Origin of the sequence: Sphingorhabdus buctiana (assembly GCF_042680825.1) — a bacterium.
GTDB classification, from domain to species: Bacteria; Pseudomonadota; Alphaproteobacteria; order Sphingomonadales; family Sphingomonadaceae; genus Sphingorhabdus_B; species Sphingorhabdus_B buctiana.
Genome location: NZ_JBHUEL010000007.1, coordinates 115,344 through 173,014 on the forward strand (window position 1 = coordinate 115,344; position 57,671 = coordinate 173,014).

Sequence of the window (57,671 nt, forward strand, 5' to 3'; positions counted from 1 at the left end):
CGGCAGCGCCAAGCCGGAAATAATCCTTGCCCTCGGCGAGCTTGTTTTCATCGAGGATCAGCTGGTCCGCACCGCCCTTTACCGGCTTGCGGTAATGCTTGCGATATTGCGCGCCCTCGTCGAATTTCGACCAATAGATATAATCGCCATCCTTTTGCGGGACTGATGAATCGTCTTCCTTGATCCGCCCCTTCATCTCCTGAAAGATCGTCTCAACCAGCTTTTCCTGCGGTTTCATTTGCGCTTCGAAATAGGCGTTTTCGGCCTCGAGATGCGCGAGGATCTCCTTATTCTCGATCTTCGGATAGCCTTGGTCGCGCAGCCAGTGATATTCATCGGTAATCGTCACGCCGTGCACGGTATATCTGTGCGGGCGCTTTTCGGCGATCGGGGGCTGGATGGCGGTTTCGGTCTTGGCGGTCATGCTGTCTTTCTTTGTATCGTCTGCCAGCGCTGGTGCGGCGCTGATGCAAAGGGCGATCGAGGTTCCAAGTTTCAGGAGCAGTTTCATAAGGGCGATGTCCTCACTATATGGGGAGGATAATTAGATTCAGGAAGCAGCCATGTCCACCTATGAAGCCCGCCTCGCAGCCTTGCGCGAACAGTTGAAGTCCGATCGGCTCGACGGTTTCGTCATTCCGATCTGCGACGAGCATATGAGCGAGTATATCGGCGAGTATGCGCAGCGGCTTGCCTGGCTCACCGGTTTCGGCGGATCGGCGGGGACAGCGGCGGTGCTTTCAGAGGAAGCCGCGATTTTCGTCGACGGGCGCTATACCATCCAGGTGCGCGAGCAGGTCGATGGCAAATTGTGGCAGTACCAGCAGGTTCCGCAAACCAGTGTTGCTGACTGGCTGAAATCCAATGCCAAGCAGGGCGCGCGGATCGGTTATGATCCATGGGTGCATACCAAGGGCTGGGCAGATGCAGCCGCGAAGGCGCTCGCTTCGGTCGGCGCGGAGCTCGTTGCGGTCGGCGAAAACCCGATCGACAAGGTTTGGGCCGGTCGCCCCGATCCTTCCAATGCCAAGCTGATCGTGCTGGGCGATGAATATACCGGCAAAGGCAGTGCCGAAAAGCGCGCCGCAATCGCCGAATGGTTGATCGAGCGTAAGCTGGATGGCGCTATCCTCTCCGCGCTCGATAGCGTCGCCTGGGCGTTCAATATTCGCGGTAGCGACGTATCGCGCACTCCGGTCGCGTTGTCCTTTGCCGTCATCAACGATGATGGCACCGCCGATTTCTATGTCGAGCCTGACAAGGTGACCGACGAGGTTCGCCAGCATCTGGGCAATGCCGTGCGCCTGCACCCGCGCACCGCCTTCGCCCCGGCGCTGGAAGCGATGCAGGGCAAGCGTATCGCGGTTGATCCCGAACGGGCAGTTGCGGCGATTTTCGAAAAACTCGCTTCGGGCGGAGCCGAAATCGTCCAGTTGCGCGATCCGACCGTCATCCCGCGCGCGCAGAAAAATCCGGTCGAACAGGCTGGCCACCGCGCCGCGCAAGCACGCGATGGCGCTGCGCTCACCCGCTTCCTCCACTGGCTGAGCATCGAGGCTCCCAAAGGCGGTGAGACCGAATTGAGTGCCGCGGCCAAGCTGCAAAGCTTCCGCGAGGCGACTGGTAAGCTGCGCGACTTGAGCTTCGACACCATCTCAGCCGCCGGTCCCAATGCCGCGCTGCCGCATTACAGGGTCGATGAACAATCGAACCGACGGATCGAACCGGGCAGCATCTATCTGGTCGACAGCGGCGGGCAGTATCTCGATGGCACCACCGACGTCACCCGCACCGTTTGGGTTGGCCCCGGTGAGCCCACTGCCGAGATGAAGGATCGCTACACTCGCGTGCTCAAGGGCCATATCGCGCTCGCCCGCGCGGTCTTCCCTGAAGGCACTGCAGGCAGTCAGCTCGACGCACTCGCACGGCAATATCTGTGGCAGGCTGGCGTCGATTATGCGCATGGCACCGGCCACGGCGTCGGCGCTTTCCTCTCGGTCCATGAAGGGCCACAGCGTATCGCCAAATCGGCAGGTGGGCAGGCAGGGACAGGCGAAGTCCTCCTCCCCGGCATGTTCCTCTCCAACGAGCCCGGCTATTACAAGACCGGCGCCTATGGCATCCGCATCGAAAATCTGGTGCTGGTCGAGGAACGACAGATCGAGGGTGCAGAGGGCACCTATTATGGCTTCGAAAACCTCACCTGGGCACCGATCGATAAGGCATTGGTCGATACCGACTTGCTGACCCGCGACGAGCTGCGCTGGTGGGATGAATACCACGCCCGCGTGCTGGAAATTGTCGGCCCGCAATTGGAGGGTGAGGCCAAGGCTTGGCTCGAGGAGGCGTGTGTGCCGCTGGGGCGGGGTTGATTCCCCCCAAGATTGACAAACCGCCCCCACAAACTAGCCTCCCCCCAACAGGAGAGGCCCCTATGCAGATAACCCCATCCGGCCAGGCATGCGGCGCGACCGTTTCCGGCGTTGACCTGCGCCAGCCCTTGTCCGGCGATCTGGTCGGTGCGATCCGCGCGGCGTGGCTCGAACATCATGTGCTTGCCTTTCCCGATCAGGATTTGACCGACGACGATCTGGAGCGCTTCACGCTGCATTTTGGTAGCTTTGGCGATGATCCCTTCATCGCGCCGGTGCCGGGGCGCAAGCATGTGATCGCGGTCGAGCGGCTCGCCGACGAAACCTCGCCGCTCTTTGCGGAGAATTGGCACAGCGATTGGAGCTTTCAGGCGCGCCCACCGGCGGGCACCTGCCTTTATGGGATAAAAATCCCGCCGGTTGGGGGTGACACTTTGTTTGCCAACCAGCATGCGGCGCTCGATGCGATGCCCTATGCGTTGCGTAAGCGGGTCGAGGGGCGGATGGCGATCCATTCGGCCAAGCGCGCTTACGCTCCCGATGGCTTTTATGGTGAGGGCGATAAGGCCAAGCGTTCGATGGATATTCGCCCGTCAAAGGATGCCGAGGCGACGCAGCTCCACCCCTATATCCGCGCGCATCCCGAAACCGGTCGGCTGGGGCTGTTCAGTTGCTTTGGCTATATCATCGGCTTTGAAGGCATGGATGATGAAGAGGCGCTGCCGCTGCTGATCGAACTCTATCAATATCAGGGGCAGGAGGCGTTCCAATATCGTCACAAATGGCAGCCGGGGATGCTGCTGATGTGGGATAACCGATCGGTGTTGCACGCCGCGACGGGTGGTTATGATGGCCACCACCGCCTGCTGCACCGGACGACCATAGCGGCGGCGTAAACCGCAATTCCTTCGCTTCAATACTCCTACCCAAAGCCCTGACACGCGTTATACCGGTTGCAAAGAACAACCCAATTGAGGAGCGCCTGATGCCCGAAACGCAGAACCAGACCCTGTCCGAATACACGCCAGCAAAGGTGTGGGAGTGGAACACCGAAAGCGGCGGGCGCTTTGCCAATATCAACCGGCCCATTGCCGGGGCAACGCATGACAAGGAACTGCCGGTCGGAAAGCACCCGTTGCAGCTTTATTCGCTAGGCACGCCCAATGGGGTGAAGGTGACGGTGCTGCTAGAGGAGTTGCTCGCGCTTGGCCATAGCGGCGCCGAATATGATGCCTGGCTGATCAATATCGGCAGCGGTGACCAGTTCGGTTCGGGCTTTGTCGATGCCAACCCCAATTCCAAGATACCGGCACTGGTCGATCGTTCGGGCCCCGCGCCGCAGCGTGTGTTCGAATCAGGTGCGATCCTGCTTTACCTCGCCGAGAAATTCGGCGCCTTCCTGCCCACCGATCCTGCGAAGCGTACCGAAGCGATCAGCTGGCTGTTCTGGCAGATGGGCAGCGCGCCCTATCTGGGCGGCGGTTTCGGCCATTTCTACGCCTATGCGCCGTTCAAGATCGAATATTGCATCGATCGCTTTGCGATGGAGGTGAAGCGGCAAATGGACGTGCTCGACCGTAATCTAGCGGAGCGCGAATTTATGGCGGGCGACGAATATTCGATCGCCGATATCGCAATCTGGCCCTGGTATGGCGCGCTCGCCATGGGGCTGGTCTATGAAGCGGGCGAGTTTCTGGATGTCGCCAGCTACAAGAATGTCCAGCGCTGGACGAAGCAGATTGCCGCGCGCCCTGCGGCACAACGTGGGCGGATGGTCAACCGCGTGATGGGCGATCCCGCCACCTGCCTGCCCGAGCGCCACGATGCGAGCGACTTCGAAACGCGCACCATCGAAAAGCTGACCGCTGCCGGGGAGTGGCCTCCCAAGAAGGATTGACCTTCCGTCAAATGTTCGCATAATGTTCCTATCTGTGTGGAGGAGATGATTCGATGATCGGTTATGTGACTTTGGGCACCAACGACCTGGCCCGTGCCGCCAAATTTTATGACGCCATTGCGGCAGAGCTCGATACGCCGCGAATGATGGAGTTTGACGGCTTCATTGCCTGGGGCAAGCCTGGCGGTGCGGCGGGTATCGGCCTGACCAAGCCTTTTGACGGCAATCCTGCGACGGTTGGCAATGGCGTCATGGTGGCGCTTGAAGCCAAGGACAAGGAACAGGTCGATCGGCTTTACGAAATCGCACTCGCCAATGGCGGCACCTGCGAAGGCCCGCCGGGACCGCGCGGCGATGGCGGTTTCTACGCCGGCTATTTCCGCGATCCCGATGGTAACAAGCTGAACGCTTTTATCATGTGATGCGGCAGGCCTTGGCCTGCGCGTCACAATCAAATCGGGCCAAGGCTGGTAAAATGCGGCGCTCTCGCCTAAGGGCGGGCCATGCATTTCCTAGATCAGGCGAAAATCTATGTCCGCTCCGGTGCCGGTGGCCCCGGGGCTGTCAGCTTTCGCCGCGAAAAATACATCGAATATGGCGGCCCTGATGGCGGCAATGGCGGAAAGGGTGGCGACATCATTTTCGAAGCCGTTGCTGGCCTCAACACGCTGATCGATTTCCGCTATACCCAGCATTTCAAGGCACCGCGCGGGACGCCGGGCGCCGGGCGTGATCGTTATGGCGCGGGCGGTGAAGACCTTGTGATCAAAGTGCCGGTCGGCACGCAAATCCTTGCCGATGATGATGAACGCACGCTTCTGGCCGACCTGACACAAGTGGGGCAGCGTATCACCTTCCTCAAAGGCGGGATGGGTGGTCGCGGCAATGCGAGCTACAAAACCAGTACCAACCGCGCACCGCGCCAGCACCAACCGGGTGAGGATGGCGAGGAAATGTGGGTCTGGCTCCGGCTCAAATTGCTCGCCGACGCCGGGCTCGTTGGCCTTCCCAATGCCGGAAAATCGACCTTCATCAATCAGGTGACCAACACCAAGGCGAAAGTCGGGGCCTACGCCTTCACCACCACGCGCCCGCAACTCGGCGTGGTCAGCCACAAGGGGCGCGAATTCGTCCTTGCCGACATTCCGGGTCTGATCGCAGGTGCCGCCGAAGGCGCGGGAATTGGCGATCGCTTCCTCGGCCATATCGAACGCTGTCGTATCCTGATCCACTTGATCGACGCGACTGGCGATGATCCGGTAGAGGCATGGCACACTGTGTGTGATGAACTTGCCGCTTATGGTGCAGGGCTCGATGAAAAACCCCAGATCGTTGCTCTCAACAAGGGCGATCTCCTCGACGAGGAGTTGATGGCCGATATTGCCCAGCAGCTTGAGGCAGCAGGCGCTAAAGAGGTTATCCCGATATCGGGCGCAACCGGTGAAGGTGTCGACAGGGTTCTCGATCGGGTGATTGCGGAACTGCCCGAAAAAAGCAGCGTCGAAACGTCGCGCGGGGATGATGAGGAAGGCGGATGGTCGCCCATTTGAACCCAGGCACCTGCCCCTTGCTCGTCGTCAAGGTTGGCTCTTCGCTGCTCGTCGAAAAGGACGGCGCGGTGCGCCGTGATTGGTTGCAGACGTTGGTTGCGGATGTCGCCGAGCGGCACAAGGCCGGGCAAAAGATCGTGGTGGTCAGCTCGGGTGCCATTGCATTGGGTGCACGGCGTTTGGGCTTCGAAAAGGGTGGTCGGGCGAGCCTCGCGGATGCACAGGCCTCGGCCTCGGTCGGACAGATCCTGCTTTCAGGCATATGGGCGGAGCTTTTGGCCGAACAGGGGCTGACGGCAGCGCAGATGCTGGTGACGCTCGACGATCTTGAAGACCGCCGCCGCTATCTGAACATCACCGCAACGCTCGATCGCCTGCTCGGCGCAGGGGCCGTACCGGTGATCAACGAGAATGACAGCGTTGCTACCGAGGAAATCCGCTTTGGCGATAATGACCGGCTGGCGGCACGCGTTGGCCAAGCCGCTGGTGCCAACGGTGTGGTGCTACTGTCGGATGTCGATGGCTTGTACGATCGCGATCCGCGCGATCCCGAGGCGCAGTTGGTTCCTGAGGTCGCCAAGGTTGACGGCCGCATCCGTATCATGGTGAGCGGAGATTCCTCGTCGGGCATGGGTTCGGGCGGCATGGCTTCAAAACTCGACGCGGCAGACATCGCGACGCGCGCGGGCATCGGGCTCGCGATCGCATCGGGCTTGCGCGCCAATCCGCTGGCTGCGTTGGATAATGGCGCGTCTTATACTTGGTTCGCACCGCGCGAAGGCGGCAGCGCGCGCAAAGGCTGGATCGGTGGCCGCTTGTCGGTCAAGGGCCGGATAACGGTCGATAATGGCGCGGCCAAGGCCCTGCGCGGTGGGGCAAGCTTGCTCCCGGCGGGCGCCACTGCCGTGCAAGGCGAATTCCGGCGCGGCGATGTCATCGATATTGTCTCCATCGATGGAGAGACGCTGGCGCGAGGGCTTTCCGAATATGATGCCGGCGATGCTACTTTGATCTGTGGCAAGCGCTCCGGCGAGCTTGAAGGCATATTGGGTGCCGTCCCGCGCCAGGTGCTGGTCCATCGCGACCAGATGGTGCTGCTCTGATGGCAACGGGGGGCGTCGTTGCCCTGACCGGAGCGACCGGATTTGTGGGCGGTGCCACGCTCGCCAAGTTGCAAGAGGCGGGTTGGCAGGTGCGCGCCCTCACCCGCCGCAGCCAACAAAGCCAATCAGATGTCGAATGGGTCGAAGGCGCGCTCGACAGGCCGGACAGTCTCGTTGAACTTTGCACCGGTGCCGATTGCGTGCTGCACATCGCCGGTGTCGTAAATGCACCCGATCCGGCAGGATTCGAGGCCGGTAATGTGACGGGAACCGCGAACCTGTTGGCTGCCGCCGAAAATGCCGGGATCAAACGCTTCGTGCATGTTTCGTCGCTTTCCGCGCGTGAACCACAACTCTCGGCCTATGGCGCGAGCAAGGCACGTGCGGAGGAGTTGGTGACCGCAAGTCCATTCGACTGGACGATAATGCGCCCGCCTGGCGTTTATGGCCCAGGTGACACTGAAGTGCTCGAAATGTTCAAGATGGCAGCGATGGGATTCTGTCTGCTGCCTCCGGAGGGGCGCAGTTCGTGGATCCATGTCGACGATCTTGCACGGTTGCTTGTTTCGCTGTTGCCGCAGCGTGACGATGTCGCCTCACGACTTTTGGAAGCGGATGATGGCCGAGCAGAAGGGTGGGAGCATCGCCATTTCGCAAGGGCCATCGGATCAGCGTTGGATCGCAGTATCGCAACGATTTCTGCGCCGCGCCCGCTGCTATTTGCCGCAGCTTGGGGCGACCGGTTGGTACGTGGTGCCAACGCCAAGCTGACCCCTGACAGGGCAAGCTATATGAGCCATCCTGATTGGGTCATCGATCGCACAAAAGTTCCGCCTGCTTCGCTTTGGAAACCAAAGATCGACACTGTGGAAGGCCTCAAAACAACCGCGCTCTGGTATAAGGCGCAAGGTTGGTTATAGGCGTTGGCCATAAATCGCCCTTTTGCCGCCTTATTCGGCTGGCAATGGCGCGACAGATAATAGTTAGGGAAGACAGATGACCGACCGCAGCGAAATGTTAGACAAGCTCAAAGGCCTGATTGAGCCGTTCAACAAGAAGGGCGTCGAGCTGAGCGATACAACCACCTTTGCCGGCGATCTCGAATGGGACAGCCTGACCGTCATGGATTTTGTCGCCGAGGTGGAGGACACATTCGACATTGTCATCACCATGAACATGCAGGCCGAGATCGAGAATGTCGGCCAGCTGGTCGATGCGGTGATCAAGCTGACGGACTGATATGACCGACCTTTTTTCCAAATTCGATCCGCTCATCGAACAGCGCGCGGCGCTGCTTTCGACCGGGGTCACCGATCCGTTCAGCCTGGTGATGGAAAAGGTGCTCTCGCCGACCGTCGCGATCTGCAACGGGCGCGAGACGATCCTGCTCGGCACCTATAATTATATGGGCATGACATTCGACGAGGATGTCATCGCGGCCGGCAAGCAGGCGTATGACGATTTCGGCGCAGGCACGACCGGCAGCCGAGTTCTCAACGGCACCTTTGATCCGCACAAGGATGTCGAAGCGGCGCTGCGCGAATTTTACGACATGGACCATGCAATGGTCTTTTCAACCGGCTACCAGGCCAATCTCGGCATCATTTCGACAATTGCAGGCAAGGGCGACTATATCATCCTCGATATCGACAGTCATGCCTCGATCTATGATGGCTGCAAGATGGGCGATGCCGAAATCGTTCCCTTCCGCCACAATGATATCGAAGCGCTCGAAAAGCGCCTGAAGCGCCTGCCTGCCGAAGCAGGCAAGCTGGTGGTGCTGGAGGGCGTCTATTCGATGATGGGCGATGTTGCGCCGCTCAAGGAAATGGTTCGCATTTCCAAGGAAAATGGCGCGATGGTGCTGGTCGACGAGGCGCATTCGATGGGCTTTATCGGGCAGCATGGCCGCGGCGTCGCCGAGGAGCAGGGCTGCATCGATGATGTCGATTTCATCATCGGCACCTTTTCAAAAAGCGTAGGCACGGTTGGCGGCTTCTGCGTTTCGAACCATCCGAAGTTCGAAATCCTGCGCCTTGTATGCCGTCCTTATGTCTTCACCGCCGCCCTGCCGCCGAGCGTGATGGCATCGAGCGCAGCATCGGTGCGCAAGCTGATGCATGGCAGCAACAAGCGCGCGCATCTCTGGGAAAATTCCAAGACGCTGCACAAGGGACTGCGTGACCTGGGTTTCCAGCTCGGTACGGACGAGCCCCAATCGGCGATCATCGCAGTTATCATGCCCGATCTCGAACGCGGCGCGATGATGTGGGAGGCGCTGCTCAAGGAAGGGCTTTACGTCAACCTTGCCCGCCCCCCTGCAACGCCGGCTGGCATGACGTTGCTGCGTTGTTCGCTTTGCGCCGAGCATACAAGCGATCAGGTTCAGGACATTCTCGGCCGCTTTGAACGCGCCGGTAAAGCTGTCAGCATCATCTAAATCCTGTTGATGGCGACGCGCTACACTCTGACCTTATCCTGCCCTGATGCGCCGGGGTTGGTCGCGGCTGTTTCCGGCTTCCTTGCCAACCATGGCTGCAATATCCTGGAATCGCAGCAATTCAACGATCGCGAGAACACACAATTTTTCATGCGGGTTGTGTTTGAGGCACTGCCCGGCGCGCCTGATGCCGAAGGGCTGAAAGCGGGCTTTGCACCGCTGGCTGAACGTCTGGCAATGCGGTGGCAGATTCGGGATGCCGATACACCGCGCAAGGTGTTGCTGATGGTCTCGAAATTCGACCATTGCCTCGAAGACCTGCTTTATCGTGTGCGCGTGGGCGAGTTGAAAATGGATGTGGTCGCCATCGCCTCCAACCATCCGCGCGATCCTTCCAAGCCCTCATTGGCGGGCGATATTCCCTGGCATCATTTCCCGATTTCGCCCGAAACCAAGCCTGCGCAGGAAGCTGCCATAAAGGCATTGATTGCCGAATCCGGAGCCGAACTGGTTGTTCTCGCGCGCTATATGCAGATACTGTCGGATGATTTTGCTGCCTTCCTTTCAGGCCGTTGCATCAACATCCATCACAGCTTCCTCCCCGGCTTCAAAGGCGCAAAACCCTATCATCAGGCGCATGCGCGCGGGGTGAAGATGATCGGCGCGACGGCCCATTATGTGACCGCCGACCTCGACGAAGGCCCGATCATTGCTCAAGATGTCGAGGCCGTCAGCCATGCTGACACGGCGGAAGATCTGGTGGCAAAAGGCCGCGATATCGAAAGCCGTGTCTTGGCCTCGGCGGTTCGTGATCATCTGGAAGACCGGGTGCTGCTCAATGGCAGTCGAACAGTGGTGTTCCGCAGTTAACGCACCGCGCCCTTGGCGAGCAATTTGGGAACCAGCACCAGCGCCGCGAGCAGTGGCCATTTGCGCTGCCATGGCTTGATCTCGATCTGGGTGCCAGCGTGGCGGTTGATTTTCCACGCGAGGTAATCGATCCCGCCGGAATAGGTGAAGGCGGCCTTGGCCAGACGCGCGACTGACAGCAGCTTTCCTTCTAAGCGGCGCCGTGACCAATTCCCACTGATCGCGTTCGACGGAATAGCCGCTATCGCGGGGCCGCTAAATCGTTCGTAACGCGAAGGATCGGCATCGACCACCGAGTTCGATCGGCTTTTGCGCTCGGCGCGCAACTCGACCGAATAAGTAAGGGCGAAAGCGCGCCGCCACCAGTCGAGCGGCGCTTCGCCGTCAACCGCCCCGGCTGCGGCCAGTAGTGTTGGCGCCGCTCGCGATACGGACGCGACCGCTGTTTCCTGCGCAACATCATCGGCGTGCCAGACCAAGCGGGCGGGCTGGGCAAATCGCGCCCAAACCGAGACATTGCGTGTTTCCTGCCCATTCAGGCGATGGAAGTCCGCCTCGCTGAGAACTGCATATTTGGCCATCAGCCCGTCATGTTCAAAAGGAAAGACGTTGGGCGGGATCAGGCGATTGGCGCGGGCCAGCCAGCCTTCGCCATAGGCGGTTTCATAGTCCGAAACGATCAGGTAGAAATCGAGCATCAGCCCATCAAGCTGGCTTTCGCGCAGGCAGCTTCCGTAGAACAGGATCGCCCGTGCAGCGCCGGGATATTTGGCCGCCAGCGCCGCAGCCATGGCGCGCACAAGCGGGTCGACCGGCTGCGCCAGCTCTTCGGCAACAAGTTCAGCAATCTGGGACATACGATGCGCCTAGCGGCTTTTCCGGCGAAAGGCGATTGCCCTCAGGCGGCGAGCTTGAGGAAAGGCACTGGCGGGGTTGAGCGGAGAACGATTGGCCGGTCGCTGTCGGCTTCGAACACCTCACCGTCGAGGATCACATTGCTGCGACCGCCATCAATGCGGATGATATCGCCATTGCTGATGTGGATCCCCTCCATCCGCCGCTTTCCAAGCCGCCCTGCAAGCGATGCAACGATCATCCGCACCAGCACCCATGGGCGATGGTCGACCGCCATCAGCTTCAGATGGCCGCTGCCTTCGGTCCGCACCCGGCCGCCCAGCAAAAGCTTTTCCAGCGTGGTGACGATCAGCACCGAGAAGCGGCCCTTGAGTTCGCCATCACGGATCAAAGAAATGCGGATAGCCTCCGAACGCCGCGGCAGGAAATCTGCCTTCAGCCCGAACAGCACAGAGAATATGGCGGCAAATGCGGCAATAACATGGCTGATCCCGTTCGGCAGGCCGAGCGGATAGATCTTGTTCCGGCAATAGAGAATCGTCTCTGCCAGATAGGCACCGCCTAGGAACATGCCTATCACCGGGCGGGCATTTTCATTGCCTTCCGATAGAGCAATCAACTCGCGCGCGACGACATGGCCGGATAAATCGCCCTTCGCCAGTTCCAATATTTCGGCCAACGCCTGCAGAGGATCGCCGCTTGCACCGAGATCAAGGGCAATCAGGTTCGTCTTGCCATTGGGCAGCACCGCCACCGGCGGCGGCGTACCCTTGAAATGTCCGCCATGGTAAAGCTCGGTCAACGCCGCCTGCACCGTGCCATCGCCGCCATTGACGACAAGGACTTTGGGTTTGACGCGCGCGATCATTTCGAGGGCGCGGGCAATCTGGCCAACCTCTTCGACTTCATAATGGAAGATGTCGGGGTTCTTCGCGCAATAGCTCCGCACTTGCGGCAACAGGCTCTTGTTGCCGGTCGAGTGCGGATTGGAAAGAAGCGCGACTAGTGCCAAATTGCCCCCGATTTCCTTACATATACTTCATGTTGATGGTGACGGTGGTGACACCGGAACCAACGTAAAAGCTGACCTTTCCGACCGATGGCTTGCCCAGGTTGAGCACGCTGATCGAAGGGTTATTCGAGAAACCGCCACCATCCGACGAAATGTCGGTGCTGCCGTTGCCATTCTTGTCATGGCGGACGGCGACCGCATAATTGCCGGCGGTGCCGACAGGCAGGCAAAAGCTCATCGTGCCAGCGCGGGCACCCGATTCGATGCGCTGCAGCCAGCGGCCCTTGGCGAGCCATGCGGCTTTGGTTGCAGGATAGGTCTGCACCCGCAGCTTGCCGGTTGAGCTTTTGATACCCTGCACAACTACTTTCACTGCAGGCCCTTCACCGGCGCTGCAGCGGCTCATATCATTAGAAATTACGCTTCCGGCCGAAGCCGTACCCGTCATGGCGAGCGCGGCGGCGGCTGCGATGCCGGCAATGAAACGTGCCATTGCTGTTACAACTCCGTACCATTTGCGCTGGTCGAATTGCGACCAACGATATTGCTCCTGATCTTGATCAGGTATATCGGAACGATTTGCGGCCAAAATAGGGTGACAGGGCGACCACAAGTTGAAATTTTTGACTGCCACCGACCGCTATATTGCAAGGCTCGTCACGCTTCCCTTGATTGGAACGCTGGTGATTGCCGCGATGCTGCTGCTGCTCGACAAGATGCTGCGGCTTTTCGACTTCGTCGCAGCAGAGGGCGGCCCGGTCAGCGTGGTCTGGCGCATGCTGGCAAACCTCATCCCCGAATATATGTCGCTCGGGATCCCGATCGGACTGCTTCTGGGCATCTTGCTTGCCTTTCGAAAGCTCGCAACCACTTCTGAAATCGACATTTTCCGCGCTGTCGGCCAAAGCTATTGGCGGCTGTTGCGCGTGCCCTACCTGTTTGCGATTGGGCTCGCGCTGGTGAATTTCGCGATCGTTGGCTGGGTGCAACCCACGTCGCGCTACCTTTATGAAGAGCTGCGTTTCGACCTGCGCTCGGGCGCCTTGGGGGCGTCGATCAAGGTCGGAGAGTTCAACAATCTTGGCGACAATCTGACGATGCGGATCGAGGAGAGCCGCAACAAGGGCAATGATTTGTCCGGACTGTTTGTTTTCGCGGAAAACAAGAAGGGCCAGTCGATTTCGGTGACCGCCGAAAAAGGCCAGTTCCTGCGCACTGACGATCCGGACACGATCATCCTGCGATTGACCAACGGTACTTTGGTGCATGATGCACCCAATTACCGCAATCCGCGCGTCCTCAGTTTCTCCAACCATGACGTCCCGATCGACTTGCCGCAGATCGAACAATTTCGAGGGCGCGGTGGCAAGGATCGCGAATATACGCTCAACGAACTGGTCAAGGTTGGAAGCGATGTCGAGCGGCCCAAGAGCGAACGCAATGCGGCATGGGCTAACCTCAATTTCCGCATGGTCGAAGTGGCGATGATGCTACTCCTGCCCTTGCTTGCGCTGGCACTGGCCATTCCGCCCAAGCGCTCGACTTCGGCGCTGGGGGTCTTCCTGTCGATCGTGATGGTGGTGACCTATCACAAGATAAACGAATATGCGGAGTCGATGGGGGCATTGGGCACCGTCCACCCGGTGATTGCTTTGTGGGTTCCCTTTATTGCCTTTTCCGCGCTGATATTGTGGATGTACCACGTGATCGCGCACAAGCCCGGCGGGCAACCCATTGGCGCGCTGGAGGTATTCGCCGCCAAGGCCGGCAAGACGATCAAGAAATTCTTCCGTTTCGGCCGCCGAAAATCGCGTCTTCTGGTGCAGGAGGCTTAGGCGATGCGGCTGCAATTCTTCCCTTCGCGGCAGATTGGCTGGTACATGGCGCGGCTGTTCCTGGTGCGCACCTTTGCCGTTTTGCTGATGCTGGTGCTGGTGCTCCAGACGCTCGACCTTTTGGGTGAAAGCGGCAAGATCCTCTCGGTCGCGGGCAATAGCGAGGCAGACCTGTGGCGCTATGTCGGGATGCGTGCACCGCAGATCATTGCGCGGTTCCTGCCCTTTTCCGTCTTGCTGGCAACGCTGATAACCTTCGCCACGCTGAGCCAGAACAGCGAGGTCATTGCCATGAAGGCGGCGGGGCTTTCGGCGCACCAGATACTCGCCCCTATGCTGGCTGCCAGCCTGTTGGTGGCGGGCATTTCCTTCGCGTTCAACGATACGGTGGTCGCGCCTGCCACGGCCAAGCTCAAGGTTTGGCAGGATGTCGAATATGGCCCTGTTCCTGTCGACGATGGCGTGCGGACCAATGTCTGGGTGCGTGAAGGCCGCGATCTTGTTCAGGTGCGCACCGTATCAGGCAAAGGTGCTGCGACACTCCTTCAGGATGTGCGGGTGTACCAGCGCAATGAAGGCAGTTTGAAACGCGTGATCCGTGCGGAAAAAGGCAGCCTGCAGGATGGCGCATGGAAGCTGGAGGGAGTCAGCGTCTTCGATGTTGCCAAGGCCGAGCAGCAGAAACTGCCGGACATTACCGTTGGCCGTGGTATCGAACCCGAACGGTTCAATCGCCTCAAAGTGGATGGTGATGCGCTGGCTTTCATCCCATTGAGCCGTGCAATCGACGATTTGAAAGCTGCCGGCCGGCGCACCGACACGCTCGAAGGCATATTGTGGCACAAGATTTCCGGCCCGCTCTCGGCGCTTCTCATGCCCTTGCTTGGCGCGGTTGCTGCTTTCGGTCTGGCGCGATCGGGCGCCCTTTTCTTGCGTGCTGTAATCGGCATGGCATTGGGCTTTGCCTATTTTGTGGCTGATAATTTTGCACTCGCTATGGGCAATTTGGGGGCCTACCCGCCATTTATCGCGGCGTGGGCGCCGTTCCTGCTGTTCCTGCTGATTGGTGAGACGGTGCTGATCCGCACCGAAGAATAATGAGCGGGCCGCAGGAAGAAGCGCTGGTCGGCGCGCAGGCGCAGACCATCGATCGCAAGGATGTCGCCAAGGGTGCGGGGCTGGCTGCGGTCGCGCGGCTCGGCGCGCTGATCGAGGTTATTTCCCAACCCGCCTATACATGGATGTTCGGGCTGACCGGCTATGGCGTCTATGTCGTGCTATGGGCGGCGGTGAACATCCTTGCCAACCTGCTCGATCTTGCCTTGGGTCAGGCGTTGCAGCGGATTGTCCCGTCGAGCTACAGCCGCGAAGAACAGCATGGTGCAGTCCGCTTTGCCTTGATTGTCAGTACGGGTTTGGGGGTTGTTGCGGCGGTTGCGATTTCGCTATCCGCACCGCTCCTTGCCAGCTGGGTGGCGAGCGCGCCCGGCGACGCGGCAAAACTCCCGCAGGCCATTGCCATTTTCGCCTGGAGCCTCCCGCTCTGGATCTTCATCGAAACTGCGACGGCGGCCGCCCGTGCGATGCGCGCCTTTGGCCCCGAAATTCGCCTTCGTATTTTCTGGGAGCAGGTCGCCCGGTTGATCTTTGCAGCGGGCTTTTTCCTCGCCGGTACCGGCTTTGAAGGGCTGCTGTTCGGGCATTTGTTGTCGCTTGCGCTGACCGCGTGGTTGAGCTGGAAGTTGCTGGCGCGCTATTTCGATACAGCATTGCTGCTGCGGGCGCCCTTGCCCGCATCGCTGCGCGCGGAAACGTTGGCCACCGGCATGGCGATGCTGCCCCCGGCGCTCGCCCGCCGTGCCTATAACGATCTGCCACCGATATTGCTCAACGCCATGATCCCCGGCGCGGGCGGCGCAACCGCGGCAGGCCTTTTCGGGATTGCACGCAAGATTGCATCGATCCCGCTCATCGTGCGGCAATCCTTCCTCTACGTGCTCGCGCCCTTGGCTTCCGCACAGGCGGCGGTCGATCGCAAGGAGATCGCCCCGCTCTACAGCTTCTCCACCCATCTTTCCTTGTTGCTGGCGGTGCCGCTCGCCGGCTTCCTGATCCTGATAGCTGCCGACCTGTTGACCGCGTTCGCGCCGGGTGCAGAGGCGGCCTTGATGGTGCTTATCATCCTTTTGGCTGCAAGGGCGGCAGAAGCTGCACTTGGCCCAGCCACCCCCATTATCGAGATGATCGGGCATCGCGGCCTGCCACTGGCGAACAGCCTTGCTGGGCTGGCCATCTGGCTTGCCCTCGGTATCTGGTTGGTTCCCGAAATGGGCGCGACCGGCATGGCTATAGCCGTATCCGCCGCGGTCGTGTTGACCGCCTTGCTCGCGATAGTTGAACTCTATGTGGCGGACAGGGTGTCCCCCTTCGGGCATGGTTTCTTGCGCGCGCTGTTTGCTGCTGTGGCGTGTATCGCGCTGCTTTGGGGCATTGGAGAATTGCTTGACCCCTTTGGCCAGCGCATCCGCGCACTCTCCCTTTTCGCGCTTTTCTGGCCGACATTGTGGTTGGCGCTCAAATGGGGCTTGCTTGATGAAGACAAGCAGGGGCTGGGCAAATTGGCCGTGAGATTGCGGCTGTAACCGGGTTGCTCTTCGCGCCTGTGCGCCGCATAAGGCCGCCAGATCAATTCAGGGGAATACAGATGCAGGCTGGCGAGTTGCGCGTCACACCGGTTGCAGGGAAAAAAGCGCTGGCGGAGTTTGTCGATCTGCCTTTCCGCCTCTACGCGAATGATCCCAACTGGGTTCCGCCTTTGAAGGATGAGGTCTACGGCCTCCTCACCCCGTCCAAAAATCCCTGGTTCGAACATGCCGAGGCGCAGCTTTTCCTCGCGCGCAGGGATGGCCAGGTGGTCGGCCGTATTTCGGCACATATCGATCATCTCGCGCTCAAGCAGCCGGTCGAGCAGGGCATGGGCCCCGGCACCGGTTTCTGGGGCTTTTACGAAGCGGAGAGTGCCGACATCGGCAACGCTCTGCTGGCAGAGGCGGAGAAATGGTTGCGCGCCAAGGGCATGACCAAGATGCTGGGACCAGTCAGTTTCGCAATGTGGGACGAACCCGGCCTGCTCATCGAAGGCCACGATCATCCGCCGACGGTGATGATGGGCTTCAACAGCGCGGCCTATCAAGCCTGGATCGAAGCCGCCGGGCATCGCAAGGTCGAGGATCTATACACCTACGCGCTGCCGATCGACCAGGGCTTCCCCGAACTCACCAACCGTATCGTGGCGATGGGAGAGAAGAGTGGAAAGATCAAAATCCGCCGGGTGAACAAAAGCAAATTCGACGATGAAGCGGCGCTAATCCTGTCGATCCTCAACGATGCATGGAGCGACAATTGGGGCTTCGTACCCTTCACCCCTGCCGAAGTCGCCTATGCGGGGAAGAAGCTGAAACCGATCGTTTTCGAAGATCTGATCCGCGTCGCCGAAATTGATGGCGAACCTGTTGCCTTCATGATGACGGTGCCCGACCTTAACGAGCAACTGGCCAAATATGGCGGCTCGCTCTGGCCCTTCAACTGGGCCAAGCTCCTCTGGTGGCTCAATGTCGGCAAGCCGCAGGTGACGACTATGCGCGTACCGCTGATGGGGGTGGTCAAGAAACTGCAGGGCACGCGCACCGCCAGCCAGCTCGCCTTCATGCTGATCGAATATATCCGCCGCGATGCCGTTACGAAATTTGGGGCGACGCGCGGTGATTTCGGCTGGGTATTGTCGTCCAACGGTCCCATGGTCTCGGTTGGTGAGGCCGTGGGTGGCAAGGTGAACAAGGTTTACCGCATCTACGAAAAGGGGCTTTAAAGGCTTCGGCCTGCCCTGCCAGCGAGTTCTACGGTATAATGCCAGGCTATGCGCCCTGAACGACCGCCGCGTTGGTGTGCAAAGGCAAGGGCATCCGCTTCCTCCCAGTCGAGACCGAAATGCGCCGCATAGGCAGCGACCATTTCGAGGAAGGCCGGCTGGTCGGGATATTGGAAACCAAGCTTCAGACCGAAACGGTCGGCAAGCGCCAACCGATCATCGGCAACATCGCGCGCATTGACCGCGGCATCTTCCTCGTCATGTCGCCGTTCGACAATGTTGCGCCGGTTTGACGTGACATAAAGCCGGACATTTGCTGGACGTGCTTCGGAACCACCCTCAAGCATCGAGCGCAAGCGACGAGGCCCGCTATCGTCGCCTTCGAATGCCATATCGTCGATAAACAGGATGAAACGCCGGTTCGCCTTGCCAAGCAGGGCGAACAATTGCGGCAGGCTCGCCAATTGATCTGACGTTGTTTCGACAAGCGCCAGCGGCAGCCCTTCTGCCTGCAGGCCTCCTGTCACCGATTTGACGAGTGCGGATTTCCCCATGCCGCGCGCGCCCCAAAGCAGCACGTCATGCGCCGCGTGGCCCTGTGCGTGGCGACGGCTGTTTTCGGTGATGGCCTGCTTTTGCCGATCGACACCAACGATCAGGCTATCCGGCAGCGGGTCAAAACTGGTAACCGCAGCGAGGGAAAGCCCATCCCAGTGATAGGCTGCATGTACTTCCAAATCCGCCGGTTGAGACGTCGGCGGGGCGAGTCTCTCCAATGCATCGGCGATGCGACGGAGCAGCTCTTCGCTCAAGCCGCCATGCCTTCTGCATCGAGTGTATAGAGCAACTCTGCCCCCACCATTGCGCTGCCTTTCAGCGACAATGCCTCGGGCACCATCACATCAAGATAATAGCGACAAGCGGCAATCTTAGCCCTCAGGAAAGGCGTATTGCCGCCTTCGGCTTCGGCAGCGCGCAATTGCCTTGCCATCAGCCAGCCCGATGTCGCGACCGCCATCATGGTGGTGAAGGGATAGCTCCCGGCCAGCTTTTCGTCGGTCGATGCGCTGCCGATCATCCATTCGGTTACTTCGGTGCACGCGCCGGCAAGCGCTTTCAGCGCGCCATGATTGCCTGCCTCTTGCCCGATGCGCGCCAGATGGTCGCGAATGGCATCGCCACCGCGCATGCCGAGCTTGCGCCCCACCAGATCCGCAGCCTGGATACCGTTGGTGCCTTCGTAAATCGCCGCGATCCGGATGTCGCGATAAAGCTGCGCCGCACCGGTTTCCTCGATAAAGCCCATGCCGCCATGTACCTGGATGCCGAGCGAGGCGATTTCGCTACCCATGTCGGTGCCGTAGGTCTTGGCGAGCGGGGTCAAAAGGTCCACCATCTCCTGCGCGCCTTCAATTCCCAGCGCTGCACGGTCGACAAAACCGCTGGCGCAGTAAAGCAGCGCGCGGATTGCCTGCGTCCCCGCCTTCATCCGCATCAACATGCGGCGCACATCGGGATGTTCGATAATCGCCACCGAATCGCGGCTGGTCCCACCCGCGCGGGCAGACTGGACACGATCTTGCGCAAAGGCGACCGCCTTTTGCGTTGCGGCCTCTGCAATCTGCACGCCTTCGAGCCCGACATTGAGCCGGGCATTGTTCATCATCGTGAACATGGCCCGCATTCCGCCAAATTCAGGGCCGATCAGTTCGCCAACGCATTCGCCTTCGTCGCCAAAGGCGAGCACGCAGGTGGGCGAGGCATTGATCCCCATTTTGTGCTCGATCGAGACCACCTTGATATCGTTGCGCTGTCCAAGCGAGCCGTCTTCGTTCACCCGATATTTGGGGACCAGGAACAGCGAGATACCCTTGGTGCCGGCCGGGGCATCAGGGGTGCGTGCCAGCACGAGGTGGACGATGTTGCCCGCCATGTCATGATCGCCAAAGCTGATGTAAATCTTTTGCCCCTTGATCTGGTAGGTACCATCGCCGCGCGGGGTTGCGGTGGTCTTGAGCGCGCCAACGTCAGAACCCGCCTGTGGCTCGGTCAGGTTCATTGTACCCGTCCATTCGCCGGTCGACAGCAGGGGCAGGAACATCGCCTTTTGCGCATCCGATCCGTGATGGTTGATTGCCTCGATCGCCCCAACCGACAGGATCGGGCACAAAGCAAAGGCCATGTTGGCAGCGCCCAGAGAGTCGAGCGCGACGGTCGCAAGGCTGAAAGGCAGGCCTTGCCCGCCAAAGTCGGCCGGTGCGTTGATTGAACCCCAGCCATTGGCAACATAGGCCTTGTAAGCATCGACAAAGCCGTCGGGCATCACCACGCGCCCGTCGATCAATCGGGCGCCCACTGTGTCGCCGATGCGGCGCAGCGGATAGAATTCGCTTGCGGCAAACTCCCCGATTCCCCCGACTATCGCCTCGACCATGTCGGTGCTTGCATCGGCAAAGCGTTCATGCGCCGCCAGCTCTTCTATGCCGGTGATATGCTTGAGAACGAAAAGCTGTTCGGTAACGGGTGCGGTGAATGTCATTTTGGGGCCTGTTGCTTGCGGGTTTCCCGGCCTATAGCGCGGGATGATGACAGGCTCAAATCCCCTAGGACATGGCCGGGTAGCGAAGGCCGAATCCGCTGCGATATCAGAGGCGGTGGAACGGTTGCGCGCAGGAGCGGTTGTCGCGATTCCAACCGAAACGGTCTACGGCCTCGCTGCGGATGCATCGAACGCCGACGCGGTTGCCCAAATCTATCGGACCAAGGGCCGCCCGGACTTCAACCCGCTGATCGTGCATGTGCCCGATCACGCAGCTGCCGAGAGGTTGGCGCAGTTTGATGATCGCGCATCGAAACTGGCCGTTCGTTTCTGGCCGGGGCCGTTGACTTTGGTACTGCCTTTGCAACCCGATGCTCGCGTTGCCAAGGCGGTCACGGCGGGCCTTCCTACCATCGCGCTGCGTTGCCCGGCACATCCGGTGATGCAGGCCGTTTTGAAACAGAGCGGGTTGGCACTTGCTGCGCCTTCGGCGAACCGCAGCGGTGGCATCAGCCCCACTCGCGCAGAACATGTCGCACACAGTTTCGGTGAAACGATGCCGCTGGTTCTTGATGCCGGTCCATGCGCGGCAGGGCTTGAATCGACCATCGTCGCCATTCGCGAAAATGGCTGGCAATTGCTGCGCCCCGGCCCCGTGACCGCCGCAGAGATAGAGGCATTGCTCGATGAGCCACCATTGCCGGTCAGCGATGCCAAGATCGAAGCGCCGGGACAACTGGCCAGCCATTATGCGCCGTCGAAACCGGTGCGCCTGGATGCCCGCGAGGTGGTGGAAGGCGAATGGCATATCGGCTTTGGCGTCGTTGCAGGCGATGACAATCTTTCACCTGAGGGCAATCTCGTGGAAGCGGCAACGCGGCTTTTCGATGCTTTGCACAAGGGGGACGCGAGCAAGGCAACTTCCATCGCTGTCGCGCCGATTCCCGACGAAGGCATTGGTGCCGCCATAAATGACCGTTTGAAGCGAGCAGCGGCGTGAAGGCGATTGCGTTTCTCTTTCTTGTGGTCGCCCTGTTCGGAGCAGTCGCTTCGACAAGGGACGAGCCGCGCGATCCGGTTGTCGAGGCTTATCGCGGGCTGGTGGCACAGGATCTGCGGCTCGCAACCGTGGGCTATCATCTTGCCAAGGGAAGTGCCGAATATTGCCGCAACACCTGGCGCAACCCGGGTTGGGTGCTTCATGACCTGCGCCAATATCCCGATACGGATCTGGCACAGCGTGCCTTCACCTTTCGCGAACCGGTCAGCATTGCAGCACTGGTGGCTGATGGGCCAGCCATAAGAGCAGGCCTCTCCGTCGGGGACGGGCTGGCTGGATTTGGCGGTAGCGAAATCTGGTATGGCGGTGAGCCAGTCAAAAAACGCGCAACCTCCGAACGGTTGGACAATGTACGCGATCAGGTTGCCGGGGCGCTTGCTGGCGATGGCCTGTTCCGTGCACTGGTCACCACCGATACTGGTCGAAAGACAATTGCTTTCGATCCGCCTCGGGTCTGTGCCTCGGATTTCTGGGTAGATGTGCGGAGCAAGCGCGATGCAGGTGCGGATGGCGAGCGGGTTCGCGTGACCAGCGGATTGATCGAATATGTTGCCGATGATGACGAACTGGCGGCTGTTGTCGCCCATGAAATGGCGCATAATCTGCTCGATCATCGTGCTCGCATCGAACGAACCAAAAGCGGAAAGACCGCGGTGATCAAATCGACCGAGGAAGAGGCTGACCGGCTTTCGATCTGGCTGATGTCGAATGCGGGATATGATCCTGAAGCCGCGATCAGTTTCTGGCAGCGTTACGGCAAGGCAACCAGCCTCGGCATATTCAGCGCCCCCACCCATTATCGCTGGCAAGACCGTGTCCGGATGTTTCGCGAAGAAATCGAGCGTATGGCTTCACACGTTGTAAAAAATGGGCGCCGCGATCCGCCGCTGCTGGCCGAGCATCGGTCCATCAAATAAAATGCATTGCGAATTGCAATCGATAGTTTCCATGAACCCAAGTTTCGCCTACCAAGCGCACTAAGGGCATTTAGGGGAGGACGCGTGAAGGGCCGTGCACATCGTCTTGCGATAGCTGCATTTCTGGTGCCGCCGTTGCTTTATGGCTGCGGAAGCAAGGAAAGCGAAAAGGCAGCGCCAAGCGAAGAGATTTTTCCCGTCCAGGTGATGACCGTCCAACCGGGCAACATGGTGCAAACGATCAGTGCTGTGGGAACAGTCCGTTATCGCCGCGAAACGCCCCTGGGTTTCACCACCCCTGGCAAAGTCGCGGTGGTGCGTTTTGAAGAAGGCGATTTCGTCCGGCAGGGCGCTTTGCTTGCCGCGCTCGATACCACCAGCGTCGGGGCTGATCTGAGTGCAGCCGAAGCTGAGCGTAGCCGCGCACAAGCGGAATTTGACCGCATCAAGCAACTCTACGCCGAAGGATGGATCACCAAGGCGCGCTATGAAGCTGCCGAGGCGTCGGCGAAGGCAGCGAGCGCCAGGGTCGCGCAGGCGGGATTTGCCCGCGGCACGGCGCAGCTATACGCGCCGTCAAGCGGGGTGGTGCTGACGCGAAATGTCCAACCCGGGCAGATTGTGGCCGCAGGCACGCCTGCATTGATCCTTGGCGAAGGTGATGATGGTTTCGTTTTCCGCGCCCCTGTGATCGATCGCAATGCGGCCCGTCTGCGTGTCGGCATGGCCGCTGAAATCAGCCTTCCCGCGTTGGGATCGGCACCGGTGACGGCGACGATCAGCGAAATTGACGGCCGCGCGAACCAGGCGACAGGCGCTTTTACCGTGCAGTTCAGCTTGCCTGCATCGGCACAGCTCAAATCGGGCCAGATTGGTACGGCCAGTATCAAGCTGCCCGCAGCCGATGATGGCTCGCTGCAAATTCCCGCCAGCGCGATCCTTGGCGTCCGCGCCAATGAAGCCTTGGTCTACATCGTCGATCCAAAGAGCCAGCGTGTGGAAACCCGCAACGTCGCGATCGAGCGGATCACCGACGGTGCGGTGGTGATAACCGGCGGCCTGAAACAAGGCGACCTGCTGGTGACATCGGGGGCGGAAAAGCTGCGCACGGGTGCCAAAGTGCGCATGACAAAGGCACCCGGCTAAAATGTGCCGCAAACCGGGGCGGGTAGCGCGCGCATGAATGTAACCGAATTTGCCATTCGCCGCTGGCAGCTGACACTTGTGATGTTCAGCTTGCTGATCGCGCTCGGTTATTCTGCCTTCTCGTCCATTCCCCGTGCGGTGGATCCGCATTTCCCGCTGCCGGTGGTGGTTATCACCGCCATCCAACCTGGTGCCGATGCCGAGGAGATGGAGCAGACGGTCGCCAAGCCGATCGAAGAGTTGATGCAGGGTCTGGAGGACGTGAAGGAAATCGTCTCGACCAGCAACGACAGCAGCACCGTTATCCGCGCGGAGTTTGACTGGTCCGGCGACCCCGATCGCTATTTCAATGATACCGTTCGTGAAGTCACCGCGATCCGCAGCCGCCTGCCCGCCGATCTGGCTCGACTCGATTTCAAGAAGATGCGCACCACCAACGCATCGGTTTTGCAGATTGCTTTGGTCAGCGAAACGGCAAGCTGGCGGCGCATGGAAAAATATGGCCGCGACATATCCGAGGCCTTTTCGCGGTATAATGCGGTGCGCGAATCCGAAGTACACGGTCTTTCGCAACCGGAGGTTACGGTCGCGATAAAGCCCGAAAGATTGGCTGAATTACGCTTGCCGGCCAGCAGCATTGCCGACGCCCTGAAACTGGGTGGCGCAGATGTCGCGAGCGGCGCGGTGGTCAGCGGAACGCGGCGCTTCAACGTGGAGGCCGGCGGCGCATTCAAGTCTCTCGACACTATCCGCAACCTGCCGCTTCGCTCGAACGAAGGGACGATCTTGCGTGTAGGCGATGTCGCCGATGTCTTCTGGGGCGCGGAAGAAACGCGTTCGCGCGTCTTCCACAACGGAAAGCGGGCGATCTGGATAACCGCGAACCAGAAAGCCGGAACCGACGCCACCAAGCTGCGCAATGCCTTGCTGGAGGAGCTTGAGAACCAGAAAAAGGTTTTGCCGCCTGATATCCAGGTCGTCCTGCAGTTCGACCAGAGCCGCGATATCGCCAAGCGCCTGGCGGAGCTGGCACGCGATTTTGCCATTGCGCTCGCATTGGTCATGATCACGCTATTGCCGCTGGGCTGGCGCGCAGCAGTTATCGTGATGGTCTCGATACCGCTGTCGCTCGCATCGGGGCTCGTCGCGGTTTACGCAATGGGTTTCAACCTCAGCCAACTGGTTGTCGCAGGCTTCATCCTCTCGCTCGGGCTGTTGGTCGATGACTCGATTGTCGTCATCGAGAACGTCTCTCGCCATTTGCGGATGGGCAAGGAACGGATGCAGGCGGCCATCGACGGCACAAAGGAAATCAGCCTTGCGGTTTTGGGTTCCACCGGCGTGCTGGTATTCGCTTTCGTTCCCATGCTTTTCCTTCCCGAGGGCGCGGGCAAGTTTACGATGAGCTTCATCGGGACGATCATCTTCACTGTGACGGCATCTTTGGTCATTTCGCTGACCATCATTCCCTTCCTCGCCAGCCGCTTGCTCAAGCGCGATGGCGACGAACATGGCAATCAGCTGCTCCAATGGCTGATGGAGAAGATTGACCGTTTCTATCGGCCTGTGTTGCATAAGGCGCTCGAAAATCCAAGGCGAACGGTGTGGGGCGCCTTGGCGCTCACTATAGGTGCGTTCGGCCTCGTCCCCGTGCTCGGCTTCAGCCTGTTCCCCAATGCGGACTCATCTTACTTTCGCGTCACTGTGCAGGCGGAGCAGGGTACCAGTCTGGATGAAACGGGCCGGATCGTTCGTCAGGTTTCGGAAATCCTGGCCAAGGAGTCATCGATTGAAGTGCGCGCCGAAAATGTCGGCCGCAAAAATCCGTCGGTTTTCTATAATAGCTTTGAATCCGCAGAGACCACGACCATCGGTGAGGTGCTTGCCGTGATGGACAAATGGCGCGGCGAAGAAAGCATGCGCATGGTCGAGCGTTTGCGCGAAAAGCTTGATCGTATCAGCGGCGCGCGCGTCAAATTGGTGCTTTTCCAGAACGGTGCGCCCATCAATGCGCCGGTCGAATTCCGGGTAGTCGGCCCGGACCTGAAGGTTCTCAAGGAACTGGCCAGCAAGGTGCAAGCGGTGCTGCACGACGTTCCCGGAACGCGCGATGTGGTGAACCCGGTGGCAACCGACCGGCTCGATCTCGATATGCAAATTGACGAGGGCAAGGCAGCTTTGCTTGATATACCAGCAGGCTCGCCGCGCAGGATCATTCGTCTGGCCCTGTCAGGGGAACGGGCGGGGACATTCCGTGACAATGAAGGCGACAGTTATCCGGTGACTGTGCGCCTCCCGTTGAACAACACACAGCCCGTGTCGGCGCTCGACCAGATCTATGTCGCCACCCGAAATGGTGCGCCCGTCGCGCTGGGGGAGATTACCGACCCGCAACTGGTCTCGGTTGCTCCGCTGATCACACGGCGCAATTTGGAGCGCACCGTGGAAATCACCGCGCAGACGCAGGATGGCGCGCTTCCTTCGAAAATCACGCAGGAAGCGACGAAAAGGCTCGACAAGCTCGAGCTGCCAATCGGTTATTCCATCCGTGTTGGCGGCGAAGCGGAGAAAATCAACGATACCTTCTCGGGCTTTGGCCCGGTCATATTGATCGCACTGTTCATCATTTTCGGCATTCTGGTCGCTGAATTTGGCGAGTTCCGTGAGGCTTTGGTCGTCGCAGGGGTCATCCCGCTTGGAACCTTTGGCGGGCTTATCGGCTTGCTGGTGACGGGCAACAACCTCTCCTTCCTTGCCGTTATCGGCTTTGTTGCGCTGATCGGTATCGAAATCAAAAACTCGATCCTGCTGGTCGACTTCACCTCGCAATTGCGAGAACGCGGCCTCGGCTTGCGCGATGCCATTGAACAAGCAGGCGAGGTGCGTTTTCTGCCGGTGTTGCTGACATCGGTGACCGCGATCGGTGGCTTGCTTCCGCTCGCGATGTTTGGCGGCAATCTTTACGGGCCGCTTGCAATCGTGCTGATCGGCGGACTTATTTCGTCCACCCTCTTGTCGCGCATCGTCACGCCCGCCATGTATCTGCTTGTTGTGCGCGGCCGCGAAGAAAAGAAAGAGGCCGCGCGTTTTGCGAAGGAAGCGACAAGTGGCTGAGGCAATTTTTGCAGGTGGATGTTTCTGGTGCACCGAAGCGGTGTTCAAGCAGTTAGGCGGCGTCCATTCGGTTGAAAGCGGCTATATCGGCGGCAGCGTAGAGAACCCCAGCTACAAGCAAGTTTGCAGCGGCAACACCGGCCATGCCGAGGCGATCCGCATCGGATTTGATCCGGCGGTTATCGGCTATGCCGATCTGCTCGATATCTTTTTCGCGACGCATGATCCGACGCAGTTGAACCGCCAGGGCAATGACATCGGAACCCAATATCGCTCTGCGATCTTTCCGCTCGATGACGCCCAGCGCTCCGAAGCAGAGGCAGCGATATCGCGCGCCCAGCCCGATTGGCCTGCACCCATTGTCACGACAATCGAGGGGCCGGCGACCTGGTATCCAGCAGAGGATTACCATCAGAATTATTGGGATGGCGAAGGGCAGCGTAACCCCTACTGCCTCGCCGTCATTCCGCCCAAACTTGCCAAACTGAAAAAAGGTTTCGCCGAACGCCTTGGCTGAAACGGCGCTGTCATAGACAATTAACCATGTTTCGCTATGGTTTGGGCATGACGCACAAACCGATCCGCAAGGCCGTTTTTCCCGTAGCCGGGCTTGGCACCCGCTTCCTTCCTGCAACCAAGGCGATCCCGAAAGAGATGCTACCGGTGGTCGATAGGCCGCTGATTCAATATGCGGTTGATGAGGCGCGTGAGGCAGGGATCGAGCAGATGATCTTCGTCACCGGTCGCGGCAAGAGCGCGATCGAGGACCATTTCGATATCGCCTATGAGCTCGAGCGGACGATGACCGATCGCGGCAAGGATATCTCGATCCTCGAGCCGACCCGTCTTGGCCCAGGCAACTGCGCCTATGTCCGCCAGCAGGAGCCGATGGGGCTGGGCCATGCCATATGGTGCGCGCGCGACATTGTCGGCGATGAACCTTTTGCGATCTTCCTACCCGACGAATTCATGCACGGTTCGCCCGGCTGCATGGCGCAGATGGTGGCTGAGTATGAACGCGTCGGTGGCAACCTGCTGAGCGTACTCGAAGTGCCGCACGAACAGGTTTCGAGCTATGGCGTGATCGATCCCGGTGCTGCGCAAAGCAAGCTGACCGAGGTGAAGGGCCTGGTTGAAAAGCCTGCGGTTGCCGATGCCCCCTCAAACCTCATCATCTCCGGACGCTACATCCTGCAGCCAGAAGTTATGCGCGTGCTTGAACATCAGGGCAAAGGGGCAGGCGGCGAGATCCAGTTGACCGATGCCATGGCGCAGATGATCGGCAACCAACCCTTCCACGCCGTCACCTTCGATGGTGCGCGCTATGACTGCGGGTCAAAGGCGGGCTATATCGAGGCCAATCTGGCCGTCGCACTCTCGCGGCCAGATATGGCCGACGAGGTCCGCGCCATGGCGCAGCGCCTCGTCAGCTAGCCAGTCAGACGGTGGTTTTGTTCAATTCTTTATAGACGAAACCACCAATCAGCCCGCCGAGGATCGGAGCGACCCAGAACAACCAGAGTTGCTGCAACGCGACCCCGCCGACGACCAGCGCGGGGCCCGTGCTCCTTGCCGGATTGACCGAGGTGTTGGTGACCGGGATCGATATCAGGTGGATCAAAGCCAGTGTCAGGCCGATTGCCAGCGGTGCGAAGCCGGCCGGCGCCTTGGCATCGGTCGCGCCCATGATCACGAACAGGAAAAAGAAGGCAAGCAGCACCTCGACGAGGAACCCTGTGGCCATCGCATATCCGCCCGGTGAGGCCTCTCCCACTCCATTGGCAGCTAGGCCGTGGGCAGCGAGCGAATAGTCGGCCTTGCCGGTTGCGATCACATATAGGGTGAACGCAGCGGCGATCGCCCCCAATGTCTGCGATGCGACATAAAGGGGAATGTCCCTGGCATCAAAACGTCCGCCAGCCCAAAGTCCGAACGTAATCGCCGGGTTGAGGTGGCATCCCGAAATATGGCCAATGGCAAAGGCCATGGTGACGACGGTCAGGCCGAATGCCAGTGAGACACCCAATAAGCCGATCCCGACTTCCGGAAATGCTGCCGATATAACCGCGCTGCCACAGCCACCAAGAACGAGCCAGAATGTGCCGATAAATTCGGCAATCCCCCGTTGAATATTGTTCATCGCATATCCTCCTCCAACGCCGCACAAAATGCGGCAAGCCGAAACTATCATGAGAAAAATGTATCTGGGTGTAACGTCTGTTGTTCAGCGACAGGACATTGGAAATGGGTTAGATGGGCGCAAAAGCAGGAGATTCACATGCGTGCACTTTTCATCCTTCCACTTGCCCTCTTGCTACCCGGCTGCGTTGCGTCGGTTGTGAAGGATGTGGTCACCGCGCCGGTGAAGGTCGTTTCCAAAACCGCCGATGTCATGACTACCAGCCAATCCGAAGCCGATGAGAAGCGCGGAAGGGCGCTGCGCAAGCAGGAGGAACGGCTGGGCAAACTCGCCCGTAAGCGCGACGAGGCGCGCGAAGATTGCGCCGACGGTGATCAGGAAGCCTGCGCGCGCTACGAGGCCCTGGAATCGGAAATCGCAGCCGAGAAAGAGCGCGATATCTGACACTTTCTAGGTAAGCAGCCAGCAAAAAGCCCGCCGGAATCGCTTCCGGCGGGCTTTTGCTTGTCTGGTTAGAGGAAGCTTATTCCTCGGTATCGCCTTCGAAATCCTCAACGGTTTCAGGCGTATGTTCCATCATGCCGATTGGATCGTCACCCAGTGCCGCTTCGGGGCCCTGCGCCAGTTCGGCAGCATGCTCTTCAGCAGCGGTTTCGGGCGCAATCAGGCTTTCCTGCAGCTTGCGATAGCTTGCGCGGAGCGCAGCGTCGCGGCTGGAAGCTGCCACGCGGATGCGGTTCATGGCCGAACCGGTACCAGCGGGGATCAGGCGACCCACGATCACGTTTTCCTTCAGGCCGGTGAGGACGTCTTTCTTGCCCTCGACAGCGGCCTGCGTGAGAACGCGGGTGGTTTCCTGGAACGACGCGGCCGAGATGAAGCTGCGGGTCTGCAGCGACGCCTTGGTGATGCCGAGCAGGACGGGCTTGCCTTCGGCAGGCTGCTGGCCCGGCTGCAGCTTCGCATTGATCGCATCCATTTCCTCGCGGTCGACCTGTTCGCCCGGCAGCAAGGTGGTGTCGCCACCATTGGTGATCTCAACCTTTTGCAGCATCTGGCGAACGATCACCTCGATGTGCTTGTCGTTGATCTTCACACCCTGCAATCGATAGACTTCCTGGATTTCCGCAACCAGATATTCGGCCAGCGCTTCAACGCCGAGGACTTCAAGGATGTCATGCGGATCGGGCGAACCGGCAATCAGGTTGTCGCCCTTGCGAACGAAATCGCCTTCCTGCACGTCGAGCACCTTCGACTTCGGAATCAGATATTCGATCCGATCACCTTCCTCCGGCACAATCGCAATTTTGCGCTTCGCCTTATAGTCGCGGACGAATTCGATCCGGCCCGACTGCTTGGCGATGATTGCATTGTCCTTCGGCTTGCGCGCTTCGAACAGTTCGGCAACGCGCGGCAGACCGCCGGTGATGTCACGGGTCTTGGCGGATTCGCGAGTGACGCGGGCGAGAACGTCGCCGGCTTCAACCACTTGACCGTCTTCAACCGAAAGCATCGTACCCGGTGCGAGAAGATAGCGCGCCGCTTCGCCGCTGGCATCATCCAGCAGGGTCAGGCGGGGACGCAAGTCTTCCTTCTTACCACGAGCCGCGCCGCGATATTCGATGACAACGCGCTGTGCGATACCGGTAGCATCGTCGGTCTGTTCGATCAGGGTCTTGCCGTCGAGCAGATCCTGGAACTTCACGATACCCTGCTTTTCGGTGATCACCGGCATGGTGAACGGATCCCATTCGGCAAGGCGGTCGCCCGCCTTAACCTTGGCTCCATCAGCGAAGGCCAGCGTTGCACCGAAGGGGAGGCGGTGAACTTCGAGTTCACGACCATCCTTGTCGGACAGTACCATTTCACCGTTGCGGGCCATCGCGATGCGGCGGCCGCGCTTGTCGACGAGGGTCGGCAAATCGCGATAGGTGATTACGCCATCCACCGAAGCATCGAGGTTCGATGTTTCGTTGAGCTGTGCTGCACCACCGATGTGGAAGGTACGCATGGTCAACTGGGTACCCGGCTCACCAATCGACTGTGCGGCGATGACGCCAACGGCTTCACCGATATTGACCGGGGTACCACGTGCAAGGTCACGGCCATAGCAGGTGCCGCACACGCCAACCTTTGATTCGCAAACCAGCGGGCTGCGGATCTTGAGGGCTTGCAGGCCGATTTCCTCGATCTGGGTGATCGCGGCTTCGTCGAGCAGGCTGCCGGTCGGGATGATGACATTGCCATCGGGGCCGACAATATCTTCTGCAGTGGTACGGCCAAGAACGCGCTCGCCAAGCGAGGCGATGGTCGAGCCGCCCTGAACGATGGCGCGCATTTCGAGCGCACGTTCGGTGCCGCAGTCAATTTCGACGATGGTGCAATCCTGCGATACGTCGACAAGGCGGCGGGTCAGATAACCCGAGTTTGCCGTCTTGAGCGCGGTATCGGCCAGACCCTTACGGGCACCGTGGGTCGAGTTGAAGTATTCAAGGACGGTCAGGCCCTCCTTGAAGTTCGAGATGATCGGCGTTTCGATGATCTCACCCGACGGCTTGGCCATCAGGCCGCGCATACCGCCCAGCTGCTTCATCTGCGCTGGCGAACCACGCGCACCGGAGTGCGACATCATGTAGATCGAGTTGATCGGCTTTTCGCGACCATTCTCGTCCTTCGGCGTCGCCTTCAGCTTTTCCATCATGGCGTTGGCCACTTGGTCACCGCAACGGCTCCAAGCGTCGATCACCTTGTTGTACTTTTCCTGTTGGGTGATCAGGCCGTCCTGATATTGCTGTTCGAAATCGGCCACGATCGCCTTGGTTTCAGCAACCAGCGCATCCTTCTCGTCAGGAATGATCATGTCATCCTTGCCGAAGCTGATGCCAGCCTTGAACGCGTGACGGAAACCAAGTGCCATGATCGCGTCGGCAAACAGGACGGTGTCCTTCTGGCCGGTGTGACGATAGACTTGGTCGATAACGTCGCCGATTTCCTTCTTGGTGAGAAGGCGGTTGACCACGTCGAACGGAACGGTGTGCGATTTCGGCAGGCATTCGCCGATCAGCATGCGGCCCGGGGTCGTCTGGTAACGCACCATGCGCTCGACACCATCTTCGCCGGTCTGCGGGACGCGGCTGGTGATCTTCGAGTGCAGGGTAACGGCACCGACTTCGAGCGCCTGGTGGACTTCGGCCATATCCGACAGGATCATGCCTTCGCCCGGCTCGCCTTCGCGGTCCATCGACAGGTAGTAAAGACCAAGCACCATATCCTGCGAAGGAACGATGATCGGCTTGCCGTTTGCGGGGCTGAGGATGTTGTTGGTCGACATCATCAGCACGCGGGCTTCAAGCTGGGCTTCGAGGCTCAGCGGCACGTGAACGGCCATCTGGTCACCGTCAAAGTCGGCGTTGAAGGCCGAGCAGACCAGCGGGTGAAGCTGGATCGCCTTGCCTTCGATCAGGACAGGCTCGAACGCCTGGATGCCAAGACGGTGCAGCGTCGGTGCTCGGTTCAGGAGGACCGGATGCTCACGGATAACCTCATCGAGGATATCCCAGACTTCCTTGCGTTCCTTTTCGACCCACTTCTTCGCCTGCTTCAGGGTCATCGAAAGACCCTTGGCGTCGAGGCGCGAATAGATGAACGGCTTGAAAAGTTCGAGCGCCATCTTCTTCGGCAGGCCGCACTGATGCAGCTTGAGTTCCGGACCGGTCACGATGACCGAACGGCCCGAATAGTCGACGCGCTTGCCGAGCAGGTTCTGGCGGAAACGGCCCTGCTTGCCCTTGAGCATGTCGGACAGCGACTTCAGCGGACGCTTGTTGGCGCCAGTGATGGTGCGGCCGCGGCGGCCATTGTCGAACAATGCGTCAACCGCTTCCTGCAGCATGCGCTTCTCGTTGCGCACGATGATGTCCGGCGCGCGAAGTTCGATCAGGCGCTTCAAACGGTTGTTACGGTTGATCACGCGGCGATAGAGATCGTTGAGATCTGACGTCGCGAAGCGGCCGCCATCGAGCGGAACCAGCGGGCGAAGCTCGGGCGGGATCACGGGGATGACGTCGAGGATCATCCATTCGGGGCGGTTGCCCGAATCGATGAAGCTTTCGACGACCTTCAGGCGCTTGATGATCTTCTTGGGTTTCAGCTCCGACTTGGTGGTCGCAAGCTCTTCCATCAGGTCGACGCGTTCCTGTTCAAGGTCGAGGTCCATCAGCATCTGCTTGACGGCCTCGGCACCGATGCCGGCGGTGAAGGCGTCTTCACCATATTCGTCCTGTGCCGCGAGTAGTTCGTCCTCGGTGAGGAGCTGGAACTTCTCAAGCGCGGTCAGGCCGGGCTCGGTAACGATATAGTTTTCGAAGTACAGCACGCGCTCAAGCTGCTTCAACTGCATGTCGAGCAGCAGGCCGATGCGCGAAGGCAGTGACTTCAGGAACCAGATATGCGCAACCGGCGCAGCCAGTTCGATATGGCCCATACGCTCGCGGCGAACCTTGGTGACGGTAACTTCGACGCCGCACTTTTCGCAGACGACGCCCTTATACTTCATGCGCTTATACTTGCCGCAAAGGCATTCATAATCCTTCACGGGGCCGAAAATGCGCGCGCAGAACAGGCCGTCACGCTCGGGCTTGAACGTACGGTAGTTGATCGTTTCCGGCTTCTTGATTTCACCGAACGACCAGCTGCGGATTTTTTCCGGCGACGCGATCCCGATTTGGATCTGGTCGAAGGTTTCCGGCTTGGCGAGCGGATTGCTGAATTTGGTAAGATCGTTCATCTTTTTGTCCTCATGGGGCTTTCAGACCCCGAAAATTCATCCATGGGGCGGGAAAGGGGCGGCATCACTGCCGCCCGGCTTCCTTATTCCGCCGCCTCCGGCAGGTCGTCTTCCTCATCGTTGATCGACTTCAAGTCGACGTTGAGGCCGAGCGAGCGCATTTCCTTGACGAGAACGTTGAAGCTCTCCGGAATGCCGGCTTCGAAGGTGTCGTCGCCCTTGACGATCGCTTCGTAGACCTTGGTGCGGCCGACAACGTCGTCCGATTTCACCGTCAGCATTTCCTGCAGCGTATAGGCTGCGCCATAGGCCTGAAGCGCCCAGACCTCCATTTCCCCGAAGCGCTGGCCACCGAACTGGGCCTTACCGCCCAGCGGCTGCTGGGTGACGAGGCTGTAGGGGCCGATCGAGCGGGCATGGATCTTGTCGTCGACGAGGTGGTGCAGCTTGAGCATGTACATATAGCCCACGGTCACCTTGCGGTCGAACTTGTCACCGGTGCGGCCATCGTAAAGGTCGCTCTGGCCCGATACGTCGAAACCGGCGCGTGCCAGCATGTCGGCAACGTCCTGTTCCTTCGCACCGTCGAACACCGGCGTTCCCATCGGGACGCCTGCAGTCAGATGCTCGGCCAGTTCGATGATTTCCGCATCCGAACGACCCTTGATCTCGGCGGTGTAATTGTCGCCATAGATGTCAACCAGGCGTTCGCGCACCGCTTCGGGGGCTGCGCCGGCTTCGGGGTTCGGGTTGGCATCGCGCCAATCTTCCAATGCCGCCTGGATCTGCTTGCCAAGGCCGCGTGCGGCCCAGCCCAGATGGGTTTCGAAGATCTGACCGACGTTCATGCGCGAAGGCACGCCCAGCGGGTTGAGCACGAAATCGACCGGCGTACCATCGGCGAGGAAGGGCATGTCTTCCTGCGGCAGGATGCGGCTGATGATACCCTTGTTACCATGGCGGCCGGCCATCTTGTCGCCCGGCTGCAGCTTGCGCTTGATGGCAACGAAGACCTTGACCATCTTGAGCACGCCCGGGGCGAGTTCGTCGCCACGTTCGAGCTTCTCCTTGCGGTCCTCGAACTTCTCCTGGATCGCCTTGACGGTCTCGTCATACTGCGCCTTCACCGCTTCAAGGTCAGCCTGGACCTTGTCGTCGGTGACCGCGATCTTCCACCATTCGTGACGTTCGACTTCGGCAAGGTTTTCCTCCGAAATCTTTTCACCCTTCTTGATACCCTTGGGGCTTGCGGCGGCAGTCTGGCCGAGCAGCATATCCTTCAGGCGGTTATAGGTGGCGCGGTTGAGGATCGAGCGTTCGTCTTCACGGTCCTTCGCAAGGCGTTCGATTTCCTCGCGCTCGATGGCCATCGCACGCTCGTCCTTGTCGATGCCGTGGCGGTTGAAAACGCGCACTTCGACGACGGTACCCGAAACGCCCGGCGGCAGCCGGAGCGAGGTGTCGCGTACGTCGCTGGCCTTTTCGCCGAAGATCGCGCGAAGCAGCTTTTCCTCAGGGGTCATCGGCGATTCACCCTTGGGGGTGATCTTGCCGACCAGGATATCGCCCGGATGCACTTCGGCACCGATATAGACGATGCCTGCCTCGTCGAGGTTACGAAGCGCTTCTTCGCCGACATTCGGGATGTCGCGGGTGATGTCCTCAGGCCCAAGCTTGGTGTCGCGAGCCATGACTTCGAATTCCTCGATGTGGATCGAGGTGAAGACGTCGTCCTTCACGATGCGTTCGCTGATCAGGATCGAGTCTTCATAGTTGTAGCCGTTCCAGGGCATGAAGGCGACGAGCGCGTTCTTGCCCAAGGCCAGTTCACCCAGTTCGGTCGACGGGCCGTCAGCGATGATATCGCCAGCCAGCACTTCGTCACCTACCTTCACCAACGGCTTCTGGTTGATGCAGGTCGACTGGTTCGAACGCTGGTATTTCTGCAGCGTGTAGATGTCGACGCCCGACTGGCCGGCTTCGACTTCGCCGGTGACGCGGATCACGATACGCGTTGCGTCAACCTGGTCGACAACGCCAGTGCGGCGGGCCGCAATCGCAGCGCCCGAATCGCGCGCAACTGTGGCTTCCATGCCGGTGCCAACAAACGGCGCCTCTGCGCGGAGCAGCGGCACGGCCTGGCGTTGCATGTTCGAACCCATCAGCGCGCGGTTGGCGTCGTCATTTTCCAGGAAGGGAATGAGCGATGCTGCAACCGAAACCAGCTGCTTGGGGCTGACGTCCATCAGCGTGATCTGGCCGCGCGGGGCCATCAGGAACTCGCCCGCTTCACGTGCGGAGATCAGTTCTTCGACAAAGCTGCCATCGGCGTTCAGTTCGGCGTTCGCCTGCGCGATGGTGTGCTTGGCTTCTTCCATTGCCGACAGATAGACGACCTCTTCGGTCACCTTGCCGTCGACGACCCTGCGGTACGGGGTTTCGATGAAGCCATATTTGTTCACGCGGCTGAACGACGCGAGCGAGTTGATCAGACCGATGTTCGGGCCTTCCGGCGTTTCAATCGGGCAGATACGGCCATAGTGTGTCGGGTGGACGTCGCGGACTTCGAAGCCCGCACGCTCACGGGTTAGGCCGCCCGGTCCAAGTGCCGAAACGCGGCGCTTGTGGGTGACTTCCGACAACGGGTTGGTCTGGTCCATGAACTGCGACAGCTGCGAGGAACCGAAGAATTCGCGGACGGCTGCGACAGCCGGCTTGGCGTTGATCAGGTCGTTCGGCATCACGGTCGAAACGTCGACCGAGCTCATGCGTTCCTTGACCGCACGTTCCATGCGGAGCAGGCCGACGCGATACTGGTTTTCCAGAAGCTCGCCTACCGAACGGACACGGCGGTTGCCGAGATTGTCGATATCATCGATCTCGCCCTTGCCGTCCTTCAGGTTGACCAGTTCCTTGACCACCGCGAGGATATCTTCGGTGCGCAGTGTGGTCAGCGTGTCTTCGGCATCAAGGCCAAGACGCATGTTGAGCTTCACGCGACCGACTGCCGACAAGTCGTAACGATCGGGATCGAAGAACAGGCCGGCAAACAGCGCTTCGGCGGTTTCGCGGGTCGGCGGTTCGCCAGGGCGCATGACGCGGTAGATTGCATCGAGGCCCATGTCGCGGTTCTCGGCCTTGTCGGCCTTCAGCGTGTTGCGCATCCAGGCGCCGGTGATGACATGGTCGATGTCGAGCAGTTCGATGCTGTCGATGCCCACCTTGTCGAGCGCCTCGAGATTTTCAGCGGTGATTTCATCGCCAGCCTCAACATAGATGCGGCCGGTCTTGTCGTCGACCAAGTCGAATGCCGAATAACGGCCAAAGATTTCTTCGGTCGGGATCAGCAAGTCGGTCAGGCCGTCCTTGAGTGCCTTGTTGGCGGCGCGCGGCGTGATTTTCTGGCCAGCGGGGAAGATGACCTCGCCCGACTTGGCGTCGACGATGTCAAAGCTCGGCTTGGACGCGCGCCATTGTTCGGCATTGAACGGAATCTTCCAGCCACCCTTTGCACGGGCAAAGGTTACGCGGTCGTAGAAATGGTTGAGGATTTCCTCGCTGTTGAGGCCGAGCGAATAAAGCAGCGTCGTCACCGGCAGCTTGCGCTTGCGGTCGATGCGGACGTTGACGATGTCTTTCGCGTCGAATTCAAAGTCGAGCCACGAACCACGATAGGGGATCACGCGAGCGGCGAAGAGATATTTGCCCGACGAGTGGGTCTTGCCACGGTCATGGTCGAACAAAACGCCCGGCGAACGGTGCATCTGCGAGACGATCACGCGCTCGGTGCCGTTGATGAAGAAGGTGCCGTTCTCGGTCATGAGCGGCATTTCGCCCATGTAAACGTCCTGCTCCTTGATATCGAGAACCGAACGCGCTTCGGTTTCAGGGTCGACTTCAAAGACGATCAGGCGGAGCGTGACCTTCATCTGCGCCGAATAGGTGATACCGCGCTGGCGGCATTCCTCCACGTCATATTTGGGGTCTTCGAGTTCGTAATTGACGAAGTCGAGTTCGCAGGTGCCGGCGAAATCACGGATCGGGAATACACTGCGCAGCGTCTTTTCTAGACCCGAAACATAACCGATCGAAGGATCCGAACGCAGGAACTGTTCATAGCTCTCGCGCTGAACCTCGATGAGGTTCGGCATGTCGATCACTTCGTGGATGTCGCCAAAAATCTTGCGAATGCGCTTGGTGCGCGAGAGGGCGGTAGATGCGCCCAGCGATGCGGAAACCGCTGCTTTAGCCATGTGGGTTGCTCAGCCTCGTCTATATCATTTTTGAGCGCAAGGACCCGACAACGAAAAGGCCGCATGGCATCGCCCCCGGATTCGGGAAGCAACCAGCAGCCTGAGCGCGTCGGAAAACCTTATCTTTCAATTCGTTGGAGGCAATGCGCGTTTTTGCCCCGGTCCCGAAAGATACGGCGTATGCGTGTTGATATACGGAAAAGTGGGTTGCCGGTCAAGCGCAGCCCCGCTCAATTGGCGGCGATTTCCTCGATCAGTCGCTCCATCGCTTCTGCTGCCTTGCGCGCGGCCCGCTTGAGGTTCGCATTGAAATCGCCTGCGCTTTCGCCATCGGCGCAATCGGTGACCGCCTTGATAGCGGCCCATGGCAGGCCAAGCGCCTCGGCGGCCTGCGCGACGGCGGCTACCTCCATGTCGACAAGATGGACGTCGAGCCGCTGTGCGAGCGCTTCCGCGGTATCAGCGCATTCGAGGAAAACATCGCCGCTGGCAATGGTCGCGTGGGGCAAGCCAAGCCCGGGGTCGCGCATGGCGGAAAAGGCATGGTCGCGCGCCTCGCCCATCGGCCAGTCGCCCGCGCGATAATGCACGAAACCCTCTGCCTGCCGCGCGCCATAATCATGCTGGATAGCCCTCGCGATCCAGAAGCAATCGCCCTCGATTGCCCCAATCCGTCCGCACGTTCCGGTCATCACGACAAGGGACGTCGATGCATCGGCATATCGCCCGACGGCCAGCGCCGTATTCACCTTGCCTAGGCCGCAGGTGACAATCTTGATTTGCGCAACATCGGTTTCGACCATGCGCACCGGCAGCGGCTCGCCCTCGACGATGCGGCCTTGCCCCTCAAGAAAAGCATCGGCCTCTTCAGCGAGAGCGGCGAGGAGGAGAATAGATTTAATTTTGCTCAATGCCCGTCAAACCCGATCAAGGCGGTCGGTTCAACGCCCGCGGCGCGCAATTTTTCGGCCCCGCCCAATTCAGGCAGATCGACGATGAACAACGCTTGCTCTACGATGCCGCCTGCCTGCCGGATCAGTTCGATCCCCGCAAGCGCGGTGCCGCCGGTCGCTATCAAGTCATCAACCAGCACCACTTTCTGCCCCGCGGTCACCTGGCCCTTGTGCAATTCGATCCGGTCAGTGCCATATTCGAGCTGGTAATCGATACCGATCTTTTCGCCGGGTAACTTGCCGGGTTTGCGCAGCATAAGCTTGCCCAACCCCAGCGCATAGCTCAGCCCGGCCGCTACGATGAACCCGCGCGCTTCGATACCTGCGATCAATTGGGTGTCAGTCGCCACCATCGCGGCAATGCGGTCGATGGTTTTACGAAACCCCTCCCCATCGAGCAGCAGCGTTGAAACATCGCGGAACAATATGCCCGGCTTGGGATAATCGGGGATAGTGCGGATGAGTGCGGCGAGATCGGCATTGTCGGTCATGACGGGTAAATGCCGCGAGCACTCTGAAAGCGCAAAAGAAAAAGGGCGGCCCGCTTGCGCAGACCGCCCTTTCCATTTCCCCCGTCGGGGAAAAGTCGATTACTTGAGGTCGACGGTGCCGCCAGCAGCGGTGATCTTCGCCTTGATTTCTTCGGCTTCAGCCTTCGAAACGCCTTCCTTGATCGCCTTCGGAGCCGACTCAACGAGAGCCTTGGCTTCGGTCAGGCCGAGGTTGGTGATGGCGCGGACTTCCTTGATGACAGCAATCTTGTTGCCGCCGTCGCCGGTCAGGATCACGTCGAATTCGGTCTGCTCTTCAGCAGCAGCAGCCGGAGCACCGCCAGCAGCAGGAGCTGCGACAGCAACAGCAGCAGCGGCGGAAACGCCCCATGCTTCTTCGAGGGCCTTGGCGAGGTCAGCTGCTTCGAGGACGGTCAGCTTGCTCAGTTCTTCTACCAGCTTTGCGATATCAGCCATTTCAATAACACTCCAATTTCTATGCAATTCTACCCACGCGATCGCTCGCCGCGCGGTGATATGAACAAATTATGCGGCTTCCTTGGCGGCGTACGCGCCAAAAACCCGTGCCAGCTGTCCAGCCGGTGCGCTGATGACCTGAACAACCTTGGTTGCCGGGGCCTGTACAAGGCCGACAATCTTGGCGCGCAGTTCGTCGAGCGACGGCATTGAAGCCAGCGCCTTGACACCTTCGACATCGAGGACGGTCGAGCCCATCGCACCGCCGACAATTTCAAGCTTGTCGTTGGTCTTGGCGAATTCGACGGCAACCTTGGCGGCAGCCACCGGATCACCCGATGTGGCAAGCGCAGTCGGGCCGGTCAGCAGGTCGCTGAGCGGTTCATACTGCGTGTCATTCAATGCGATCTTGGCAAGGCGGTTCTTGGCGACCTTGTAGCCGGCTCCCGCTTCGCGCATCTTCAGGCGGAGGTCGGTCGATTGTGCGACGGTCAGGCCCAGGTTACGGGTGACCACGACAACCGCGGCTTCCTTGAAAGTTGCGTTCAGCGCTTCAACCGCTTCGGTCTTTTCAGAACGGTTCATGCATTACTCCAATCACTGGGCCTGCCCGAGGGACAAACCCAACACGAAATCGCGAAATCACCCGGATGGGTAATCCGCTAGCTTAAGTCCGTGGGGAAGTTTCATGCCGGCAATCGCAAGGCGCGAATTGCATAAGCGAAGGTGCGCAAACGCACCTGAAATCTCTATCCCCGTCTAGGCTGGAAATTAAGACCGGCAAATTCCGGTCACCAACTGTCTCGGACGGTGACGTAGAGGGCGAACCCTCCGGTCGGGGGCGGCCATTAGCAGCTATCGACCAAGAGTCAAGCCGCGACCGCACCCAGAGCGAGTCCAGCCAGCGCGCAAATAGCCAGTGTTCGGATGATGCCCCATTTCAGGCCGAACAGCATTCCACCTGCGGCCAGCCCGATGGCCAAGGCTTTCAAATCCAGCGAAGACCAGTGCGGCCACCATATCGAACCGATACCTACATCCAGTTCCCCGACAGTGCGGAACAACACATGCAGCGCGAACCAGATTGACAGGTTTGCGATTACCCCGACCACGGCGGCGGTGATGGCGGCAAGGCTTCCTTGCAGCCAGGCGATGCTGCGCATCCGCTCCATCAACGGGGCCAGCGCAAAGATCCATAAGAAGCATGGCGCAAAGGTGACCCAGGTGGTGAGCAGGGCCGCAAGCACCCCCGCCGCCCAGGGATCAAATGGTGCGGGCGCCCGGAAACCTGCGAGGAAGCCGACAAACTGCGTCACGAGGATCAATGGACCCGGCGTTGTTTCGGCAAGCCCCAACCCGTCTGCCATTTCCCCTGCGCTCAACCAGCCAAATCCGTTGACCGCTTCCTGCGCCATATAAGCTAGCACCGCATAAGCGCCGCCAAAGGTGACGATCGCCAATTGTGAGAAAAAACTGCCAACTTTCCAGAGTACATGTTCCTGCCCGAGCGTGAGGAGGATAGCGACCATAGGCGCTGCCCATACTACTCCCCAAATGCCGACCGTTTTCGCGACATGCGCCAGCCAATGGCCGCTTGAAGCAGTCGCACGTGCTTCGACCGGCTTGAGCGCGAACCAGTCAGGTGCCTTCCATGCGACGACCGCGCCCACAATCGCTGCGCTGAAAATAAGGATGGGGAAGGGAATGTGCAGCGCGAACAGCGCGATAAAGGCAATGACGGCCAGCGCCCGCTTGGCCGGGGTGGTCAGCGCCTTACCGCCGATGCGCAGCAGCGCCTGCAGCACGATCGCGAGCACCGCTGCCTTGATCCCAAAAAACAGCCCTTGCAGCCAATCAACCTGCATCGAGACGACATAGAGCGCTGACAATCCGAGCATCACGATCGCGCCCGGGATTACGAACAGCAGCCCAGCGATCAATCCGCCAAGCGTACCGTGGAGCCGCCAGCCAATCCATGCGGCCAGTTGCTGTGCCTCTGGCCCAGGCAGCAGGTGGCACAGGTTGAGCGCCTGCAGATATTCTTCTTCGCTGACCCATTTTTTCCGGTCGACCACTTCCTCGTGCATCAACGCTATCTGGCCGGCAGGCCCACCAAAGCTGATCAGCCCGATCTTGCCAAACAAGCGGGTCAATTCTCCAAGCGTAGCGGGGTTGGTATCCTTCACAAGCATGCTCCTTTCGTCCGCCAAAGGCGGTCAAAATGGCAACGCTTGAGCCATTGCAGCACAATGGCTTGACCGGGAGGTCGCTTTGCCCCGGTCCGCATCGATTAACGACGCCAGCCGGGGCTCGCAATATTTTTTAGATAGCAGCAGGCAAAGCCCGGCTTTAGCTGGCAGCGGTCAGGGCCTGCTTTTCGGCTTCGGCTGCGGCGCGGCTTTTCAGCACGCCCTCGGCTTTGTCGGCCATTTCGGTCCAGGTGTCGCGGGCGACCAGAAGCCGCTCACGGACATTGGCGAGTGTCGCAACATTGGCTTCGCGTTCGGATTGCGCGGCACGCTCGCGATAGAATTCCACGGTAGCCATTTCAGCGACTCCTTTTCTGGTTTAGCGGCGCCGCGCGTTGCGAGGGCCGGGGCCCACGCCGGGTGTGCGCTCGCGGAAGATAATACGCCCTTTGGAGAGGTCGTAGGGTGTCATTTCGACATGGACCCGGTCGCCCACGACGGAGCGGATGCGGAATTTCCGCATCTTCCCCGCCGTGTAAGCGATAATCCGGTGTTCGTTTTCCAGCACGACGCCAAAGCGGCCATCGGGCAGGATTTCATCGATCACCCCTTCGAGCGTCAAAAGCTCTTCTTTGGCCAAGGGCTCAGTCAGCTGCCGAAAGGTTGACGGCGGCTTTCTTGCCGTCGCGGCCAGCTTCGACTTCGTAGTTGAGGCGCTGGTCCTTATCGAGCGAGGACATGCCCGCTGCCATCACGGCTGTGATGTGGACAAAGCTGTCATCGCCGCCGCCATCGGGTGCGATAAAGCCATAGCCTTTTTCGGTGTTGAAGAATTTTACGGTGCCAATAGGCATAAGGTCGTTCCTTTCACGAAACTATTGTCCGCTTGGCAACAGCGCCAAGCGGGGAAGCCAGGGTCGTGTGAGAAAAGACGTTGCGCGTGCCAGACCAGTCCTTTGGACTTGACCCGAATTGCACCTCAAATTTCCGTCGCGTTCGACGATAGCAAAGCTGCAATAGCAGATAAGCCATCTATTAGCAAACGACCTTGCAGCAGGGCGCTCTCTACTCCATAAGTAGAGAATGCTTTCGCAAAAGACCCGCTATACAATCCGCGCGCTGATGCACCTTGCGGACAAGTACCAGCAGGGTCTGGTGCCGCTGACCGAAATTGCCGAGGCGCAGAATATTCCCGCCAAGTTCCTGACCGTCATCCTGTCTGAAATGAGCCGGGCAGGCATTGTCGTTTCGCAGCGCGGGCGCGATGGCGGATATGAGCTGGCACTGCCGCCGGTCGATATCAGCTATGGCGACATCATCCGGCTCAGCCGAGGTTCGCTCGCGCTCGTCCCCTGCGCCAGCCGCTTTGCGCATGAAAAATGCAAGAATTGCGTTGAGGAAAGCGAGTGCCGCATGCGCGCCCTGATGCTGCGGGTGCGTGATGAAACCGCTGCGGTGCTCGACCGGATCAGCTTGGCGGACCCCATCGACATGGGCGTGATGGCGGACTGAACCGCCATATTCGATTCAGCCGACAAAACTTTCTTTTGGTCGACGTGAAGCAAATATTGAATTGTCAACTTAATCGGTTGACTATAGCCATGCGCTCCTCAGACCAGGAGGAACAGCCTATGGCCAATACCGACCATGAACATTTGGGGGAAAGCGCCAACGCCGCAAAATCGCCAGCCTTGCAGGCAGTGCTTGATGCACTGGGCAAGCTGAAATTCGGTGCGATCCAGTTGACTGTGCACGAGGGCAAGCTCGTCCAAGTCGACATCACCGAGCGCCAACGCTTCTCCAACTGAAACTCGAAACCTGAACTCTTCCGGCCTTCCAAGGCCAGACTGCAGACCGGACGACCGGATGCATTTCCTTTTCCAAACTCATTCCGTGACAGGACTGGAACATGCACCGATCGACAAAGGCATCTACTGCCGTAATCGCCCTTAGTTGGGCATTTCTATCTTCCCAAACCGCCTATGCGGAAACATCTGCCGCGAACGCCAACTCCGAACTGGCCGAAGACGTTCAGGACAGCGCGGCCCAACAAGATGGCGACGAAGTCAGCCGTGGCGACGTTATCATCGTAACCGCGCGCCGCCGCCAGGAAACCGCGCAGGAAGTGCCGCTCGCCATATCGGTCATTCGCGGTGATAGCATCGAATCGACTGGGAATTTCAACGTGGTCAAGCTTCAGCAGCTTGCTCCAACACTACAAGTGTACACTTCAAATCCCCGCAACACATCGGTCAATATCCGTGGGCTTGGTGTGCCTTTCGGCCTTACCAGCGACGGCTTTGAACAGGGCGTCGGCATCTATGTCGATGATGTCTACAATGCCCGCGTTGCTGCCGCGACTTTTGATTTCCTTGACGTCGAACAGGTCGAGGTGCTGCGCGGCCCGCAAGGCACTCTGTACGGCAAGAACACAACCGCAGGCGCGATCAACATCACGACGAACCAGCCTACATTCGACTTTGAGGGCAGGGCCGAATTGACCGTCGGCAACCTGAATTTCAGACAGGCGAAGGCAGCGATTTCGGGGCCTTTGTCGGATAAGATCGCCGCGCGAGTTGCTGTCGCCACGACCAGCCGCCGTGGCACAATCTTCAACGTACGCAGCGATCGTTACATCAATGAGCAAGACAATCTCGGCCTTCGCGGCACGCTCTTGTTCCAGCCGAACGATGATCTCAGCGTCACGCTGTCTGGTGATTACAGCAAGCAGAATCCTGAATGCTGCGGCACCGTGTTCGTCCGTGTCGGACGCACGCAGCGCGCGCTGGCGCGGCAATATGAAGCGCTGGCTGCGGCACAAGGATATAGCGTTGTCAGCCGCAATCCGTTCGACCGGTTGACCGACATCGATGCCAGCCTGAATGCAGGCAACAAAATTGGTGGCGCATCGCTGAAGGTCAAATGGGATGCCGGGCCCGGCACATTCACCTCGATCACCGCTTGGCGTTTCTGGGATTGGAGACCGGAAAATGACCGCGACTTCACCGGCCTGTCGATCGTGGCAAAGTCGCAGAACCCATCGCAGCAGGATCAATATAGCCAGGAATTCCGCTACAACTATTCGGGCGACACAATCGATTTCGTGCTGGGTGCATTTGGTTTCAAGCAACGGATCGATACACAGGGGGTCGAACAGCAAGGCATCAACGCCAGCCGTTGGAACCTGACCGGCGCACTTGCAACCAATCCCGCCGTCCTCAACGGCCTGACCGCATCGAATACCCAGTATCTGAAAAGCACCAGCGCGGCATTGTTCGGACAGCTCAGCTTGAAAGTGACCGATGCGCTGACGATCCAGCCCGGTGTCCGCCTGAACTACGACAAGAAAGAAGGCTTTTACCAACGACGGGTGACTGACGGCGCAGGGATGGAGATATCCTGCTTCAACCCTGCACCAGCAGTAGGAACGATCACGGCGGCGCAGTGCGGCGTATACCAGCCGCAGTTGAGTGCGCCATCGGTATCGGACTGGAATTTCAGCTATGATTTCAATGCCAATTACAAGCTTACCGAAGACGTGCTTGCCTATGCAACCTACGCCAAAAGCTTCAAGACGGTGGGCATCAACCAGAACGGCCTTCCTACCGATGCGGCTGGCAATCCGATTCTTGCAGCGGGCGTCATCAAACCCGAGTCAGTCAACCATTTCGAGGTGGGTATCAAAACCCAGCTTTGGGACCGCAAGGCGACGTTCAACCTCGCGGCGTTCCGGACTGATATCAAAAATTATCAGGCGACGGTGACCAACGGCCAGTTGGGCGTGTTGCGCGGCTTTCTTGCGAACGCGGGTAAGGTCCGCTCACAGGGTCTGGAAGCAGATTTCAAGATCAGGCCGAGTGACCGTTTGAGCGCCTATGCCAATGCCGCATATACTGATGCGAAATATGCCCGCTTTGTCGACGCGCCTTGCCCACCCGAACTCGCTGGTGGAACCACCGCCACGGCGGCCAATCCGGCTAGCCCGCCGGGAACCGCGGGCGGGTTCAGCCCGGCCAATTGTGACATTTCGGGCCAGCGACTGCCCGGTGTGTCGAAATGGGCGATTTCCTATGGCGCGGAAGTCAACACGCCGTTGACCTTCCTTGCCACTGAGGGCCAGCTCTACGTCGGGTTCGATGGAAATTACCGCTCTGGCTTTTCATCTAATCCCTCGCCGTCAATCTACACCAATATCGAGGGCTATGCGCTTTCCAACTATCGCGTCGGATTCCGTTCGGACAAGTTTGAGATCTACGGATGGGTCAGGAATGTTTTCGACGTCGACTATTTCGACCTGCTCCAGGTCGCCCCCAGCAATGTCGGGCTGATTGCCGGACAACTCGGCGATCCGCGAACTTTCGGCGGAACGGTGAAGGTGAGCTTCTGACGCATGGCCATCGCTAAAGCAAAGCTTGCTCGGGCAAAACAATTTCGGAAGGGCATCGCTATGGTGGATTCTGCCAACTCCAGATATGCAGTTGCCGTTACGGCTACCTTGATGAGGTCCAGATGATAGAATTCGCCACCACGTTCGATTGGTCCTCGATAGCGCCCTTCATTGCCATCGGTTTCGCCGCGCAGTTGGTCGACGGTGCATTGGGCATGGCCTTTGGCGTGATCTGTTCGACGCTGCTCGTTAGCGTCATGGGGGTGCCGCCGGCGCGCGCTTCGGCCGGTGTGCATCTGGTGGAAATGTTCACCACCGGTGCCTCGGGCATCAGCCATGTCTTGCACAAGAATGTCGACTGGAAACTGTTCGCACGGATTGCCGTTCCCGGGGTGATTGGCGGCGCGCTGGGTGCCTATGTGCTGTCGAACATCCATGCCGATGTCGCCCGCCCGCTGGTGATGCTCTACCTCACCTGCCTTGGCTTTTACCTACTCTACAAAGCGATCAGCTATCCGCAATTGCCCAAGGCGAAGGACCCGAAGGTGACGGTGCCGCTCGGCCTTGTTGGCGGTTTCCTCGATGCGTCGGGCGGCGGCGGCTGGGGGCCCGTGGTGACGTCGAACCTCCTCATCCAGGGCACCGATCCGCGCAAGACGGTCGGCACAGTGAACACCGCTGAGTTTTTCCTCACCTTCACGGTCTCGGCGATGTTCCTGTTCACGATCGGGGTCGAGGCATTCACACAGGTGACCGGCGGCCTGCTGATCGGTGGGCTTCTGGCTGCGCCGCTCGGCGGCTATATTGCCAAGCGAGTTCCGCCCAAGACCTTGCTGCTGATGGTCGGAATCGTGCTGACCGCGACCAGCCTGTTCAGCCTGTACAAGGCGCTTTCGGCCTAAGCTTGCTTTTGCAGCGGCGATAGGCTTTCACTCCCTCCCAAGGGAGAGGGGGCCGGATGCCGCTTGCATATACGGGTTATGACTGGGCGGTGCTCGGGCTTTATGTTGCGCTGCTGGCGCTCGCGGCCTGGTGGTCGTCGCGGCGCAATCCGGACAAGGCCGATGACTATTTCCTTGCTGGGCATCATGCGCCCGCCTGGCTGGTCGCGATTTCCGCGCTGTCGACGATGCAATCCGCCGCGACCTTTCTGGGTGCGCCGGATAACAGCTATCGTGGCGACTGGAGCTACCTCACCAGCAATTTCGCCGCGATCATCGCAGCAGCCTTTGTCGCGCGGCTGCTGATCCCGCGCTATTATGCGCTTGGCGTGACCACGGTTTATGAGCTGCTCGAGCAGCGGTTCGACCGGACGGCGCGGCGCGCGGCGGCGGGGATGTATCTGGTCGGGCGCGTGCTGGCGAGCGGGGCGCGGCTCTATCTCGCGGCGATCGCGGTTTCGATGATCATCTTCCTGGATGTAGAGCCGCAGCACATATTGATCGCCTCTGCAGTGCTGGTGGTGTTCGGCATTGTCTTCACGTTGTTCGGCGGGCTCAATGCGGTGATCTGGAGCGATCTGGTGCAGGTGGTGCTCTATGTCGGCGGCGCGCTTATTGTGTTTTTCCTGCTGTGGAACCGAATCCCCGCACCCGCATCCGAAATCTGGGAAGGGCTGCGCCATGCGCCGGGGGACGTCGACAAATTGCGCTTGTTCGACTGGTCGCTCGATTGGTCAAAGCCCTTCACCATCTGGGCGATCCTGACCGGACTGGTGCTGCTCAACATCGGCAATGCCGGGCTCGATCAGGACACCAGCCAGCGGTTCCTTGCATGTGAGGATGCGAAGGCAGGAAAGCACGCGCTCTATCTTTCAATGTGGATGACGATACCGGTGGTTGCTTTGTTCATGGCTATCGGCTCGCTGCTGCACATCTTTTACGAACGGCCCGACCTGATGGGGGTGAGCGCGAGCGTGATGCAGGGCTTTTCGGGGGAGAAAATCACCATCTTCATGTCGTTCATCCTTTCCGAAATCCCGCCGGGGGTGCGCGGCCTGATCACTGTAGGCGTAATCGCCGCGGCGGCGATCAATTCGGGGCTGATCTCGATGTCCGCCGTGCTGGTGAGTGATTTTTACCGGCCTTGGAAGGAACGTCGTGGCGCTGCGGTGGGTGAACATCATTATGTCAATGCCGGGCGCTGGGCGATGATCCTGCTCGCGCTCGCCTTGTTCGCAATGTCGATCCTTTGCTTCTACTGGCAGCGTTACACCGACATGCCCCTGCTCGAATTTGTGCTCGGCGTGATGACCTTTGCCTATTCAGGATTGCTCGGCGTCTATGCGACGGTGCTGTTCACGCGGCGCGGCTCGACCGCTTCGGTGATTGCTGCGCTAGCGGTGGGTTTTTTCGCGATCCTGCTGCAACAGCATTATGTCGTCGACAGTCTTGGCCTGCCTGCTGCTATGAAGGGCCTCGCCTTCCCCTGGCAGCTGTGCATTGGCGCGGGGCTGGCGTTCATCACCTGCCTTTTGGGCAAAGCAAAAGGGCCAGGGTTGCCCCCGACCCTTTCGTAATTCGGTTTTAGTCTGGCTTAGGCGCCAGCGACGTCTGCTACGTCAACCTTCAGGCCGGGGCCCATGGTCGAGCTGATCGCGATCTTGCGGACATATTTGCCCTTCGAGCCCGACGGCTTTGCCTTGATGATGGCATCGACCAGCGCGTCGAAATTCTTGCGCAGGTCAGCGTCGGAGAAGCTCTTCTTGCCGATGCCGCTGTGGATGATGCCCTGCTTTTCAACGCGGAACTCAACCTGGCCAGCCTTGGCAGCCTTGACGGCTTCGGCGACGTCCATGGTCACGGTGCCCAGCTTCGGGTTCGGCATCAGGCCCTTGGGGCCCAGCACCTTGCCGAGGCGGCCGACGATGCCCATCATGTCGGGCGTCGCGATCACGCGGTCATAGTCGAGGTTGCCGGCCTGCATGTCTTCCATCAGGTCTTCAGCGCCAACCTTGTCGGCGCCAGCCGCGGTTGCAGCTTCGGCCTTGTCGCCACGTGCGAACACGGCGACCTTCATGTCCTTGCCCGTACCGGCAGGCAGCGAAACCATGCCACGGACCATCTGGTCAGCGTGACGCGGGTCAACGCCAAGGTTCAGCGCGACTTCGATGGTTTCGTCAAACTTGGCGGTGGCCAGTTCCTTGATGGTCTTCAGCGCTTCATCAACGCCATAGAGCTTTTCAGCGTCGAGCGCTGCGAGGGTCTTTGCCTTCTTGGTCAGTTTAGCCATGTGCTTAGCCCTCCACCACTTCGAGGCCCATGGCCGTAGCCGAACCTGCAATGATCTTGACCGCAGCGTCCATGTCGTTCGCGTTCAGATCCTTCATCTTCAGCGTTGCAACTTCTTCAAGCTGCTTGCGCGTGATCTTGCCTGCGGTCACCTTGCCCGGTTCTTTCGAACCCGACTTCAGGCCAAGCACCTTCTTGATGAGGAAGGTTGCCGGCGGCGACTTGGTCGCGAACGTGAAGCTCTTGTCCGAGAATACGGTGATCTTGGTCGGGATCGGCGTGCCCTTTTCAAGGTCGCCAGTCGCGGCGTTGAACGCCTTGCAGAATTCCATGATGTTCACACCACGCTGACCGAGCGCAGGGCCGATCGGCGGGGAGGGGGTTGCGGCACCAGCGGGCACCTGCAGGCTGATATAGCCGTCAATTTTCTTGGCCATGATTGGCCTCCTTTCATTCTGTCTCCGCCAAAGCCACAAGGACGATGGTGGATCAAATTAAGCGGTCAAACAGAGGGTTCCAAATGCCTTGGTTCCCTCCTCCCGCACGGGTTTCCCGAATCCGGAGATTCACGGAAGGCGCGCCGTTAGCGCATTTGCATGGGGAAATAAAGCAGAAAACCGGGGTTTTCCTGATTCCGCTAAGACTCAAGCCGGCGCCTTGTAACGCAGCAACCCTTCCTGCACCACCGAGGCGATCAACGTTCCGTCCTGACGGTAGATATATCCATGGTTGATGCCGCGGCTGTTACCGGTCCACCCGCTATCCATCACATAGACAAACCAGTCCTCTACCCGCACATCATTGTGGAACCACATCGCATGGTCGAGGCTGGTCGAAAACAACCCGGGTGTCGTCCAGTTAAGACCGTGCGGGAGCATCGACGACGATAGCAGCCCCATATCGGAGGCGAAGGACAGGAAAGCGCGGTTTAACAGCGGATCATCGCCGATCGAGCCGCGCAGGCGGAACCATTGATAGTGTTGGGTCGCCTTTTCCTTGGGTGCCGGGCGAAAGCTGCGCATTTCGAACGGGCGCGGTTTCGAAAGCTGTTGCAGCAACCGATCGTCCATATTTGGGCTCAGCGCGATGAAGTCGGTGAAATCCAGGCATTGTTCGGGCGGCAGCAGGTCGGGCATTGGAACCTGGTGGGCAAGGCCCGGGTCAGGCACCTGGAACGATGCCGTCAGGTTGAAAATGACCTTGCCTTCCTGGCGTACGACCACGCGGCGGTTGGAAAAGCTGCGCCCGTCAAAGTCGCGGTGGACGCGGAAATGCAATGGGGCGGTTTCCTGCCCGCCGCGAAGGAAATAGGCGTGTAATGAGTGAATCTGCTTTTCGGGTTCGACAGTTCGCGCGGCCGCTATCAGTGATTGGGCGACAACCTGCCCTCCGAATATCCGCGCCCGATTGGTGTGCGGCTGGGCGGGATAAATGAATTCGTCCGTCGCTTCGTCAGGCTGCAGTTCAAAGAGGCGGCTTACGCTATCCACCATTTCGTCTGCAGGTACGGAGTCAAACAGGGCACGGGCGCGTTCGATGCGGGCCATGATCTCAGGGTTGTGTTTTCCTGCAGTCATGCCAAAGCCCCCGAATTGATCTGAAATTGAAGCTGGCCGCTCGCGGCCATTACTTCATCAATTCGACTTCCTCGAAATCGAGTTCGACCGGCGTTGCGCGGCCAAAGATCGATACCGAAACCTTGACGCGGTTCTTGTCGAAATCGAGTTCTTCGACGACACCGTTGAAGCTCGCGAACGGGCCGCTCATCACCTTCACCTGATCGCCGATTTCGTAATCGACTGCGACGCGCTTCTTCGGCGCGGCTGCCAGTTCTTCCTTGGTGTTGAGGATGCGTGCAGCTTCGGCTTCGCTGATCGGCTGCGGCTTGTTGTTCGCGCCGAGGAAGCCAGTCACCTTGGGGGTGTTCTTGACGAGGTGGTAGACATCGTCGTTCATGTTCAGCTTCGCCAGCACATAGCCGGGGAAGAATTTGCGTTCGGCCTTTACCTTCTTGCCACGGCGGACTTCGGTGACCTGCTCGGTCGGTACTTCGACCGATTCGACGAGCGCGGCGAGGCCCTTACGCTCCGCCTCGGAGAGAATCTGGTCGCGGACCTTGTTTTCAAAACCCGAATAAGCGTGGATGATGTACCAGCGTGCCATGTGTATCAGTCTTTCGGCCTGTTGAGGTTCGATGCGCTTATTGCGCGAGGCTGAGCAGCCCCTTCACCACCATGTTGAAAAAGGCGTCGACGCCCAGGAAGAAAATGGCAAGGATGATCGTCATGATCAGCACCATGATTGCCGTCTGCGTGGTTTCCTGCCGGGTTGGCCAAACGACCTTGCCGATTTCGGCACGCACCTGACGGATGAATTCACCGGGGCTGGTTTTTGCCATTGTCCAAATCCTGTAATCGCGCCCACCGGATAGCCGCCATCGCTCTCGGTTTCAGGCCGGGAGCGATATAGGATCCGATTTCGGAAAGACTAGCCCTTTAACGGCGATTCCCCAGAGTCGCAAGTGTCATTGGGAGGCAAGCAAACGCCTTGGGTGCATCCCGTCGACATAGCCCATGAAAGGCGGGTGGATCGAATAGCCAATCAACTCGCGCGCACGTTCGGGCAGCGTAGCGGCTATTTCGGCAGGCACGGCAAGGCTCATATTTTCGAGCGTGCGCATCCAGCCCGGGCAATATTGCGGGGTGATGATAAGTCGGGGCTTTGCAGACCGGTTGGCACCGCCGCGGTGCCACAACGTCCCCTTGGCGATCATCAGCGAACCAGCGGGCATAACGGCCTTTACGGCGTCGGGCCGCGCGCCGGGATCATCATCCTGGCTCTTTTCGCTGCGATCGCTGAATGTCGAAAATGTATTGCCCCCGGCAATTTGCTGTTCAGGCCAAAGGTGGCTGCCGGGCAATATTTCGGTTGCGCCATTTTCTTCGGTGGTCTCGTCAATGGTCCAAAAAGCGGAGAGACCGAGCGAATCGCGCGGCCGTGGAAGGCGGTAATGGCTATCGTCATAATGCCAGGGCTGCACCGTTTCACCGGGGTGGATGTTGATCGCAAGGCAGGCAGAAAGCAGGCATTCGCGCCCCAGTTCGGCCTCGGCAAAGGCGAGCACCAGCGGGTGGATGGCAAGCTCGGCGAACAGAGGGGATTTGGCCAGCATCGCATAGACGCGGTTGGTCTTCAGCCCTTCAAAATCGTTGCGCCCCGATATGTTCTGATCGAGGTGCGGAGCAAGCTCCGCGCGCAATGCTGCCACTTTCTCCGGCGTTAGAACCGAGGGAAAGATCAGATATCCGTCACGATCATATTGCGCACGCAGCGCCGCAAATCGCGCGGTATCGCCTATCGACTCTTGCCAGTTCTCGCTCTCCATCCGTGCAGCCTAACCTGCCATCGCCTTGCGGGGAAGCGGCAACTGTTGAACCTGTGCCCATGGCTGGCGGACGAGGAACAGGGCGATGATCCCGGCCAGTCCCCAGCCGATAACAGGCAACCCGCCCCAGATGTTGCGGACCGTTTTGCCATGCGCCTCTGCATTGCTTGGATCGAAACCGAAATATCCCAGTAGCCAATAGGAAATGGCAAGCGCGGAGGCGTTGCCGAACTTTTGCATTAAATTGCCGCTCGCGAAAATGAAGGCTGTTCGGTCGCGACCGCAAATCTGCGCATCGACCGGGGCATAATCGGCAATCATACCGAAAATGAAAATCAACCCCATGAAGGCACCGCCCAAGATAAGGGTGTAGATGGCGGATGGCAGCAGCTGGCCTGCCAATGGCAGCTGCAGTCCGCCGATCAGCAAAAATATAAGCGTCGAGCACATTAGCATCATTCCCTTGGGTTTGCCCAGCTTGCGCGCGGCATAAACCCACAACGGCGTGGTGATCGCTCCGCCAACAAAGGTCAGGAACAAAAGGAGCGAGCCATATTGGTCGAGCCGGAGATAGGCCTCTGCAAAGAAGATATAGGTCGATGCCATCGCGCCAAAAGCAAAGGCGTTGAGGAACTGAACCAGGAGTATCAAAAGTAGCGATGGCGACTGCAGCGATAGTTTGAGTTCCTTGCGCCAACCAAAGCCCGGCTCGATCGCTACCGGTCGGCCCGGTACCTTTCGGTTTGCCAGCAAGGCGAGCGGCATCGCAATCGCGACCAGGCTGACATAGGCGACGATCCGGCCCTGCAGGCTGATATCGGGTATCAGATATTGTGCGAGCGCGGGGGCAGCAAAGGCGACGACGAGGACAAATTTTGCAGTATATTCACGCGCACCGAACAAGCGCGCACTGACCTCTGAACGGCCATTTGAAAGCGCTGATCCCCAGGCCAGATGAGCGACGTCGAAAAGGCTGTAGCAGGAATAATAGAGCAGCAAGAGCGGCAGTAGTGCCCAGAATTCGAGCCGGTCACCGATGCTGACCAGCAATGCGAGCAGAAGCACCAGCGGGACAGCGGCCCGCGCCATCCATCGGCGGTGCGGCGCATCCCCTTTCGATTTGCGATCGATCATCGTGCCGATCAAGGGATCGACGAGGCCATCCCACAAGGTGCTGAGCGAGAACATCAGCCCGACCAGCGCTACGGCAACCACCCCGCCGTCGCTGATATAAGGTGGAAGGTAGATCGAAAGCGGCAAGCCCATGATGGCAATCGGGCCAACGCTGGCCGAATAGTAAATCGCGGTCCGGCGCGAAATATTCGCGTCGCCACCTTCGGCAGTTGTGCCGATGCCTTGCTGCACGCCATTCTCCTCACACAGCGTTGTTTACACCTGTGTGAGTAGCAATCGCGCAATGTTCAAGGAGAAAATGCCATCCCGAAGGAAATGGCAGGGGTGACAGGATTCGAACCCGTGGCCCTCGGTTTTGGAGACCGATGCTCTACCAGCTGAGCTACACCCCTGCAGATTCGCATCTGCGAAGAAAGGCGCCCTTAGCGCCTACAAATGAAAGGGGCAAGCACGCTCTCGCATGCCTGCCCCCTTTATGGTTTTTCGGACCAATCAGAATTTGAGACCGAACTCGAGGCCCCAGATCCGCGGTTCGTTGACGAAACCGGTCAGGTTGTTGAAGTCGATGCCGCCAACGGCTGAAACATCGTTGGTGATGTTGCGGACAAACGCCGCGATGTCGACACGATCGCTGCGATAGCCGGCGCGCAGGCCGCCTTCGAGCATATGATCGTCATTGAACTCTTCCGAGGTGTAGAGGAAGAAATTCACCTTCGAACGATAAGCCCAGTCGGTGAAGAAATAGACTTCGCCGCTGCCGCTGCCGACAGGGATGCCATAACCTGCGGTCCAGTTGGCCGACCATTTGGGCGCTTGCGGCAGCTGGTTGCCATCGATCGAATAGATGCCCGGCGAACCGGCACGGACCGGATCGGTCACGGTGCAACCGCCGCCGCAGCCAGTAATAAAGGCATTGGGATCGTCAATCTTTGCACGGTTGTAGCTGAGGCCTGCCGTCAGCACGAGGTTATCAACCGGACGCGCTTCGAACTCGGCTTCGAAACCATAGCCGTCGACATTATCGGCATTGATCAGCTTGGCAGCGTTGCTGGCCCCACCAACTGCGGTCAGCTGGGCATCGTTGAGATCATATTTGTAGACCGACAGATTGAAGCGTGCGCGGTTGCCAAGATTGGCCTTCACGCCGCCTTCAAACGACAGGATCGTTTCCGAATCCGCGGTGCTGATTGCATCCTGCACCGTGGTGAAGACGAACAGCGCACGGCCCTGGATCGAAGGTGCGCGATAACCCTTTGCCACGCGGGCATAAAGGTTGATGTCGTCGCTGGCTTCGTAGGTTGCGCTCAGGTCCCAGGTCAGGTTGTCGTCCTTGACGCGGGCAAAGCCGGTGCCGATGGCACCGAAGAAGCCGCTGCGTTCGACATCGAGGCGGCGCTTGTCGTTATTGTAACGCGCACCGGCTGTCAGCGAGAGTTGCTCGGTCACCGGATAGGTCAGGCTACCGAAAACGCCCCACGCTTTTGAGCTTTGCTGTTGGGTAGCGGTGACGCTCGGCGAAGTACCGGTTGGGGTGTCATAATTGTACGATGCAATCGCCAGGTCTTCGTTGAAGTAGAAGACGCCAGCCTGCCATTTCAGGCCTTCATCGTTGTTTGAGGACAAGCGGATTTCCTGCGTGTACTGATCAAGATCAGGCACGTCGTCGCGCGAGTTTGCAGAGAAGGGAATGAAGCCCGGGCCCGAAACCGGCAGGAAGGACGCGCCGAAGCCGCCATCGATATCACCGCGGCTGCGATATTTGCCCGACCACCAAGCGGTGACCGAGGTCAGCGTAGCTGCGCCCAGATCCCATTCGAGCGTTCCGGCAAGATTGGCGAGCTTCAGGCGCTGGAAATTGAGGCCATCAGTCCACACCTTGTCACGTTCGAATTCGCTGGTGGCGCTCGAAAGGCCGCGCAGGTCGTTGCTGCCGGGGACAAACATGTTGGCACGGAAGACGCGGGCCGTTCCCTTGAAGTCGCGATATTGGCCGGTTACGCGCAGCTTCACGTTTTCACCCGGTGCGAACTGCAACTGGCCGCGCAGCGCAACGTCGCTATAGCCTTCGAGGTCGTTGCTGCCCGGATCGGCGATATTGTCGACCCAATCGCTACGGCGTTGGTACAGGCCCGAAACGCGCGCCGAAACGCTGTCGCTCAGATTGCCGCCAATGCCGGTTTCGAGGCCCACCGAGTTAAAACGGCCAAAGCTGCCTTTGAAGTAATTCTGGTCGGAATCGGGACGGACGCTGTCGAACTTGACGATACCGGCCGGAGTGTTGCGGCCAAACAGCGTGCCTTGCGGTCCGCGCAGCACTTCAACACGTGCAACGTCAAATACAGGGAAACCCTTGAGGATCGGGTTTTCGAGAACGACATCATCATAGACCAAGCTGACCGGCTGCGACGCGTTCAGGTCAAAGTCGGTGTTGCCGAGACCGCGAATATAGAAACGTGGAAATGTGCGGCCGAACGAGCTTTCGATGTTGAGGCTGGGTACGCGGCCCGCAAGCGCACGGATATCTGCACCGCCGGAGTTGATGGCGGCAAGCTTGTCACCCGAAACGACGTCGACCGAAAGCGGGACGTCTTGCAGGTTTTCCTCACGGCGCTGTGCGGTAACGACGATTTCACCCAAGCCTTCGTCGGCTGCCGCTTCGCTCTGGGCGAATGCGGGGGTAGCGAAGCTGGTGGTGGCGATGGCAATTGCCAGAATAGACGGTGCAAAGGTGCGCATGGCGGTACTGCTCCCTGAAAATGCAGTGGTTAAGTAGAGCGGTCGTTCAATCTGCTGCTCCAACTGGCGCTGCAAATAGGGTAAAGCGCCTCAACGTCAAGGAATTACGCCAGTTTTGAAGGCGATTCCGATCGCTGTGTTGCATCGATGTTACAGTGGGAAAAAGCCCGTCTAGAAGCTCATTTCGGCATAGACGCGGCTGATGTCGCCGCCCCATTCGCCGTGATATTTGTCGAGCAATATTTCGGCGGGTGTCTTGCCGCTGGCGACGACTTCGCGCAGCGGATCGATGAAGCCGCTTTCATTGTCACCGCCGCTGTTGAGGCGGTTGCGGGCGGTCAGGCCGGCAGAGGCAATCTCGACGATGCGGCCGGCAATGTCACGCAGCTTGCCGCCGCCACCAATTGGGGCGTCGAGACCCATTTTCGGAACCGCAGCACGCAGCGCTTCGCGTTCCTCCATCGTCCAATGCTTGACCTCGTCCCACGCTGCATCGAGTGCGCCTTGATCGTAAAGCAGGCCGACCCAGAATGCTGGGAGGGCGCAAATGCGGCTCCACGGTCCGCCATCGGCACCACGCATTTCGAGGAAGCTTTTGAGCCGCACTTCGGGGAAGGCAGTCGACATATGGTCTTCCCAGTCGGATGCCGTCGGCTTTTCGCCGGGAAGCACCGATAATTCGCCCTTCAGGAAATCGCGGAAGCTGTGCCCGGCAGCGTCGATATATTTCCCGTCGCGGTAAACGAAGTACATCGGCACATCGAGCATGTAATCGGCGTAGCGTTCATAACCAAAGCCGTCTTCGAACACGAAAGGCAGCATGCCGGTGCGCGCCGGATCGGTATCCGACCAGATATGGCTACGATAGGAAAGGAAGCCATTGGGCTTGCCCTCGAGGAAAGGCGAGTTGGCGAACAAGGCTGTCGCCAAGG

The 57,671-nt window shown here is 59.4% G+C and carries 52 protein-coding genes and 1 tRNA gene (2 of these 53 cut by a window edge); 26 read left to right on the top strand and 27 right to left on the bottom strand.

Going from position 1 to position 57,671, the window contains the following annotated elements; genetic code table 11:
• Positions 1-424 carry the beginning of a S9 family peptidase gene (locus tag ACFSAG_RS07675; RefSeq protein WP_381513329.1) on the bottom strand. Its footprint begins 1,658 nt before the window's first position, so only the first 424 of its 2,082 coding nucleotides appear in the window; it begins with the start codon at positions 422-424; its stop codon lies off the left edge, out of view.
• A gap of 139 nt (positions 425-563) precedes the next feature.
• On the opposite strand from ACFSAG_RS07675, the gene ACFSAG_RS07680 reads away from it, so the two are divergent.
• The 10 genes from ACFSAG_RS07680 (at position 564) to purU (ending at position 10,232) form a co-directional block, all read left to right on the top strand.
• Positions 564-2,372, top strand: coding sequence for an aminopeptidase P family protein (locus ACFSAG_RS07680; RefSeq protein WP_381513138.1), 1,809 nt, complete (start codon positions 564-566; stop codon positions 2,370-2,372).
• Positions 2,373-2,434: 62 nt separating this feature from the next.
• Positions 2,435-3,268 (top strand): TauD/TfdA dioxygenase family protein, encoded by an 834-nt coding sequence (locus tag ACFSAG_RS07685; RefSeq protein ID WP_381513140.1) that lies wholly within the window; start codon positions 2,435-2,437, stop codon positions 3,266-3,268.
• A gap of 89 nt (positions 3,269-3,357) precedes the next feature.
• Entirely contained in the window at positions 3,358-4,269 is a 912-nt protein-coding gene (yghU, locus tag ACFSAG_RS07690) for a glutathione-dependent disulfide-bond oxidoreductase (protein ID WP_381513142.1), read from the top strand.
• Positions 4,270-4,322: 53 nt separating this feature from the next.
• The gene (locus ACFSAG_RS07695; RefSeq protein ID WP_374612109.1) at positions 4,323-4,691 is read left to right on the top strand and encodes a VOC family protein; all 369 of its coding nucleotides are present in this window, start codon (positions 4,323-4,325) and stop codon (positions 4,689-4,691) included.
• Between the two features lie 81 nt (positions 4,692-4,772).
• Complete coding sequence (gene obgE, locus ACFSAG_RS07700; protein ID WP_381513145.1) at positions 4,773-5,819, top strand: GTPase ObgE; 1,047 nt, start codon at positions 4,773-4,775, stop codon at positions 5,817-5,819.
• The gene (gene proB / locus ACFSAG_RS07705; RefSeq protein ID WP_381513148.1) at positions 5,804-6,922 is read left to right on the top strand and encodes a glutamate 5-kinase; all 1,119 of its coding nucleotides are present in this window, start codon (positions 5,804-5,806) and stop codon (positions 6,920-6,922) included. Before obgE ends, proB begins: the two co-directional genes overlap by 16 nt.
• Positions 6,922-7,842 carry an NAD-dependent epimerase/dehydratase family protein gene (locus ACFSAG_RS07710; RefSeq protein ID WP_381513151.1) on the top strand — a complete coding sequence of 307 codons (921 nt, stop codon included), beginning with the start codon at positions 6,922-6,924 and terminating at the stop codon, positions 7,840-7,842. The genes proB and ACFSAG_RS07710 overlap by 1 nt, the downstream gene beginning before the upstream one ends.
• A gap of 76 nt (positions 7,843-7,918) precedes the next feature.
• Positions 7,919-8,161, top strand: coding sequence for an acyl carrier protein (locus ACFSAG_RS07715; RefSeq protein ID WP_374612113.1), 243 nt, complete (start codon positions 7,919-7,921; stop codon positions 8,159-8,161).
• Position 8,162: 1 nt separating this feature from the next.
• Positions 8,163-9,362, top strand: coding sequence for a serine palmitoyltransferase (gene spt, locus ACFSAG_RS07720; protein ID WP_381513156.1), 1,200 nt, complete (start codon positions 8,163-8,165; stop codon positions 9,360-9,362).
• Positions 9,363-9,371: 9 nt separating this feature from the next.
• On the top strand, positions 9,372-10,232 hold the full coding sequence (gene purU / locus ACFSAG_RS07725; RefSeq protein WP_374612115.1) for a formyltetrahydrofolate deformylase: 861 nt from the start codon (positions 9,372-9,374) through the stop codon (positions 10,230-10,232).
• Here purU and ACFSAG_RS07730 read toward each other — a convergent pair.
• The 3 genes from ACFSAG_RS07730 to ACFSAG_RS07740 are packed head-to-tail and all read right to left on the bottom strand — an operon-like array spanning position 10,229 to position 12,592.
• A complete protein-coding gene (locus ACFSAG_RS07730; RefSeq protein ID WP_381513161.1) occupies positions 10,229-11,089 on the bottom strand; it encodes a hypothetical protein in 861 nt (286 codons plus the stop codon). The genes purU and ACFSAG_RS07730 overlap by 4 nt on opposite strands.
• Positions 11,090-11,130: 41 nt before the next feature.
• Entirely contained in the window at positions 11,131-12,099 is a 969-nt protein-coding gene (locus ACFSAG_RS07735) for a diacylglycerol/lipid kinase family protein (protein WP_374612117.1), read from the bottom strand.
• Between the two features lie 16 nt (positions 12,100-12,115).
• Entirely contained in the window at positions 12,116-12,592 is a 477-nt protein-coding gene (locus ACFSAG_RS07740) for a DUF2141 domain-containing protein (protein ID WP_381513163.1), read from the bottom strand.
• A gap of 121 nt (positions 12,593-12,713) precedes the next feature.
• On the opposite strand from ACFSAG_RS07740, the gene lptF reads away from it, so the two are divergent.
• The 4 genes from lptF (at position 12,714) to ACFSAG_RS07760 (ending at position 17,802) form a co-directional block, all read left to right on the top strand.
• Positions 12,714-13,934, top strand: a complete 1,221-nt coding sequence (gene lptF, locus ACFSAG_RS07745; RefSeq protein ID WP_381513165.1) for an LPS export ABC transporter permease LptF — start codon at positions 12,714-12,716, stop codon at positions 13,932-13,934.
• Between the two features lie 3 nt (positions 13,935-13,937).
• Positions 13,938-15,032 carry an LPS export ABC transporter permease LptG gene (lptG, locus tag ACFSAG_RS07750; protein ID WP_381513167.1) on the top strand — a complete coding sequence of 365 codons (1,095 nt, stop codon included), beginning with the start codon at positions 13,938-13,940 and terminating at the stop codon, positions 15,030-15,032.
• Positions 15,032-16,576, top strand: coding sequence for a lipopolysaccharide biosynthesis protein (locus ACFSAG_RS07755; RefSeq protein ID WP_381513170.1), 1,545 nt, complete (start codon positions 15,032-15,034; stop codon positions 16,574-16,576). The genes lptG and ACFSAG_RS07755 overlap by 1 nt, the downstream gene beginning before the upstream one ends.
• Before the next feature lie 62 nt (positions 16,577-16,638).
• Positions 16,639-17,802 (top strand): GNAT family N-acetyltransferase, encoded by a 1,164-nt coding sequence (locus ACFSAG_RS07760; RefSeq protein ID WP_374612122.1) that lies wholly within the window; start codon positions 16,639-16,641, stop codon positions 17,800-17,802.
• Here ACFSAG_RS07760 and ACFSAG_RS07765 read toward each other — a convergent pair.
• Both ACFSAG_RS07765 and ACFSAG_RS07770 read right to left on the bottom strand, forming a co-directional pair.
• Entirely contained in the window at positions 17,799-18,614 is an 816-nt protein-coding gene (locus ACFSAG_RS07765; RefSeq protein ID WP_381513174.1) for an ATP-binding protein, read from the bottom strand. The two genes, ACFSAG_RS07760 and ACFSAG_RS07765, sit on opposite strands and share 4 nt — an antisense overlap.
• Positions 18,611-20,341, bottom strand: coding sequence for an acyl-CoA dehydrogenase (locus ACFSAG_RS07770; RefSeq protein ID WP_381513177.1), 1,731 nt, complete (start codon positions 20,339-20,341; stop codon positions 18,611-18,613). Before ACFSAG_RS07770 ends, ACFSAG_RS07765 begins: the two co-directional genes overlap by 4 nt.
• Positions 20,342-20,387: 46 nt before the next feature.
• Here ACFSAG_RS07770 and ACFSAG_RS07775 point away from each other — a divergent pair, with 46 nt between their 5' ends.
• From ACFSAG_RS07775 to galU, 6 genes are all read left to right on the top strand, one after another.
• Entirely contained in the window at positions 20,388-21,341 is a 954-nt protein-coding gene (locus ACFSAG_RS07775) for an L-threonylcarbamoyladenylate synthase (RefSeq protein ID WP_381513332.1), read from the top strand.
• The gene (locus tag ACFSAG_RS07780; RefSeq protein ID WP_381513180.1) at positions 21,338-22,318 is read left to right on the top strand and encodes a M48 family metalloprotease; all 981 of its coding nucleotides are present in this window, start codon (positions 21,338-21,340) and stop codon (positions 22,316-22,318) included. Before ACFSAG_RS07775 ends, ACFSAG_RS07780 begins: the two co-directional genes overlap by 4 nt.
• 84 nt (positions 22,319-22,402) lie before the next feature.
• Positions 22,403-23,464, top strand: coding sequence for an efflux RND transporter periplasmic adaptor subunit (locus ACFSAG_RS07785; RefSeq protein ID WP_381513183.1), 1,062 nt, complete (start codon positions 22,403-22,405; stop codon positions 23,462-23,464).
• 33 nt (positions 23,465-23,497) lie between these two features.
• Positions 23,498-26,578, top strand: a complete 3,081-nt coding sequence (locus ACFSAG_RS07790; protein WP_381513186.1) for an efflux RND transporter permease subunit — start codon at positions 23,498-23,500, stop codon at positions 26,576-26,578.
• Positions 26,571-27,095: a peptide-methionine (S)-S-oxide reductase MsrA gene (gene msrA, locus ACFSAG_RS07795; RefSeq protein WP_381513189.1), complete on the top strand. Its 525-nt coding sequence runs from the start codon at positions 26,571-26,573 to the stop codon at positions 27,093-27,095. The genes ACFSAG_RS07790 and msrA overlap by 8 nt, the downstream gene beginning before the upstream one ends.
• Before the next feature lie 47 nt (positions 27,096-27,142).
• The gene (gene galU, locus ACFSAG_RS07800; protein WP_381513334.1) at positions 27,143-28,012 is read left to right on the top strand and encodes a UTP--glucose-1-phosphate uridylyltransferase GalU; all 870 of its coding nucleotides are present in this window, start codon (positions 27,143-27,145) and stop codon (positions 28,010-28,012) included.
• Between the two features lie 4 nt (positions 28,013-28,016).
• Here the strand turns inward: galU and aqpZ are convergent, their stop codons facing one another.
• Positions 28,017-28,718 carry an aquaporin Z gene (gene aqpZ / locus ACFSAG_RS07805; protein WP_381513190.1) on the bottom strand — a complete coding sequence of 234 codons (702 nt, stop codon included), beginning with the start codon at positions 28,716-28,718 and terminating at the stop codon, positions 28,017-28,019.
• Between the two features lie 138 nt (positions 28,719-28,856).
• Between aqpZ and ACFSAG_RS07810 the strand changes: the two genes are divergently transcribed.
• On the top strand, positions 28,857-29,162 hold the full coding sequence (locus ACFSAG_RS07810) for a hypothetical protein (protein WP_381513192.1): 306 nt from the start codon (positions 28,857-28,859) through the stop codon (positions 29,160-29,162).
• Positions 29,163-29,241: 79 nt separating this feature from the next.
• Here the strand turns inward: ACFSAG_RS07810 and rpoC are convergent, their stop codons facing one another.
• The 10 genes from rpoC to ACFSAG_RS07860 form a co-directional block, all read right to left on the bottom strand.
• Positions 29,242-33,504: a DNA-directed RNA polymerase subunit beta' gene (gene rpoC, locus ACFSAG_RS07815; protein WP_381513194.1), complete on the bottom strand. Its 4,263-nt coding sequence runs from the start codon at positions 33,502-33,504 to the stop codon at positions 29,242-29,244.
• Positions 33,505-33,587: 83 nt separating this feature from the next.
• Positions 33,588-37,757: a DNA-directed RNA polymerase subunit beta gene (gene rpoB / locus ACFSAG_RS07820; protein ID WP_381513196.1), complete on the bottom strand. Its 4,170-nt coding sequence runs from the start codon at positions 37,755-37,757 to the stop codon at positions 33,588-33,590.
• A 230-nt stretch (positions 37,758-37,987) separates the two neighbouring features.
• On the bottom strand, positions 37,988-38,668 hold the full coding sequence (locus tag ACFSAG_RS07825) for a 5'-methylthioadenosine/S-adenosylhomocysteine nucleosidase family protein (protein ID WP_381513198.1): 681 nt from the start codon (positions 38,666-38,668) through the stop codon (positions 37,988-37,990).
• On the bottom strand, positions 38,665-39,201 hold the full coding sequence (locus ACFSAG_RS07830; RefSeq protein WP_381513200.1) for an adenine phosphoribosyltransferase: 537 nt from the start codon (positions 39,199-39,201) through the stop codon (positions 38,665-38,667). The genes ACFSAG_RS07825 and ACFSAG_RS07830 overlap by 4 nt, the downstream gene beginning before the upstream one ends.
• A gap of 99 nt (positions 39,202-39,300) precedes the next feature.
• Complete coding sequence (gene rplL / locus ACFSAG_RS07835) at positions 39,301-39,678, bottom strand: 50S ribosomal protein L7/L12 (protein WP_374614910.1); 378 nt, start codon at positions 39,676-39,678, stop codon at positions 39,301-39,303.
• A 69-nt stretch (positions 39,679-39,747) separates the two neighbouring features.
• On the bottom strand, positions 39,748-40,263 hold the full coding sequence (gene rplJ, locus ACFSAG_RS07840; protein WP_374614911.1) for a 50S ribosomal protein L10: 516 nt from the start codon (positions 40,261-40,263) through the stop codon (positions 39,748-39,750).
• Positions 40,264-40,547: 284 nt separating this feature from the next.
• Positions 40,548-41,870 carry a chromate efflux transporter gene (gene chrA / locus ACFSAG_RS07845; RefSeq protein ID WP_381513203.1) on the bottom strand — a complete coding sequence of 441 codons (1,323 nt, stop codon included), beginning with the start codon at positions 41,868-41,870 and terminating at the stop codon, positions 40,548-40,550.
• A 157-nt stretch (positions 41,871-42,027) separates the two neighbouring features.
• A complete protein-coding gene (locus tag ACFSAG_RS07850; RefSeq protein ID WP_374614913.1) occupies positions 42,028-42,225 on the bottom strand; it encodes a hypothetical protein in 198 nt (65 codons plus the stop codon).
• Between the two features lie 21 nt (positions 42,226-42,246).
• On the bottom strand, positions 42,247-42,507 hold the full coding sequence (gene infA / locus ACFSAG_RS07855) for a translation initiation factor IF-1 (protein ID WP_374614914.1): 261 nt from the start codon (positions 42,505-42,507) through the stop codon (positions 42,247-42,249).
• A 4-nt stretch (positions 42,508-42,511) separates the two neighbouring features.
• On the bottom strand, positions 42,512-42,721 hold the full coding sequence (locus tag ACFSAG_RS07860) for a cold-shock protein (protein ID WP_374614915.1): 210 nt from the start codon (positions 42,719-42,721) through the stop codon (positions 42,512-42,514).
• Positions 42,722-42,950: 229 nt separating this feature from the next.
• On the opposite strand from ACFSAG_RS07860, the gene ACFSAG_RS07865 reads away from it, so the two are divergent.
• The 5 genes from ACFSAG_RS07865 to ACFSAG_RS07885 all read left to right on the top strand — a co-directional run bounded on the left by ACFSAG_RS07865 (position 42,951) and on the right by ACFSAG_RS07885 (position 48,772).
• Positions 42,951-43,379 carry an RrF2 family transcriptional regulator gene (locus ACFSAG_RS07865; RefSeq protein ID WP_374614916.1) on the top strand — a complete coding sequence of 143 codons (429 nt, stop codon included), beginning with the start codon at positions 42,951-42,953 and terminating at the stop codon, positions 43,377-43,379.
• Between the two features lie 119 nt (positions 43,380-43,498).
• Positions 43,499-43,675 carry a YezD family protein gene (locus ACFSAG_RS07870; RefSeq protein ID WP_374614918.1) on the top strand — a complete coding sequence of 59 codons (177 nt, stop codon included), beginning with the start codon at positions 43,499-43,501 and terminating at the stop codon, positions 43,673-43,675.
• A 101-nt stretch (positions 43,676-43,776) separates the two neighbouring features.
• The gene (locus tag ACFSAG_RS07875) at positions 43,777-46,254 is read left to right on the top strand and encodes a TonB-dependent receptor (RefSeq protein ID WP_381513208.1); all 2,478 of its coding nucleotides are present in this window, start codon (positions 43,777-43,779) and stop codon (positions 46,252-46,254) included.
• Positions 46,255-46,376: 122 nt separating this feature from the next.
• On the top strand, positions 46,377-47,156 hold the full coding sequence (locus ACFSAG_RS07880) for a sulfite exporter TauE/SafE family protein (RefSeq protein WP_374614920.1): 780 nt from the start codon (positions 46,377-46,379) through the stop codon (positions 47,154-47,156).
• 56 nt (positions 47,157-47,212) lie between these two features.
• Entirely contained in the window at positions 47,213-48,772 is a 1,560-nt protein-coding gene (locus tag ACFSAG_RS07885; RefSeq protein WP_381513211.1) for a sodium:solute symporter, read from the top strand.
• A 17-nt stretch (positions 48,773-48,789) separates the two neighbouring features.
• On the opposite strand, the gene rplA is transcribed toward ACFSAG_RS07885, so the two are convergent.
• The 10 genes from rplA to ACFSAG_RS07935 all read right to left on the bottom strand — a co-directional run.
• The gene (rplA, locus tag ACFSAG_RS07890) at positions 48,790-49,485 is read right to left on the bottom strand and encodes a 50S ribosomal protein L1 (RefSeq protein ID WP_381513215.1); all 696 of its coding nucleotides are present in this window, start codon (positions 49,483-49,485) and stop codon (positions 48,790-48,792) included.
• 4 nt (positions 49,486-49,489) lie between these two features.
• On the bottom strand, positions 49,490-49,921 hold the full coding sequence (gene rplK / locus ACFSAG_RS07895; protein WP_298601162.1) for a 50S ribosomal protein L11: 432 nt from the start codon (positions 49,919-49,921) through the stop codon (positions 49,490-49,492).
• A 207-nt stretch (positions 49,922-50,128) separates the two neighbouring features.
• Positions 50,129-51,061 (bottom strand): acyl-CoA thioesterase, encoded by a 933-nt coding sequence (locus ACFSAG_RS07900; protein ID WP_381513220.1) that lies wholly within the window; start codon positions 51,059-51,061, stop codon positions 50,129-50,131.
• Positions 51,062-51,110: 49 nt separating this feature from the next.
• Positions 51,111-51,647, bottom strand: a complete 537-nt coding sequence (nusG, locus tag ACFSAG_RS07905) for a transcription termination/antitermination protein NusG (RefSeq protein ID WP_374614925.1) — start codon at positions 51,645-51,647, stop codon at positions 51,111-51,113.
• Between the two features lie 37 nt (positions 51,648-51,684).
• A complete protein-coding gene (gene secE / locus ACFSAG_RS07910) occupies positions 51,685-51,882 on the bottom strand; it encodes a preprotein translocase subunit SecE (protein WP_374614926.1) in 198 nt (65 codons plus the stop codon).
• A 126-nt stretch (positions 51,883-52,008) separates the two neighbouring features.
• A complete protein-coding gene (locus ACFSAG_RS07915) occupies positions 52,009-52,869 on the bottom strand; it encodes a phytanoyl-CoA dioxygenase family protein (protein ID WP_381513225.1) in 861 nt (286 codons plus the stop codon).
• 9 nt (positions 52,870-52,878) lie between these two features.
• Entirely contained in the window at positions 52,879-54,234 is a 1,356-nt protein-coding gene (locus tag ACFSAG_RS07920) for an MFS transporter (RefSeq protein ID WP_374614928.1), read from the bottom strand.
• A gap of 85 nt (positions 54,235-54,319) precedes the next feature.
• Positions 54,320-54,395: transfer RNA gene (locus ACFSAG_RS07925), tRNA-Trp, on the bottom strand.
• A 100-nt stretch (positions 54,396-54,495) separates the two neighbouring features.
• On the bottom strand, positions 54,496-56,739 hold the full coding sequence (locus ACFSAG_RS07930; RefSeq protein WP_381513228.1) for a TonB-dependent receptor: 2,244 nt from the start codon (positions 56,737-56,739) through the stop codon (positions 54,496-54,498).
• A gap of 171 nt (positions 56,740-56,910) precedes the next feature.
• Positions 56,911-57,671: the 3' portion of a glutamate--cysteine ligase gene (locus ACFSAG_RS07935; RefSeq protein ID WP_381513231.1), read on the bottom strand. It continues 613 nt past the right edge of the window; 761 of the gene's 1,374 nt are visible here — the last part of the coding sequence; its start codon lies off the right edge, out of view; the stop codon is at positions 56,911-56,913.

Excerpts from the sequence above, each read along its gene's own strand:
- ACFSAG_RS07680 (WP_381513138.1), top strand. The coding sequence starts at position 564 with ATGTCCACCTATGAAGCCCGCCTCGCAGCCTTGCGCGAACAGTTGAAG.
- ACFSAG_RS07685 (WP_381513140.1), top strand. The coding sequence starts at position 2,435 with ATGCAGATAACCCCATCCGGCCAGGCATGCGGCGCGACCGTTTCCGGC.
- yghU (WP_381513142.1), top strand. The coding sequence starts at position 3,358 with ATGCCCGAAACGCAGAACCAGACCCTGTCCGAATACACGCCAGCAAAG.
- ACFSAG_RS07695 (WP_374612109.1), top strand. The coding sequence starts at position 4,323 with ATGATCGGTTATGTGACTTTGGGCACCAACGACCTGGCCCGTGCCGCC.
- obgE (WP_381513145.1), top strand. The coding sequence starts at position 4,773 with ATGCATTTCCTAGATCAGGCGAAAATCTATGTCCGCTCCGGTGCCGGT.
- proB (WP_381513148.1), top strand. The coding sequence starts at position 5,804 with ATGGTCGCCCATTTGAACCCAGGCACCTGCCCCTTGCTCGTCGTCAAG.
- ACFSAG_RS07710 (WP_381513151.1), top strand. The coding sequence starts at position 6,922 with ATGGCAACGGGGGGCGTCGTTGCCCTGACCGGAGCGACCGGATTTGTG.
- ACFSAG_RS07715 (WP_374612113.1), top strand. The coding sequence starts at position 7,919 with ATGACCGACCGCAGCGAAATGTTAGACAAGCTCAAAGGCCTGATTGAG.
- spt (WP_381513156.1), top strand. The coding sequence starts at position 8,163 with ATGACCGACCTTTTTTCCAAATTCGATCCGCTCATCGAACAGCGCGCG.
- purU (WP_374612115.1), top strand. The coding sequence starts at position 9,372 with ATGGCGACGCGCTACACTCTGACCTTATCCTGCCCTGATGCGCCGGGG.
- ACFSAG_RS07730 (WP_381513161.1), bottom strand. The coding sequence starts at position 11,089 with ATGTCCCAGATTGCTGAACTTGTTGCCGAAGAGCTGGCGCAGCCGGTC.
- ACFSAG_RS07740 (WP_381513163.1), bottom strand. The coding sequence starts at position 12,592 with ATGGCACGTTTCATTGCCGGCATCGCAGCCGCCGCCGCGCTCGCCATG.
- lptG (WP_381513167.1), top strand. The coding sequence starts at position 13,938 with ATGCGGCTGCAATTCTTCCCTTCGCGGCAGATTGGCTGGTACATGGCG.
- ACFSAG_RS07755 (WP_381513170.1), top strand. The coding sequence starts at position 15,032 with ATGAGCGGGCCGCAGGAAGAAGCGCTGGTCGGCGCGCAGGCGCAGACC.
- ACFSAG_RS07760 (WP_374612122.1), top strand. The coding sequence starts at position 16,639 with ATGCAGGCTGGCGAGTTGCGCGTCACACCGGTTGCAGGGAAAAAAGCG.
- ACFSAG_RS07770 (WP_381513177.1), bottom strand. The coding sequence starts at position 20,341 with ATGACATTCACCGCACCCGTTACCGAACAGCTTTTCGTTCTCAAGCAT.
- ACFSAG_RS07775 (WP_381513332.1), top strand. The coding sequence starts at position 20,388 with ATGACAGGCTCAAATCCCCTAGGACATGGCCGGGTAGCGAAGGCCGAA.
- ACFSAG_RS07790 (WP_381513186.1), top strand. The coding sequence starts at position 23,498 with ATGAATGTAACCGAATTTGCCATTCGCCGCTGGCAGCTGACACTTGTG.
- galU (WP_381513334.1), top strand. The coding sequence starts at position 27,143 with ATGACGCACAAACCGATCCGCAAGGCCGTTTTTCCCGTAGCCGGGCTT.
- aqpZ (WP_381513190.1), bottom strand. The coding sequence starts at position 28,718 with ATGAACAATATTCAACGGGGGATTGCCGAATTTATCGGCACATTCTGG.
- ACFSAG_RS07810 (WP_381513192.1), top strand. The coding sequence starts at position 28,857 with ATGCGTGCACTTTTCATCCTTCCACTTGCCCTCTTGCTACCCGGCTGC.
- rpoC (WP_381513194.1), bottom strand. The coding sequence starts at position 33,504 with ATGAACGATCTTACCAAATTCAGCAATCCGCTCGCCAAGCCGGAAACC.
- rpoB (WP_381513196.1), bottom strand. The coding sequence starts at position 37,757 with ATGGCTAAAGCAGCGGTTTCCGCATCGCTGGGCGCATCTACCGCCCTC.
- ACFSAG_RS07830 (WP_381513200.1), bottom strand. The coding sequence starts at position 39,201 with ATGACCGACAATGCCGATCTCGCCGCACTCATCCGCACTATCCCCGAT.
- rplL (WP_374614910.1), bottom strand. The coding sequence starts at position 39,678 with ATGGCTGATATCGCAAAGCTGGTAGAAGAACTGAGCAAGCTGACCGTC.
- rplJ (WP_374614911.1), bottom strand. The coding sequence starts at position 40,263 with ATGAACCGTTCTGAAAAGACCGAAGCGGTTGAAGCGCTGAACGCAACT.
- chrA (WP_381513203.1), bottom strand. The coding sequence starts at position 41,870 with ATGCTTGTGAAGGATACCAACCCCGCTACGCTTGGAGAATTGACCCGC.
- ACFSAG_RS07850 (WP_374614913.1), bottom strand. The coding sequence starts at position 42,225 with ATGGCTACCGTGGAATTCTATCGCGAGCGTGCCGCGCAATCCGAACGC.
- ACFSAG_RS07860 (WP_374614915.1), bottom strand. The coding sequence starts at position 42,721 with ATGCCTATTGGCACCGTAAAATTCTTCAACACCGAAAAAGGCTATGGC.
- ACFSAG_RS07865 (WP_374614916.1), top strand. The coding sequence starts at position 42,951 with ATGCTTTCGCAAAAGACCCGCTATACAATCCGCGCGCTGATGCACCTT.
- ACFSAG_RS07870 (WP_374614918.1), top strand. The coding sequence starts at position 43,499 with ATGGCCAATACCGACCATGAACATTTGGGGGAAAGCGCCAACGCCGCA.
- ACFSAG_RS07875 (WP_381513208.1), top strand. The coding sequence starts at position 43,777 with ATGCACCGATCGACAAAGGCATCTACTGCCGTAATCGCCCTTAGTTGG.
- ACFSAG_RS07880 (WP_374614920.1), top strand. The coding sequence starts at position 46,377 with ATGATAGAATTCGCCACCACGTTCGATTGGTCCTCGATAGCGCCCTTC.
- ACFSAG_RS07885 (WP_381513211.1), top strand. The coding sequence starts at position 47,213 with ATGCCGCTTGCATATACGGGTTATGACTGGGCGGTGCTCGGGCTTTAT.
- rplA (WP_381513215.1), bottom strand. The coding sequence starts at position 49,485 with ATGGCTAAACTGACCAAGAAGGCAAAGACCCTCGCAGCGCTCGACGCT.
- rplK (WP_298601162.1), bottom strand. The coding sequence starts at position 49,921 with ATGGCCAAGAAAATTGACGGCTATATCAGCCTGCAGGTGCCCGCTGGT.
- ACFSAG_RS07900 (WP_381513220.1), bottom strand. The coding sequence starts at position 51,061 with ATGACTGCAGGAAAACACAACCCTGAGATCATGGCCCGCATCGAACGC.
- nusG (WP_374614925.1), bottom strand. The coding sequence starts at position 51,647 with ATGGCACGCTGGTACATCATCCACGCTTATTCGGGTTTTGAAAACAAG.
- secE (WP_374614926.1), bottom strand. The coding sequence starts at position 51,882 with ATGGCAAAAACCAGCCCCGGTGAATTCATCCGTCAGGTGCGTGCCGAA.
- ACFSAG_RS07915 (WP_381513225.1), bottom strand. The coding sequence starts at position 52,869 with ATGGAGAGCGAGAACTGGCAAGAGTCGATAGGCGATACCGCGCGATTT.
- ACFSAG_RS07930 (WP_381513228.1), bottom strand. The coding sequence starts at position 56,739 with ATGCGCACCTTTGCACCGTCTATTCTGGCAATTGCCATCGCCACCACC.